Genomic DNA, 56214 nt, shown 5'->3' with positions numbered 1-56214 from the left:
CGGGCGGCAAGCCATCGCACCCCGGCGGCCGGTGGCGGGCTGTCGGAACCCGGCGGCGGGTGGCGGGCTGTCGGAACCCCGGGGGGTCGGCAAGCCCAGACCCCCAATGAGATTCGGGCCGCTCACCAGTTGGTGAGCGGCCCGAATCAAACCTCGTGGGGTTTCAGGGGGAACCCCTGAGAGTTACGAGAGTTGTTATTTGATCTCGGCGAGCACGGTGCCCTGGGTGATGGCGGCGCCGGCTTCGACCGAGAGGCCGGTGATGACGCCGGCCTTGTGGGCGGTGACCGGGTTTTCCATCTTCATGGCTTCGAGGACGACGACGAGGTCGCCGGCTTCGACGGTCTGGCCTTCTTCGACAGCCACCTTGACGACGGTGCCCTGCATGGGCGCGGTCACGGCGTCACCGGAGGCCGCGCCGCCCGCGCCGCCGCCGCGCTTGCGCGGCTTGGGCTTCTTGCGGATGACGCCCGCCCCATTGCCGGCCGCACCGGCGCCGACGGAGAACTGGCCCGGCAGCGAGACCTCGAGGCGGCGGCCGCCGACCTCGACGACCACCTTCTGGCGGGGAGCCTCGTCGTCCTCCTCGATGGCGACGCCACCGGTGTAGGGCTCGATGGGGTTGTCCCACTCGTTCTCGATCCACTTGGTGTAGACGTCGAACTTGGTGCCGTCGCCGACGAACGCGGGGTTCTCGACAATGTGGCGGTGGAAGGGGATGACCGTGGCCAGGCCCTCGATCTGGTATTCGGCCAGGGCGCGGGCGGCGCGCTGCAGCGCCTGCTCGCGGTTCTCGCCGGTGACGATGAGCTTGGCCAGCATGGAGTCGAACTGGCCGCCGATGACCGAGCCCTCGACCACACCGGAGTCGACGCGCACGCCGGGGCCCGCGGGCTCCTTGTAGACGACGACCGGACCGGGCGCGGGCAGGAAGCCGCGGCCGGCGTCCTCGCCATTGATGCGGAACTCGAAGGAGTGACCGCGCGGCGCCGGATCCTCCTTGATGGTCAGCTCGTGGCCCTCGGCGATGCGGAACTGCTGGCGCACCAGGTCGATTCCGGCGGTCTCCTCGGTGACCGGGTGCTCGACCTGCAGACGGGTGTTGACCTCGAGGAACGACACCGTCTCGCCCTGCACCAGGTACTCAACCGTGCCGGCGCCGTAGTAGCCGGCTTCCTTGCAGATCCGCTTGGCCGACTCGTGGATCTTGCCGCGCACCTCATCGGACAGGAACGGCGCCGGGGCCTCCTCGACCAGCTTCTGGAAGCGGCGCTGCAGCGAGCAGTCGCGGGTGCCCGCGACCACCACATTGCCGTGCTTGTCGGCGATGACCTGCGCCTCGACATGGCGGGCCTTGTCCAGGTACTGCTCCACGAAGCATTCGCCGCGACCGAAGGCCGCGGTGGCCTCGCGCACGGCGGAGTCGAACAGCTCCGGAATCTCCTCGATGGTGTGCGCGACCTTCATGCCGCGGCCGCCGCCGCCGAAGGCGGCCTTGATGGCCACCGGCACGCCGTACTCCTTGGCGAACGCCACGACCTCGTCGGCGTTCTTGACCGGATCCTTGGTGCCGGCCGCCATGGGCGCCTGCGCGCGCTCGGCAATGTGGCGGGCGGTGACCTTGTCACCCAGATCGCGAATGGACTGCGGGGACGGGCCGATCCAGATCAGGCCCGCGTCGATCACGGCCTGCGCGAAGTCGGCGTTCTCGGAGAGGAAGCCGTAACCCGGGTGGATGGCGTCCGCGCCGGCCTTGGCGGCGGCGTCGAGGATCTTGTCGAACACCAGGTACGACTCGGCGGAGGTCTGGCCGCCGAGAGCGAAGGCTTCATCGGCGAGCTGCACGAACGGCGCATCGGCGTCCGGTTCCGCGTACACGGCGACGCTGGCGATTCCGGCGTCCTTGGCGGCCCGGATCACACGCACGGCGATCTCGCCTCGATTGGCTACGAGGACCTTTGTGATCTGCGCGTTGGCATGGTTGGGCACTGAGCCTCCTGTGCTCTGAAAACTTTCGTCGTGGGCGAGTGTAGGCAGTCTGCCAACAAGCGCCGAACCGGGATAGGGCTACCGAGCAGTAGGGACAACTCGGTTAGCCGCCGAGGGATTCATCGAACTTATCGCCTCGAACGCTTCAGTCAAGTTATCGGGCGGCGGGCGGGAATCCGCTATCGGTGTGCGCCCGCGGGGGCGGCGCCCGGTTCGGCTCCGGTCGCCATGGGCATGCCGACCGAGTTGGCCCACTCCGTCCAGCCGCCGTCGTAGTTGCGGACGCGATCCACCCCGAGCAGGTAGGTGAGGGTGAACCAGGTGTGCGAGGACAGCCGGCCCATCCGCGAGTAGACGATGGGCGCGCCCGCGCCCAGGGCGCTGCCGTAGATGACATCGAGCTCGGCGCGCGGACGGAAGCGGGAATCCGGGCCCACCGCGGACGTCCAGGGGATGTTGACCGCGGTCGGAATGTGGCCGGCGCGCAGCGCCTGCTCGTCGGGCCGGTCCAGGTCCACCAGCTCGCCGGTGTACTCCTCGAAGACGCGAGCGTCTACCAGCGGCACGTCGAGGTTGGCCACGACGTCCTGACGGAAGGCGCGCGCGGACTTGTCGTCGCGCTCGACGGCCGGATAGTCACCGAATCCGGTGGCCGGGAATTCGAAGGTGGTGTCGCGGGCCTCGGAGATCCAGGCGTCCCGGCCGCCGTCGAGCAGGCGCACGTCGCGATGCCCGAACAGGTCGAAGATCCACAGCGTCGCCGCCGCCGTGCCATTGGCGCGATCGCCGTAGACGACGACGGTGTCGTCCCGCCCGATACCCTTGGCGCGCATGAGTGCCGCGAAGCGCTGTCCGTCGATCACGTCGCGGGTGAGGGGGTCGATGAGCTCGTTCCGCCAGTCGAGCTTGATGGCCCCCGGGACATGCCCGATGTCGTATAGCAATATGTCCTCGTTGGACTCGATGATCTTGAGCCCCGGCGCGCCGATGTTTGCCGACAGCCATTCTGTGGTTACTAGTCGGTGAGGATGTGCGTAGGAGCCGAACGAGGGATGCGGATCCGGGGCGACGGGCACGGTGTGGTCCTTAGCGCGTGGTTGGGTTAAGTATTGGCGGTTCGAATCTCGACACCGATCGTAGGCATGTGGTGGATACGAAACTCGTTTCAGATCACGAATCGGGTGATTGGGCGAATTAAGCGCAGCTTCATCCGATAAAGTCTCCCGGGAGGAGGGGTGAGCTATGTCCGATTCTTGGCCGCGACGACGACTGCTCGCGATCCTACGTGGCGCCAGCGAGCCTCTCGACGCGCAGGAACTGGCGCGCGTCACCGGCCAACATGTGACTACGGTTCGTTTCCATTTGGATGTCCTCACCCGTGAATCCCTGGTCCGCCAATTTCAGCAGCCGCCGCGCGGCCGCGGTCGCCCGCGAATCGGATATACCGCGGTGCAGCGATCGGTGGGCTATCAGGAATTGGCACAGGTATTGGCCGATCAACTCGGCAGTGATCCGCGCCGCCGCTCCGATGCCGCCGTCGCCGCCGGGCGCGCCTGGGGCGCGAAAATGGAATCGGTGGACCAGCCCGTCGAATCCCTGGACGACGCAAAGGATCTGACCGTCACCCTGGCCTCCGAACTCGGTTTCGCGCCGGAACGCGAGCACGACACCGAGACCGACGAACAGGTCATGATCCGGCTCACCGCCTGCCCGCTGCGCGAACTCGCGCGCACCCATTCCGAGGTCGTGTGCGGCGTGCATCTGGGCCTCATGCGAGAAGTCCTGGACCGCAATGGCGGCCGCGATCAGGTCTCGGTGCGGCTGCACCCGTTCGTGGAGCCGGAACTGTGCGTGGCGCGCCTGGAATGGCTCGAGGCCCGCGCGCCCGAAGCGGTTGCGGATGTGGACGACACCGGCGGGGAGCCCCGGCTGGCGCCCTCAACGAGCCGCGTCGCCCCGCAATTGCGCACTGGCGAGCCACAATTGCGCAATGCCGACCCCTACCTCGGCAAGCAGTCGACGAACCAGCGGTAGCCCGATACCGATCACGCTCGACGGGTCGCCCTCGATCCGGTCCACGAACCAGCCGCCCAGCCCGTCCAGGGTGAACGAGCCCGCCACCCACAGCGGCTCCTCCGAGGCGATGTAGGCGTCGAGTTCCTCGGGCTCGGGTTTGGCGAAATGCACGGTGGTGGAACTGCATTCGGCGGCCTCGCCGACGATCTCGCCGTCGCGCAGCCGCAGCACGCAATGCCCGGTGAGCAGATCCGCACTGCGCCCGGCCATCTCGGCCCAGCGCGCCCGCGCCACGTCGGGGGTCAGTGGTTTGCCCTGCAGCACACCGTCTACCAGCAGCATCGAGTCACAGCCCACGACAACGGAATCGGCGAATTCGGCGGACCGCGCATCACCCTCGGCCGCGATGGCGGCGGCGATCTCGCGCGCCTTGGCCCTGGCCAGTTCGATCACCACGATCTCGGGCGCGGTGCCGGCGGGCAGGGCGGCGGCCACCGCGTCCTCATCCACATCGGATACCCGGACCACCGGCTCGATGCCCGCATTGCGGAGCACACCGAGCCGGGCCGGCGACTGGGATGCCAGTACGAAAGTCGTCACAGCCCGTCAGTCGCGCAGATGCGACAGGGCCGGGAAGGCGTACGGAGAGAACGGCGAGGAGCCGCGGTGCGACAGCGTGGGACGGCCCCACATATCGGCGGGGCCATTGTTCGACGGCGCGGCCGAGGCGCTCGCCGCGGCGGTGAACACGGCGACGAGGGCGGCGAGCTCCTCATCGGTCGGGTTGCCCTTCAGCACCTGAATGAGCGGACCCGCGGTCGCGGGAGACGGCTCGGTTTCGACGACGGCCGGTTCGACCGCTTCCGCCAACTCGTCGACCGCTAGATCCAGTTCGGCGGCGCGCAGTACCTCTTCGTCAGCCATGGTCGTCACAGCGCCAGTCCTCCTGTCCAATCGCCGCCCGGGGGCAGCTGAGTTCGCGGAAAAAGGTCTTCCGGTCCGCAAACGGTATTCGTTACGACCCTCGCCCGCGAGGGCCTCTTTTACCATCTTTGCTCGGATGGGGCGGTTGTGCGCGGTATGTCCTGTGCACAGTGTGCGCCCCATACCGCGCCTATCGCTTCATCAGAGCGGAATGTTGCCGTGCTTCTTCGGGGGCAGCGAGACCATCTTGCGCTCGAGCAGGCGCAGCGCCGACACGATCTGACCGCGGGTGTGCGAGGGCGGGATCACCGCGTCCACATAGCCGCGCTCGGCGGCCACGTACGGGTTGACCAGGGTGTCCTCGTACTCGTTCTGCAGTTCCAGGCGCAGCGCGTCGACATCGGAGCCCTCGGCCGCGGCCTGCTGCAACTGCTTACGGTAGACGAAGCCGACCGCACCGGAGGCGCCCATCACCGCGATCTGTGCGGTGGGCCACGCCAGGTTCACGTCCGCGCCCATGTGCTTGGAGCCCATGACGTCGTAGGCGCCGCCGTACGCCTTGCGGGTAATGATTGTGATCTTGCCCACAGTGGCCTCGCCGTAGGCGTAGAGCAGCTTGGCGCCGCGGCGGATGATGCCGTTGTACTCCTGGCCGGTGCCGGGCAGGAAGCCCGGCACGTCGACCAGGGTGATGATCGGGATATTGAAGGCGTCGCAGGTGCGCACGAAGCGCGCGGCCTTCTCCGAGGCGTCGATGTCCAGGCAGCCCGCGAACTGGGTGGGCTGGTTGGCCACGATGCCGACGCTGCGGCCGTCGATGCGGGCGAAGCCGACGATGATGTTCATCGCGCGCTCGGCCTGCACCTCCAGGAACTCGTCGTCGTCGACCAGGCAGCGAATGACCTCGTGCATGTCGTACGGCTGGTTCGGCGAGTCCGGGATGATCGTGTCCAGCTCGAGGTCCTCCTCGGTGAGGGATTCCTCGATGGCGCCGTCGATCGGATCGGTGGCCGGGAAGCGCGGGGCCTCGGCGCGGTTGTTGCTGGGCAGGTAGGACAGCAGATCCTTGACGTAGTCGAGGGCGTCCTGCTCGCCGGAGGCGACGTAGTGCGCGACACCGGACTTGACCATGTGGGTGTGGGCGCCGCCCAGCTCCTCCATGGTGACCTCTTCGCCGGTGACGGTCTTGATGACGTCCGGGCCGGTGACGAACATCTGCGAGGTCTGATCGACCATGACGACGAAGTCGGTCAGCGCCGGGGAGTACACGTGGCCGCCGGCGGCCGGGCCCATGATCAGCGAGATCTGCGGGATCACGCCGGAGGCCTGGATATTGCGGTGGAAGATCTCGCCGTAAAGGCCCAGGGAGACAACGCCTTCCTGGATGCGCGCGCCCGCGCCCTCATTGATGCCGATGAGCGGGCGGCCGGTCTTGAGCGCCAGATCCATGACCTTGACGATCTTCTCGCCGTACACCTCGCCCAGCGAACCGCCGAAGACGGTGACGTCCTGGGAGAAGATGCAGACATCGCGGCCGTCGACGGTGCCGTAGCCGGTCACCACGCCGTCGCCGAGCGGACGGTTGTCGGCCAGCCCGAAATTCACGCTGCGGTGCCGCGCGAGGGCGTCGAGTTCGACGAACGAGCCCTCGTCCAGCAGGGCGAGAATGCGCTCGCGCGCGGTCATCTTGCCCTTGGCGTGCACCTTGTCGACGGCGGCCTCACCCATCGGGTGCTGGGCCTCTTCCAGCCGATTGCGCAGATCAGCCAGCTTGCCGGCGGTGGTGTGGATATCAGGGGCGCCCGCCGACCCCGGCGAAGGCTGCTGCTGGACACTCGTCATGACCGGGAGTGTAACCAGTACCAACCCCTCCTTGTAATCCCGGCGGGGCTACTCGTCAGTATGGTTATTGACTACCCGCCAGTAGAAACGCCCAGGTAGAAGGTCGGATTTGGGGGAAAAATCGGTCAGCGCATGACCCCCGTATGTCCGGTGGAATAGCGGCCCGGCTGGGGCCAGACGGTGAGCCCGTGCGCGCCCTTGCCAACCGGGATGCGGGCCAACAACTTCCAGTCGACGATGTCGATGGCGTAGACCTCGCTGTGATGGCGACCGGCCACCCAGAAGACGCGGCCGTCGGCCGAGAGATTGCCCATATCCGGGCTGCCGCCGCCGGGGAGGTGCCACTTGTGCACGAGCCCGCCGGTGGCGAATTCCCAGACGGAGATGCTGCCCTCGTGCCGGTTGGTAATGAGCATGGCCTTGGAGTCACGCGTCACATACAGGCCGTGCGCGCCGTGGCCGGTCGGCACGAATCCGGTGTTGTCGAAGGTCTTCGCGTCGAAGACGTGCATGCCGTCGGCCACCATGTCGGCGGCGAAGAAGGTGCGGCCGTCCGGCGAAAGCTTCACGTCCTGGGGTTTGACGTGGCGGCCCTGCGGCAGGTCGATCATGCGCACCAGGCGGAAATCGACCATGTCGACGACGGCCATTCGCCCGCTGAATTCGCAGCTCACCAAGGCCGTGCGGCCGTCGGCGGTGAAGTCCATGTGGTTCACGCCGCCGCAGTCCGGGACGGCGATGGCGTGTTTCTTCTCCCAGGTGTGCGGATCGTAGAAATCCAGCGAACGATCGGCTTCCGCGACCACGATGGCGTAGCGCCCATCGAGGGTGAAGTAGAGGTTGTACGGGTCGCGCACCGGAATGGGCTGTCCCGCTTGCCCGGTGCGCGGATCGATGGGCAGCAGGCTGCCGCCGCCGATCGGCAGGTCGTTGTTGGCGTAGAGCATCTGCATGTCGTAGGCGGGCACGACGTGCTGCGGTTCCCGTCCGCCCGAGGAATAGGTGCCGACCACCTCGAAGGTGGCGGGATCGATCACCGTGATGGTGTCGGCCTCGCTATTGGGCACGTACACGCGCGGCAAATGATCGGCGACCGCCGGGCTCAGCTCCCGGGTCGCCGCGTAGACGTCATCGGGCGAGAGCGGCGGCGGCATGCCGGGCAGATTCGAGTGGTCCTGCGGGGTCGTGGCGGGTGCGGCGGTGGTGCTGGACGGCGCGGCCGTCTTGTCCACGGTTCCGGCGGTGCTTCCCGAGCAGCCGGCCAGGACAACGAGCAATGCGAGCAGAACCGGACGAGCACGCCGCGCGATCACGCGCGATACCGTGCCGATCCGTCAGAGCGGCGAGCTGACATAGCGCCGAATTCTAGGAGCCGACAGGCGGTTTCGCGGCAACCGCACCGGGGTGTCCGGCGGCTCGGACAATTTCGGCGAGTCCGGCCGGACCGACCGGCCGGACCCTCCGGGGGCTCAGCTCAGAACGCGCTCGAGCGCGTCGACGGCCTCGTCCAATTCGGCGGTGCTGACGGTCAGCGGCGGGCGGAAACGGATACCGCGCTCGCCGGTGCCGAGGATGAGCACGCGCTCCTCCTCACGCAGCCGGGTGACCACCGCATCACGCAGTTGCGCCGACTCCAGCGTGATGGCGCACATGAGCCCGCGGCCGCGCGGATCACTCACCGCGGGATGGGTTTTCGCGAGTTCGGTGAGCCGCCCCAGCAGATGCGGGCCCAGCCGGGCGGCGCGGTCGGCGAGCTGCTCGTGCTCGATCACCTCGAATACGCGGCGCGCCCGGACCATATCGGTCAGGTTGCCGCCCCAGGTGGAGTTGAGCCGGGAGCTGACGTGGAAGACATTGTCGGGCACCTCGTCGATGCGGCCGCCGGCCATGATGCCGCACACCTGGGTCTTCTTGCCGAAGGCCACCACATCCGGTTCCAGGCCCAGCTGCTGATAGGCCCACATGGTGCCGGTCATGCCGACGCCGGTCTGCACCTCGTCGAGGATGAACAGGGCGTCGTTCTCGTGACACAACTCCTGGACGGCCCGCAGGAATTCCGGGCGCAGATGCCGGTCGCCGCCCTCGCCCTGGATGGGCTCGGCAATGAAACACGCTATGTCGTGCGGGTTTTCGGCGAAGGCGCGGCGCGCCTGATCGAGGGCGTGCGCTTCGGCGGCCTCGATATCCGGATGGTCCGGGCCCACATACGGCGTATCCAGGCGCGGCCAGTCGAACTTCGGGAAGCGCGCGGTCTTGACGGGATCGGTATTGGTCAGCGACAGCGTGTAGCCGGTGCGGCCGTGGAAGGCGCCGGTCAGATGCAGCACCTTGGTGCCGAGTTCGGCTGGGCGGCCGTGCATCTCGTTGTGCCGGGACTTCCAGTCGAACGCCGCCTTGAGGGCGTTCTCCACCGCGAGACCGCCGCCGTCGATGAAGAACAGGTGCGGTAGCCGGGGGTCTCCCAGGACGCGCGCGAAAGTGTCCACGAAGCGCGCCATTTCGACGGTGTAGACATCGGAGTTGCTGGGCTTGTTCAGGGCGGCCGCGGTCAGATTCGCCAGGAAGTGACGGTCGCCGACCAGGGCCGGGTGGTTCATCCCCAGGGTGGAGGAGGCGAAGAACCCGAACATGTCCAGATACGCGGTCCCGTCGCGGGCGTCCACTAGCCGGCGACCGCGGGATTTCCGCAGGTCGAGCACTAGTTCGAAGCCGTCCGCGAGGATGTTGGCGGACAGGATCTCGTGCACCCGGGCGGGGGTGATGAGTGGCGTTTCGGCAACCGCCCCGAGCCGATCGAGTTCGAGCGTCACGCCATCCAGCGTAAATGAATATTTACGGTTTTGTCCGGAAGTTCCGAACAAATTACGAAACGGCCCTACTTGTCATAGAATGTCTGCAGAATGATCGTGGATCGAGTCCTGACGTTGGCGGTCGCGCGGATCTCCTGCAGCAACTGCTCCAGATGACGGGGCGAGGCCACTCGCACCAGCAGCATGTAGCTCTCGTCCCCGGCCACCGAATGGCATGCCTCGATGCCCGGAATGTGCTGCAGCAGTGCGGGTGCGTCATCGGGTTGCGACGGGTCGAGAGGAGTGATCGCGACGAATGCCGACAGCAGCTGCCCCAGCGCTTCGGGATCCACATTGGCCGTGTACCCGCGGATCACACCGCGCGCCTCCAGCCGCCGGACCCGCGACTGCACCGCCGACACCGAAAGGTTCGCCTTTTCTGCCAGATTGGAGAGGGTGGCGCGACCGTCGGCGATCAGCTCACGAATCAGCAGTCGATCGATGTCGTCGAGTACGGGTTTCGCCGGTGTATCCGCCATCAGCGAAGGCTAACTCAGCGAACCGAACTCGTGGCCGGAACCCATCCCCTGGAGCCGTAGATGACCAACACTCTCAGCCCGAACACCACCCGTGAGCTGCGGGACCGCACCGAGGCGCTGCTGCGCGCCCTCGGCACCAAACTTCCCGAACCGGGCGCGCTCTCAGTGCGCTCCCCCATTACCGGCAGCGAGCTGGCCGGCCTGAAACCGAGCACGGTCGCCGATGTGGACGCGGCCGTCGGGCGCGCGGACGCCGCGTTCCGGGCGTGGCGCACCGTGCCCGCGCCGCAGCGCGCCGCGGTGGTGCGGCGGCTGGCGGAACTGCTCACCGAGCACAAGGACGATCTCGGCGAGCTGGTCACCCTGGAGGCCGGCAAGATCGGCGCCGAGGCGCGCGGCGAAGTGCAGGAGATGATCGACATCTGCGAGTTCGCCATCGGCCTCTCGCGGCAGCTGTACGGCAAGACCATGCCGTCGGAGCGGCCCGGGCACCGGCTGATGGAGACCTGGCATCCGCTCGGCGTGGTCGGGGTGATCTCGGCGTTCAACTTCCCGGTCGCGGTGTGGGCGTGGAATACCGCTCTCGCGCTGGTGTGCGGCGACACCGTGGTGTGGAAGCCCTCGGACGCGACGCCGCTGACGGCGCTGGCCTGTCACTCGCTGTTGCAGCGGGCGGCCGTGGACGTGGGCGCGGATCCGCATGTGCACCAACTGATTCAGGGCGGGGCCGAGATCGGCTCCGCGCTGGTGGACGATCCGCGGGTGGCGCTGGTGAGCGCGACCGGCTCGGTGCGCATGGGCGGGATCGTGGCCCCGCGGGTGGCCGCGCGCTTCGGCCGCTGCCTGCTGGAGCTGGGCGGCAACAATGCCGCGGTGGTGACCCCGTCGGCCGATCTGGATCTGGCCGCGCGCGGCATCGTGTTCGCGGCGGCGGGCACGGCCGGGCAGCGCTGCACCACCCTGCGACGGCTCATTGTGCACGCGGACGTGGTCGGCCCGCTGCTGGATCGCATTGCCGCGGCGTATCGCCAACTGCGCGTGGGCAATCCGCTCGAGGACGGCGTGCTCGTCGGCCCGCTGATCAACGGCCGCTCCTACGAGGCCATGCAGGATGCCCTGCGGCGCGCCCAGGCCGACGGCGGCGAATTGATCTGCGGCGGCGACCGAGTCGACGATTTCGGCCCCGACGCCTACTACGTCCGCCCCGCCCTGGTCCGCATGCCCGCCCAGACCGCCGTGGTCCGCGAGGAAACCTTCGCCCCTATCCTCTACGTCCTCACCTATCACGACCTCGACACCGCCATCGACCTGCACAATGCTGTCCCCCAGGGCCTCTCCTCGGCCATCTTCACCCAGAACCAGCGCGAAGCCGAACGCTTCCTGGCCGCCGACGGCTCCGACTGCGGCATAGCCAATGTCAATATCGGCACCTCCGGCGCCGAGATCGGCGGCGCCTTCGGCGGCGAGAAGCAAACCGGCGGCGGCCGCGAATCCGGCTCCGACTCCTGGAAGTCCTACATGCGCCGCGCCACCAACACCATCAACTACTCCACCGAACTCCCCCTGGCACAGGGCATCAAGTTCGAGTGAACCTCGCGCCCGAAACACGACGAGCGCCCCACCTCCAGTGGGGCGCTCGCGATTAGCTCGTCCGAACGAAATCAGCTGGGGCGAGCGAACTCTCCGTCATTGACACCTGCGGTGAAGGCGCTCCACTCGCCCGGAGTGAAGACCAGCGCCGGGCCGGTCGGGTTCTTGGAGTCGCGGACGCCGACCATGCCCTCGTCGAGGAAAGCGACCTCCACGCAGGTTCCACTGGACTCGCTGTAGCTACTTTTGAACCAGCGAGCGCCGGAAAGGTCAACGGTCACGGTACTTCTCCCTTGCTATCTGCCGAAGCAACTCTCGTGAATGCGTTTCGTCCAGCGCGGAATGCCGGATGTCAGCAGCTAGTTCATGGTAGCTCTGGACGAGATCCTGTCTCTCGCTGTAGAGATCCGGAGTCATCGAGCCGTCCAGATAGACGATCGGTGGCTCGACGGGGCGGTCTCGACTGTCGGTCCCGAAGTCGAGAAGGTTGAACGGGCTCGGGGGCTTACCCCAGGTCAACCCGGCCTCCCACGGCTGAATCATGAGCGTTACGTTGGGCAGCTTGGTCACTTCGGCCAGGTGGTGTAACTGCGCCCGCATCACCTCCGGGCCGCCGATAACACGGTAGAGCGCAGATACATGAAGAAGGATGTCCAGCTGCAACGGGCTGGACTTGCGGGTAACGATCACTTGACGTTTCATCCGAGCCCGTACGCGCGGCTCCAATTCTTCGAGCTTGCCGATTCGCTCGAGCGATGCCTGAATGATTGCTCGGGCGTAGTCGGGTGTCTGGACCAAGCCAGGTATGAATTCCTGGAAGGTAACGAGCTTCCTGGCCGACTTCTCCATGCCTGCGTACATGTTGAATGCGTCACTGAACATTCCGCCCAAGGCGGTGATGCCATCTTCGTCCTCGTTCTTGGCCGCCTTGATCGCGAGGTTCACGGCCCGTTCGGTCTCGTCCGCACTTACCTCGTAAAAGTTGCACAGCTCTCGAACGTCCTGCCTGCGTGGGTTCTTCGACCGGCCGGCCTCCAGGCGTTGGAGCGCGGCAGCGCTTAGCTGGACCTCTCTGGCCGCAAGAGCGATGGTCATCCCGGTACCTTCGCGGCATTCGCGGAGGAAGCGCCCGAGTTGGCGACGAAGAAGTGTTGGAGACTCTGGCATCGAAGCTCCCTTGGAACTGAATGCAGTAGTGCCCGGATCCTGAACCCCAGATAGCGCGGTGTCCGAATGCTTTTGTACCGCATCTCTGCATCTGATCGTGGAGTTTTGCACGACTTCGTTTGAATATTCACGTGGCCCTTCGCGGCGCACGTCGGCTGTGTTGCTCTGAGCTCGAGCCCGAACCGAGCAGAGCGGAGCACACGATGAAGTTTCGGCCAACCGCGATCGGATACGTTCGATCCGACATCAGCGGCGTGCGGCAAGCGTGGGACGAAGCGGAGGTGCGTGGCGCGGCAGCGCTGCGCGGCTTCGACTTCGCGAAAATGATCGTCATCGACGGGCGGACCGGAAAGCCGCTGCTCGCGGGGCTGAAGGTCACGATCACTTGCATCATGGCCGACGCCGTTTTCGTCCCGAGCACAGCGCATTTCGAGGGCGGCACCGTACCCGGCGACCTCCTGCACGTCGTCGACGTGATCACCGTGAGCCCCGAAAACACCTACACACGAACCGATTCCAATGGACATCGATGACGCATCGGCGCTGATCGGCGAGGAGCGGCCCGCCGGTTGGATTCAGTACCACGATGGGTCATGGGCGCCCGTCTGGCCGGACGGGCAGGTCGGCCCACCGTTCACGATCCCCGAGCTGATCCAGCTCGCCACCGAGACACGGCACCGCGCCTAGGAGGACCGGCCGATCGGCAATGGTCAGCGGACGAGTTTGTAATTGAACTGCTGGGTGCCGATCGCACCCATCAACCGCACCCACAGGGGCAGCATCATCTCGACGCCGCGCGCGGTGGTGATATCCCCGACATCGACGATATCCCGCCACCCGAACTCGCGAAGCAACTGCGAGACAGTACCTTTCGCGTCGGGATCGTTACCGCTGACGAAGACGGTGTGATCACCGTCGCCGACCTTGGCCGGATGCGCCATGACATCGGCGGTAACGGTGTTGAGGGTCTTCACCACCAGCGCGTCCGGAAACGCGCGCTGGATCTGCTCGCCGATCGAATCGTCGTTGCAGACCGCGAGCCGGGGCGGGAAGCCCTGGGAGAAGTCGAGCGGATTCGAGATGTCGATGAGCACCTTGCCCGCCAGGTTCTCCGCGCCCGCGCCCTGGAGCGCGGCCACGCTGACCTGCCCGCCGGTGGCATTGATGACCAGCTCGGCGTGAGCGGCCGCCTCCGGGGCCGTGCGCAGGGGAGCCGGGAACGGCTGCTCTGTTTTGGCCTCGGTGGCGGCGACGTCGCGCGTCCCGATGACTACGTCGTGCCCCAGTTCCGCCAGGCGCGCCGCAAGGGTCCGGCCGACAGAGCCGGTGCCCAAGATTCCGATTTTCATGGCGCAACGATAGGAGGAAACCTCCAGCTTGATACCAGATTTCGCTGCGGGCCGAACCGGCGGTTCAGGCGCGTTCTGATCGACTGGGGGCGGTGGGGTTGAGCATCATGACGAGGGCGATGGCGGGGAAGAGCACCAGCCAGAGGTTGGGGAGCCACCAGCTCGGGTCGAATTCGCAGCGGACGAGGTAGAAGTTCAGCGCCATGAGACCGGCGGCCGCGGTGGCCGTCAGCGAGACGAGCATGAGGCGTTCGCCGAGGGCAGCGCGGCGGCGGGCCACGATCAGGCTGACCAGGCCGAGGCCGATGGCCACCAGATCCAGGCCGAGGAACGACCAGTTCCACTGTTGCAGAAAGGGATCGGAGCCGACGCTGAGGACGCCGAGGGCCGTGGCCAGCCAGTAGGCGAGGAAGCCCAGGTCGGTGACGAGCATGGTCTGCTTGATGCAGGCCAACCGGTTCTCGGTCATATCTGGACGATACCGGTGATCGAGCCGTGTGCGAGGCCCGAGATCATGGGTCGGCTGCGGATCTGCCCTGCGGCTGCCTTTTGCGTCTGCCAATTTCGCCACGCCGACAGTGCGTCAGCGGCGGGATTCGAACCCGCAAGAACTCTCGTTCGAAAGGATATGAAGTAACCGCCGCCTGTCGCACCGGGCACTCGCACCACGGCACTCTAACGATGAACCAGCGGCGGCCCCAACCGATTTTCCGGTGGGGCCGCCGCTCGAGCGTCTCGGGTCAGGCGCGCTTCTTGCCGTCGGTGGAGATGGCGCGGATCTGATCCTCGTACTTGGCGCGGGTGCTCGCGTCGGCGGGGTGCAGGGCGCGGTCGCCGTTGAACAGGCGGCGGACCAGGCGGACCGCCGGCTCGGGGGCGGCGGCCAGGGCCGCATCCAGGGGTGCGAGGTAATTCGGCACGGCCACTTCGGCTTTGCGGGTGCGACAGGTGGCGACCACGGCGGCGGCCACGTCTTCCGGGTCGACGGTGGGCAGGCCCGCGCCCAGGGTGAGGCCGGAGGACAGGCGGGTGCGGACGGCGGAGGGCATGACGCAGCTGACGCTGATGCCGTGCGGTTCGAATTCCAATCGCGTTGCGGCGGACAGGCCCACGGCGGCGAACTTGCTGGCGTTGTAGACGGCCAGGCCGGGGATGGGGATCTTGCCGGCCAGGGAGGCGACATTGACGATGTGGCCCTTGCCGCGGTCGATCATGCCGGGGGCGACGGCGCGCATGCCGTGGATGAGGCCCCAGACATTGACGTCGATGGTGGTGTGCCCCACGGCATCCGGTTCGTCGAGGAAGGCGCCGGCGGGCATGACGCCGGCATTGTTGACCAGGATGTCGATGCGGCCGAAATCGGCGACGGCCCGGTCCCACTGCGCGCGGTCGCGCACATCGAGTTCGAAAGCCTTGGCGCCCAGAGAAGCAGCGGTCAGCTGGGCGGCCTCGGTGTCCACGTCCGCGATGGCCACCTCGGCCCCCTTGCGGGCGAACAGCTCCGCCGTGCACTGGCCGATGCCTCGGCCCGCGCCCGTGATGAACACCCGCGCGCCCGTGAGATCGATTGCCGGATAGCTCTTTCCGAGAAGGCTCATGCGAAAGCTCCTTGCTCCATTGCCCGGCGGGTGCTGCGCAGGCTGTGTTCGAAGGTGGCGAGGCGGCGGCGGCCGTCCATGAAATTGGGGCCCATGACCGCGAGATCCTCGGCGGTGGCGTCGATGCGGAGCACCTTGGCGCCCGCGGCCCGCAGCAACGCGATCTCGGCATCGAGCTTCTCGCTCATGCGATTACGCAGTTGACGTTCCAGGAAGTGACCCGGACCGGCGGCGGGCAGGCGGCCGGTGGAGGCCATGGGGGCCAGCACCAGCACCTCGTCCAGCCGCGCCGGAATCAACAGGTCGACCGAGGCGGTGGAGGCCGCGCCGCCGTCGATGAAGTTCCGGCCCGCGATCGGGACGGCCGGGAACCAGCCGGGCACGGCCCACGAAGCGCGCAGTGCGGCACCGAGACTCGCGTCCGGCGCGGAGGGCGAGCCGAAGGCGACGCGTTCCCCGGTGGCGTCGTCCATGGCCACCAGCCAGGTCGCCGGATGCTCGACCCAGGACCGGCCCGGATTGAGCCGATCGGCCAGGCGCTGCAGCCAGCTCGCATCGCCGCCGCCCTTCGGCAGCAGGCCGCTGCCCGCGGTCAGCAGGGCGTGGCCATTGCCGGGCCGGGCCAGCAGTTCGCGCACCGCGCGCCCCGGCGCGCCCAGGCTCGGCCGCGGCAGCGGCGGGAATCGCCCTGGCTCGCAGCGCATATGGGCGGTGAGGATGGGATTGGTGGAGGTACCCCGCTGCATCGCCACCAGCTCGTCCACACCGATGCCGCTGCCGAGCATGGTCAGCATTTCCGCGCCGGCGGACGTGCCGATCATGACCTCCGCGTCCCACGGATCCCAGTCCAGTACGTCCCGCGCGGCGGCCAGGGCCGCGACGATCCACGCCGCGCCCACCGTCCCCCCGCAGCCGATGGCCAGGCCACGTCGCTGTGACCCGTTGCTGTTACTCATGGTTTCGAACAGTATCAGTTTTCAGATACCGGCGGTATCCCGAAACTGGCGGTACATAGAATTGCCGTATGCCACGACTGACCCGGTCCGAGAGCCAGGCCCGCACCCGCACGGATCTGCTGGCGACCGCGCGCGAGCTGTTCCTGGCCGACGGGTACGCCAAGACCAGCCTGGAACGCGTCGCCGAGGTGGCCGGGTACTCCAAGGGCGCGGTGTACTCCAACTTCCGGACCAAATCGGCGCTGTGCCTGGAAGTGCTGGCGCTGATCCACGAGACCAAGTTCGGTGAGGTCACCGATCTGGTGAACACCGACGACAGCCTGGAGGAGCGGCTCGAACGGCTGGAGCGCTGGGCCGAGCGCACCCTCGGCGATGTCGGCTGGACCATGCTGGAATTCGAATTCGCCATCGTGGCCCGCGATGATCCGGCCCTGCAGGCGGCGCTGGTGTCGAACCTGTCGCTCATGCGCGGCATGGTCGCGGCGCAGCTGGAGACCCTCGCCGAGTCGATCGGGGTGACGCTGCCCATGTCGGCGCAGGACGCGGCCACCTCGGTGCTGAGCCTCGGCCTCGGGCTCGGCATTCAGCGCGCGGTCGATCCGAGCCTGTCGGCGGCGCTGATCACCGATGCGGTGCGGGCGCTGATCCGGCTCGGCGCGCCCGCGCGGCCCTGAACCGATCCGCGCGGCGCGCACGGCGAATACGACTCACGGGACAAATGCGACTTCCGTGTTTGGCCGTCCGGACCTCCGGGTATCTCACGGCCGGAAATGCAGTGTCCACTCCCCGCGATAGTGCAACCGGGTGACGCACACCGGCGGGACATCGATGCGCCAGAAAGATTTCGCGGGCGCGTCCAAAGTGATCAGGAGGGCGGCGCGAACAACGGCGGGGTGGGTGATGGCAATGGTGGGTTCGCCCTCGACGGCGATATCGGCCATCCACTCACCGGTGCGCTCGATGACATCGACCACGGACTCGCCGCCGTGGCCGCGATAGGCCGGATCGGTGAGCCAGAGGTAGAGATCCTCCTTCGGCACCGACATGAGTTCGCCGCCGCGCCAGGCGCCGGCGTCGAGGTCTCGTAGTCGGTCGTCCTCCTCGCCCATGAGGCCCATGAGGGCGGCGGTTTCGACGGTCCGGCGTTCCGGGGCGGTCAGCACGCGGGACGCCTGTAGGCGGCCGGTGGCCGACACCGCCCGGCGACCGGCCTCGGTGAGCGGTTCGTCGACGGGGAATCGTGCTTTGCGCATTGCCTCTGTCATCCCGTGACTAACGAGATCGAGTCTTAGCACCTTCTGCACGGTTGGAAGACTACGCGCGGCCGCTACGGGCGTATCTCGATTGCCCGACCTTCGCTCGGGCTCGTGACCCTGGCGCAGCTGAGCCAGCGCGCAGGCCGCTCGCCTCGCACCGGCGCGCTGCTCGCGCACCGGTGGCGCAAGTTCGCCGTCATGATCTTGTACGCCGCTGCGGGATAACCTCGCGCACCGGGGGATATCCGGTGCGCGGCGGTTCGCGGCGGCGGCGGGTGACCGCCGCTGTCGGTGGCCGGGTGCAGACTGGGGCCATGGATCGGTTCTCCCCCGCTACCCGGCAGTGGTTCGACGGTGCGTTCCCGGCGCCGACGGCCGCGCAGCTGGGGGCCTGGGAGGCCATTGCGGCCGGAGAGCACACGCTGGTCATCGCGCCGACCGGGTCGGGCAAGACGCTGTCGGCATTCCTGTGGGCCATCGACCGGCTGGCCACCCGGGAGTCCGTGGAGAAGCGGCGCAAGACCTCGGTGCTCTACATCTCGCCGTTGAAGGCGCTCGCGGTGGATGTGGAGCGGAATCTGCGGGCGCCGCTGGTCGGGGTGACGCAGACGGCCAAGCGGCTGGGGCTGCCGGCGCCGGAGATCAGCGTGGGCGTGCGGTCGGGCGATACCAGCGCGGCCGATCGGCGGCTGCTGCAGCGCACGCCGCCGGACATTCTGATCACCACGCCGGAATCGCTGTTCCTCATGCTCACCTCGGCGGCGCGGGAATCGCTGAGCGAGGTGCACACGGTGATCGTGGACGAGGTGCATGCCATCGCCGGGTCCAAACGCGGTGCGCACCTGGCGCTTTCCCTGGCCCGGCTGGACGCCGTGACGGAGGCGGCGGGCGGGCGGCCCGCTCAGCGCATCGGTTTGTCGGCGACGGTGCGGCCGCCGGAGCAGGTGGGGCGGTTCCTGGTCGGGAACGCGCCGATCACCATCGTGTCGCCGCCCGCGCCCAAGACCTTCGACCTGTCGGTGCGGGTGCCGGTGGCGGACATGACCGAACCCGATGCGGGCAACGAGGATTCCGATCAGCCCGGATCCATCTGGCCGCATGTGGACGAGGCCATCGTGGATCTGGTGCTCGAGCACCGGTCCTCCATTGTGTTCGCGAATTCGCGGCGGCTGGCCGAACGGCTCACCGCGCGCTTGAACGAGGCGTACGCGTCCCGGACCGGCGCGGCGGTGGAGACCGAGCACGCCCCGCCCGCCCTGCTCGGCGCGTCCACCGAGGTGATCCACGGCGCCGCCCCGCTGCTGGCCCGCGCCCACCACGGGTCGGTGAGCAAGGAGCAGCGCGCCATTATCGAGGACGATCTCAAGAGCGGCCGCCTGCGCTGCGTGGTGGCCACCAGCAGCCTCGAACTCGGCATCGATATGGGCGCGGTCGAATTGGTCGTCCAGGTGGAGGCCCCGCCGTCGGTGGCCAGCGGGCTACAGCGCGTCGGCCGCGCCGGGCACCAGGTCGGCGAGATCTCGCGCGGCGTCATCTTCCCCAAGCACCGCACCGATGTCATCCACTGCGCGGTCGCCTCCCAGCGCATGACCGCCGGGCAGATCGAGGAACTGAAGATCCCGGCCCACCCCCTCGACATCCTGGCGCAGCAGACCGTCGCCGCCTGCGCCCTGGAACCCATCGACGCCGAGTCCTGGTTCGACACCGTCCGCCGCACCGGAAGCTATGCGGCCCTGCCCCGTTCGGCCTACGACTCCGTCCTGGACCTGCTCTCCGGACGCTACCCCTCCGACGAATTCGCCGAACTCCGCCCGCGCATCGTCTGGGACCGCGACGCCGGAACCCTGACCGGGCGGCCGGGCGCGCAACGCCTGGCGGTGACCTCGGGCGGCGCTATCCCCGACCGCGGCCTGTTCCCCGTCTTCATGGTCGGCGAGAAAGCCTCCCGCGTAGGCGAACTCGACGAGGAGATGGTCTACGAGTCCCGCGTGGGCGATGTCTTCGCCCTGGGCGCGACCAGCTGGCGCATCGAGGAGATCACCTTCGACCGCGTCCTGGTCACCCCCGCCTTCGGACTGCCGGGCCGCCTGCCGTTCTGGCACGGTGACGGGCTGGGCCGCCCCGCCGAATTGGGCGCGGCCCTGGGCGAATTCGTGCGCATCGCCGGAAAGGCGGTGGAGCAGAGTCCGAGCGTCCGGACGGCGGTGGCCGGAGGCGGGAATGGCAGCGCGCCGGTGGATCTGGCGACGGCGCTGAGTGAATTTCTGCGTGGCTCCGAGCAGACGCCTGGGACGGACAGTGCCACAGCGCCTTCCACGGAGACGGGTGCCGGCACGCCACCGGAGGGCCGTACGACGACGAGCGCGAAGGGGGAGCGCACGAGTCGTGGGAGCGGCGGTAAGAAGTCCGCAGGCCGGACCGGTGCCGAGCCGGAGCTGGACGAGCTGGGTCGCGTCGCCGCCGCGGCCGGGCTGGACTCCAATGCGACGGCGAATCTGGTGTCGCTGCTGGAGGAGCAGCGGCAGGCGACGGGTCAGTTGCCCACGGACCGGACGCTTTTGGTGGAGCGGTTCCGGGATGAGCTCGGGGACTGGCGGCTGGTATTGCACTCCCCATACGGGTTGCCGGTGCATGCGCCGTGGGCCTTGGCGGTGGCGGCGCGCCTGCGGGAGCGGTTCGGGGTGGACGCCGCGCCGACGCCGTCGGATGACGGGATCGTGGTGCGGCTGCCCGACACCACGGATGATCCGCCGGGGGCGGAATTGTTCGTGTTCGAGCCGGATGAGATCGATGATCTGGTGACCGAACAGGTCGGCGGGTCGGCGCTTTTCGCGTCCCGGTTCCGGGAGTGCGCGGCGCGGGCACTGCTGTTGCCGCGGCGGGATCCCGGAAAACGCGCGCCGCTGTGGCAGCAGCGGCAGCGGTCGGCGCAGCTGCTGGATGTGGCGCGGAAGTTCCCGGAGTTCCCGATTCTGCTGGAGACCGTGCGCGAGTGCCTGCAGGACGTGTACGACCTGCCCTCGCTGCGCGACATTCTGGGGCGGGTGGCGCGCCGGCAGCTGCGGCTGGTGGAGGTGGAGACGGCCACGCCGTCGCCGTTCGCGAATTCGCTGCTGTTCGACTACATCGGGCAGTTCATGTACGAAGGCGACAGCCCGCTCGCCGAACGACGCGCCGCCGCACTGTCTTTGGACTCCAGCCTGCTGGCGGAGCTGCTCGGCCGGGTCGAGCTGCGCGAGCTGCTCGATGCCGCGGTGCTGGAGCAGACCGAACGGGAATTGCAGCGGCTGACTCCGGAGCGGCGGGCGCGGGATATGGAGGGACTGGCCGATCTGCTGCGCCTGCTCGGACCGATCACGGCCGAGGAAGCCGCCCTGCGCTGCGTGGACGATCCCCGTCAATGGTTCGCCGAACTGGTGAAATCCCATCGTGCCCTGGAAGTCTCGTTCGCGGGCTCGCGGTGGTGGGTGGCGATCGAGGATGCCTCCCGGCTCCGTGACGCCCTGGGCGTCCCACTCCCCATCGGCGTCCCCGCCGCCTTCATCGAACCGGTCGCCGACCCGCTCGGCGACCTCATCGCCCGCTACGCCCGCACCCACGGCCCCTTCACCCTCGACGCCGCGGCCGCCCGCTTCGGCCTCGGATCCGCCGTGGCCGCCACCGCCCTGCACCGCCTCGCCCTCGAAAAACGCGTGGTGGAAGGCGAATTCACCCCCGGCGCGGCCGGCGCCGAATGGTGCGACAACGAAGTGCTCCGCCGCCTCCGCCGCCGCTCCCTGGCCGCCGCCCGCAAGGAAGTCGAGCCGGTCGCCACCAGCGCGCTGGGCCGCTTCCTCCCCGCCTGGCAGCACATCGGCACCGGCGAACTCCGCGGCGTGGACGGCGTCGCCGCTGTCGTGGAACAGCTCGCGGGCGTGCCGATTCCGGCCTCCGCCTGGGAATCGCTCATCCTGCCCTCCCGGGTCCGCGACTACTCCCCCGCCATTCTCGACGAGCTCATGGCCACCGGCGAGGTCCTCTGGTCCGGCCACGGCTCCATTACCGCCAAAGACGGCTGGATCGCCCTGCACCCCGCCGAGCAAGCACCGCTGACTCTCACCCCGCCCGCCCACATCGACTTCACCGAAGCACAAATCAGCCTGCTCACGGCGATGGGCGCGACGGTGATCGGCGGCCCGGTGCGTCCACGCCCCGCCCTCGATTCCGACACCTCCAGCCTGCGCGGTGCAGTGGACGAGGCGCGCGATATCGCGGGCCGAGATAACGAGAACGGCTCCGGTGCAGCACTCGAAGGTGGCCTATCGGCGACCTCGCAGGCCCCGGACCGACGCGGGGACGGCCCGGCATACCAAGTGGTACCGAGTTCGGGTGGGGCCTACTTCTTCCGGCAATTGCTGGAGGCCGCCGGGGGCGACAACGAATCCGGTGTGCTCGCGGAGCTGTGGGAGCTGGTCTGGGCCGGGTATGTGGCCGGAGATACCTTCGCTCCGGTGCGGGCGCTGCTCTCCGGGACCACGCGCACCACTACGGCGCATCGCACGCCGCGCCGGGCTCCGCGCGGGCGGATGTATCTGCCCGGGGGCGGGGCTCCGGTGCGGACGAGTCCGCCGTCGGCCGCCGGGCGTTGGTCTTTGCTTCCGGAGCGGGTGGCGGACAATACGATTCGGGCGCATGCGACGGCTGATGTGCTGCTGGAGCGGTATGGGGTGCTGACCAGGGGGTCGGTGCAGAGTGAGGGGGTGCCGGGTGGGTTCGCGCTGATGTACCGGGTGCTCACCGAATTCGAGGATCGCGGCCGCTGCCGGCGCGGGTATTTCGTGGATTCGCTGGGCGGGGCGCAGTTCTCGACCACGGATGTGGTCGATCGACTACGGTCCTTCGACGTCGATCCATCCCGCGCGGGTGGGGGCCCTGACGGCTCCGGAGCAGGGTCCGGCCCCGTGCACCGCGGTCGGGTGCCGGGCGACAGTACCGCGCTGGCCTTGGCCGCCTGTGACCCCGCGAATCCCTATGGGGCCGCGCTACCTTGGCCGAAGGCCGCCGCCGAAGGGGCCGGGCATCGGCCGGGGCGCAAGGCGGGGGCGCTGGTGGTGCTGATGGAGGGTGAGCTGGCGTTGTATCTGGAGCGGGGTGGGAAGACGCTGCTGACGTTCACCGAGGATCCGGGGGTGCGGACGGCCGCGGCGACGGCGCTGGCAGGGCTGGTGCACGAGCGGCGGGTGGATTCGCTGGTGATCGATCGGGTGAACGGGGAATCGGTGCACGGCAATACTTTCGCCACCTTCCTCAGCGAGGCCGGCTTCGCCGCGACACCCAAGGGCTTCCGGCTGCGGGGCCGCCCGTGAGCCGCCGAGCGCCCGCGCGACCCGGCTCGTCCGGGGGATGCCGTGCCCGAGGGTGACACGGTATTTCTCGCCGCGGCCCGGCTGCGTGCCGCGCTGGCTGGGAAAGAGCTGGTGCGCAGTGACTTCCGGGTGCCGAAGTACGCGACGCTCGATCTGCGGGGCGAGCCGGTGGAGAGTGTCGGCAGCTATGGCAAGCATCTGTTCGTCCGTACCCCGGAGCTCAGCATTCACACCCACCTGAAGATGGAGGGCGAGTGGCGGGTCTACCAGCCGGGACAGCGGTGGACCAAGCCGGGATTCACCGCGCGGCTGGTGCTCGCCACCGCGGAGGCCGAGGCCGTGGGCTTCTCGCTCGGCACGGTGGAGGTGCTGCGTCGCGCGGACGAGCACCAGGCCACCGATCACCTCGGCCCGGACCTGCTCGGCCCGAATTGGGATGCGGCCGAAGCGGTCCGGCGACTGAGCGAGAAACCCGATCTGCCCATCGCATTGGCTCTGCTCGATCAGCGGAACCTGGCGGGGATCGGCAATATCTACCGCAGTGAGGTCTGCTATCTGCGACGCATCCACCCCGCGACTCCTGTGGGCGAAATCGCCGACCTGCCCGGCCTGGTCGACGAGGCGCATCGCGTCCTCACCCAGGCCGCGCACAAACCGCCCTGGCGGGCCCTGGCTTACGGGCGGCAGCGCCGGCCGTGTCAGCGCTGCGGCACCATCATCGTCGTCCATCTGATCGGCGATCCACAGACCTATCCAGCCCGCGCGGACCGCGGCATCTACTTCTGCCCCCGCTGCCAGCCGGCGCCGATCTCCCGCTGACCCGACTCGGTGGAATAGTTCCTGGACCAGCGAATACGGCGCGTCGTATGCCAGACTGGCCTAAGGTTCGTACGCGCGAAGAGAGGCAGCGGTGAATGTCGTGTCCTGGCCCGACCGTCTGTTGACCCTGAACGACTGGATCGCACTCCCGGAGGACAACAGCCGCTGGTACGAGCTTGTCGAGGGGGTCCTGGTCGTGTCTCCGCGGCCGGTTTCCAAGCACCAGCGCGCGGTGTGGCGGCTGGCCGCACAGCTCGAACCACAACTCCCAGCATCGCAAGGCGTACTCACCGAAGTCGAGCTCGTCATCGAGCCGGGAAGCCCGCCGACCGTCCGGGTGCCCGACGTGTTGGTGGGATCGGCCTCGGGTATCGAAGCGAATCTGCCGCGCTGGAAGCCGGCGGACGTGTCGCTCGTCGTCGAAATTCTCTCCGACGGCACCAAACGCACCGACCGCGTGACAAAGTTCGCCGAGTACGCCGAGGTCGGTATCGAACACTATTGGCTCATCGATTTGGATGAGCCGGTCAGCCTCACAGCTTTCCAGCTCGTCGATGAGCACTACGAGAGCGCCGGCGAGCACGCTGGACGGGCGGCCCTGACCCTGAGCGACAGTCGTGTCGTCCTCGACCTCCCGTCGCTGACCAGCGCGCGACCGGATCCAGGTGGGGATGCCTGACCTGTGCGCTGACTATTTGTCGATGGGCAGGTCCTCGCGGACCAGCACCTTGGCGCGGGCTTCCGGGGCTTCCAGGCGCAGCGCTTCGGCGGAGGCGTCGTCGGGCTGGGTCTGGGATTCGATCTCGGCCTTGACGCGGGCCTTGTAGGTGTCGACCTCGCGATCGACATCGGACTTGCTCCAGCCGAGCACGGGGGCAACGAGTTTGGCGACCTCGTCGGCGCAATCCACACCGCGGTGGGCGTATTCGATGGAGATGCGGGTGCGGCGGGCGAGGATGTCGTCGAGGTGCAGGGCGGCCTCGGCGGCGGCCGCATACACGACCTCCACGCGCAGATAGCCGGGTGAAGCCGTGATCGGTTCCAGCAGTTCGGGTTTGCCGTCGGCGAGACCGAGGACCTCATCGATGAGCGAGCCGTACCGGTTGAGCAGGTGCTGGATCCGGTACGGGTGGATGCCGTATTTCTCGGCCAGGTGCGGGGTCTGGTTCATGAGCGCGTAGTAGCCGTCCGCGCCGAGCAGCGGCACCTTCTCGGTGATCGTCGGCGAGACGCGACGCGGAATGTCCTGTGCCGCTTCGTCGACGGCGTCGTAGGCCATCACCCGGTAGGTGGTGTACTTGCCGCCGGCGATGGCGACCAGGCCGGGCGCGATGCGGGCCACGGCGTGCTCGCGCGAGAGCTTCGAGGTCTGATCGCTCTCCCCCGCCAGCAGCGGCCGCAGGCCCGCGTAGACGCCGGTGATGTCGGCGTGCGTGAGCGGGGTGACCAGCACCTTGTTGACGTGGTCGAGGATGTAGTCGATATCGGATTTGGTCGCCGCCGGATGGGCGAGGTCCAGATTCCAGTCGGTGTCGGTGGTGCCGATGATCCAGTGGTCGGTGCCCCACGAGATGACGAACAGCACGCTCTTCTCGGTGCGCAGAATGATCGAGGTATCGCTGGCGATGCGGTCGCGCGGCACCACAATGTGCACGCCCTTGGATGCTCGCACATGGAATCGCCCACGCTGTTTGGCCAGGGCTTGCAGCTCGTCGGTCCAGACGCCGGTGGCATTGATGACCACGCTGGCCCGGACCTCGGTGGTGCGGCCGTCCTCGCTGTCGTGCACCTTCACGCCGACCACACGGTCCGCCTCGCGCAGGAAGCCGATCACCTGGGTGGAGGTGCGGATGACCGCGCCGTAGTGGGCGGCGGTGCGGGCCACGGTCATGGTGTGGCGGGCGTCGTCGACCACGGTGTCGTAGTAGGTGAGGCCGCCGGTGAGCGCGTCGCGCTTCAGTCCGGGCGCCAGCCGCAGGGCCGCGGACCTGGTCAGATGATGCTGTCCGGGAACGGATTTGGCGCCGCCCATGGTGTCGTACATGAGCAGGCCGGTGGCCACGTAGGGCCGTTCCCAGCCGTAGTGGCTGAGCGGGTACAGGAAGCGCAGCGGCTTGACCAGATGCGGCGCCAGCGTGGACAGCGCCAGTTCGCGCTCCTTGAGGGCCTCGCGGACCAGCCCGAATTCCATCATCTCCAGGTAGCGCAGGCCGCCGTGGAACATCTTCGACGAGCGGCTGGAGGTGCCCGAGGCCAGGTCGCGGGCCTCCACCAGGGCGACTTCCAGGCCGCGGGTGGCCGCGTCGAGCGCGATGCCGGCGCCGACCACGCCGCCGCCGATCACCACCACGTCATAGTGCTCGCCGCCGAGCCTCTCCCAGGCAGCTTCGCGCTGCTCGGGGCCGAGAAACTGCGATCGCGGTTGCTGCTTCGTCATGCCCGACTCCTCCAGCCTTCGCCGCGGAGACGACGCGGCGTTCGTAATGATGACGCTCTGGTCGAAGCTCTCGTACTCGCAAGTAACCGTATCCGAGAGTAATCGCTCGCCGTGCGATGCGACGCGGGTGGTGTCATGGCGTCGTGCACGGGCCGCTGTCGAGTAGCGTGCTGAGAATGCGTCGCTATGTGGCCGCCATCGATCAGGGCACGACGTCGAGTCGGTGCATCATCTTCGATCAGCAGGGGTTGATAGTCGGAGTCGCGCAACGCGAGCACGAGCAGATCTTCCCGCAGCCCGGCTGGGTGGAGCACGATGCCGAAACCATCTGGCGCAATACCGAATCCGTGATCGCGGAGGTCTTGGACAAGCTCGGCATCGGCGCGGGCGACATCGCCGCCGCCGGCGTCACCAATCAGCGCGAGACCACGGTGGTGTGGGAACGCGCCACCGGCAAGCCGATTCACAATGCCATCGTCTGGCAGGACACCCGCACCGCCGATCTCACCGTCGAACTCGGCGGCTCCGAGGGCGCCACCCGCTATGCCGATCGCACCGGCCTGCCGCTGTCCACCTACTTCGCGGGTCCCAAGCTGCGCTGGATCCTGGACCGCGTCCCCGGCGCGCGGGAACGCGCCCTGGCCGGTGAGCTGTGCTTCGGCACCATCGACAGCTGGATCCTGTGGAATCTCACCGGCCAGCACCTCACCGACGTCACCAATGCCTCCCGCACCATGCTCATGGATCTGCGCTCCCTGCAATGGGATCCGCAGATCTGCGCCGATTTCGGCGTCCCCATGGCCATGCTCCCCACCATCCGCAGCTCGTCGGAGGTCTACGGCGAGATCACCACCACCGCCCTGGCGGGCGTGCCCATCGCCGGGATTCTCGGCGACCAGCAGGCGGCCACCTTCGGCCAGGCCTGCCTGTCACCCGGTGACACCAAGAACACTTACGGCACCGGCAATTTCATGCTCATGAACACCGGCACCACCCCGGTCTTCAGCGAGCACGGCCTGCTCACCACCGTCTGCTACCGCCTGGGCGACCAGCCCGCCGTCTACGCCCTCGAGGGTTCCATCGCGGTGACCGGCTCCCTCGTCCAATGGCTGCGCGACAACCTCGGCATGATCTCCTCCGCCGACGACATCGAACCTCTCGCCGATACCGTCCCCGACAACGGCGGCTGCTACATCGTCCCCGCCTTCTCCGGCCTGTTCGCCCCCCGCTGGCGCCCCGACGCCCGCGGCGTCTTCGCGGGCCTCACCCGCTTCGTCAACCGCGGCCACATAGCCCGAGCTGTCTTGGAAGCCACCGCATTCCAGACCCGAGAGGTCATCGACGCCATGCGCGCCGACTCCGCCGCTCAACAGCTCGACGTGGAAAAGGTGACCTTGAAGGTCGACGGCGGCATGGTCGTCAACGAGCTCCTCATGCAATTCCAGTCCGACATCCTCGACGCCCCCGTGGTCCGCCCGGTGGTCACCGAAACCACCGCCCTCGGCGCGGCCTACGCGGCGGGCCTGGCCGTCGGCTACTGGGCCTCCCCCGACGACATCCGCGCCAACTGGGCCGAGGACAAACGCTGGACGCCCACCATGTCCCCCACCGATCGCGACACCCTCATGCACGAGTGGAACAAGGCCGTCGAGCGCACCTACAACTGGGTCTAGCCGAGCAGGTCAGGCGTGCGCCGGGGCGGCGGCGTGGGCCTTGGCCAGGCGGTCGACGGCTTCGGCCAAGGTGGCTTCGTCGGAGGTGGTGAAGCACAGGCGCATGGAGTGGGTGTAGTCGGTGGAGACGGCGAAGGCGGAGCCGGGGACATAGGCGACGCCGGAGTCGAGGGCTTGCGGGAGTAGGGCTTTGGTGTCGGTGCCGTCGGTGAAGTCGACCCAGACGAACATGCCGCCGGCGGCATTGGTGCTGGTGACGCTGTCGCCGAAGCGGTCGCGGACGGCGGCGACCAGGGCGCGGGCGCGGGCGCCGTAGGCGGTGCGGACCGAATCGATATGGCTCGCTAGCCAGGTGGAGTCGGACAGCAGGTCGGCGGCGATCTGCTGGGTGAGGGCGGAACCGCAGAGGTCGGCGCCCTGCTTGAGCAGCTCGACGGCGCGACAGACTCGAGTGGGGGCGATCATCCAGCCGACGCGGAGGGTGGGCGCGAGGGTTTTGGAGGCGCTGGAGAGGCGAATCACGTTGGGCGAGTAGGTTGCGACCGGGAACGGGGACGGACGGTCGAACCAGAGTTCGCCGTAGGGGTCGTCCTCGATGACCCAGAAGCCGAATTCCTCTGCCAGCGCGGCCAATTCCTGACGGCGCGGGGGGCTCATGGTGACGCCGCCGGGGTTGTGGAAGTTGCTCACGGTGTGGACGACGGCGGGGCGTTCGCCCGCGGCCAGGAGTTCGCGCAGGGCGTCGGTGCGCATGCCCTCGGAATCCAGTGGGACGGCGATGATTCGGGCGCCGGCGGCGCGGAAGACCTGGAGGGCGCCGACATACGCCGGATCCTCCACGACGACCAGGGCGCCCGGGTCGAGCAGGACCTCCGATAGCAGGGACAGGGCCTGCTGGGAGCCGTGGGTGATGAAGACCTCGTCGACGGGGATGGCGCGGCCCATGCGGCCGGATTCGCGCTTGGCGACGACCTCGCGCAGGGGACCCCAGCCGGGCGACTCGGTGTACTGCAGCCGGGAGCGGTCGGCGAGTGCGGCCTCGGCGGCCTGCGCGATGCGATCGCGGGGCATGAGCTCGGCGTCGGGGAGGCCACCGGCCAGGCTGATGATGTCCGCGCGCGCGGTGAGCTTGAGCAGGTCGCGGATGGCGGAGCTCTGCAGGCCGTCGAGCCGTGAGGACAGCGGCGGGGTGAGCGCGGACATCAAAACACCTCCGTGGGAACGCCGGGGTATGCGAAAACCCAGCCTGTCACAATCCGACCAGAATATGAAATTCCTTTCTCACATTCTGGGAAGGCATGGGTTCAAGGCCGGGCCCCCGAACCCCGACCGGCCGCGACGCGACGGCGTCTAGTCGATGGCGAAGATCAGGTTCTTGCCGTCGCGGTTCACGGTGGTGATGTGCTGGCGGTACACCGTGGTGGTGCCGTCGGGGCGATGCTCGGTGAGGTCGGCGTCGTAGATCGCCGGGGCGACCTCGACAATGCGCAGGCAGTAGGTGGTGCCCACCGGGATCACGTCATTGATGGCCTGCTGGATGACCTCGGCCGGGGAGACGTTCGCGGCGTCGGGCGCGACGAAGGACCGCGCCTTCTCGCCATTGCGGTCGGCGTAGAAGGCGTGCTGGAACCCCAGAATGGCGTCGGCGCCGGACGCCGTGCTGCCCTCGCCGTTGCCGATGGTCAGATTGCCCTCGCGCTTGGTCGGGCAGCTCAGGGCCGCGGCGGTGGGCGCGGTGGTGGTCACGGACTTGCCGGTGGTGGTCGCCACCGCCTGCGCCGGCTCGTCGTCACCGCCGCCGCGGGTGACGGCCACGATCACCGCGCCGAGGATGGCGAGCACCACGACCACCGCCGCCCCGCCGATGGCAATGCGGCCCCACGGCGGTTTGGCCGACGGCTCGCGTTCGGGCGGAGCGGATTTCGGGGCCAGCCGCTTGGCGATCGGATCATCGGCCCACGACAGCGATTCCCCTTGCGTCGTCACGGGTTCCGGCGGCGGGGTGGGCGGGAACCCCGCCTCGGTGGTCCGCCACCAGGAGGCCGGTGCGCCATTGCGCGCGCCCTCGGATGCGGCCGCCGTACTGGACGGTGCGTTATTCACGGCTGATTGCGACGCTGACGGGTCAGCTGGCGTCTTCCGGGCCGAAGTCGGCGTCGCTGCGCTCGACGGCGCAGCGGGCGGCACAGCCGCGCTACCGGTTCCGGTATAGCGGGTCGTCTGATCGGGATCCCCGAAAACGCCTGCGCCCGGGGCATACCCGGACGGGGCGTAGCGGGTCGTCTCCTCCGGACCGCCGAAAACCCCCGGCCCCGCAGCGTATCCGGACGCACCCGCGGCGGCGGCCCCGGTGACGCGGGTCGTTTCGTCGGCGTCGCCGAAAACTCCTGGCCCCGAGGCATATCCGGACGCGTCAGCATCGGCCGCCCCGGTGGTGCGCGCGGTCTGGTCGGCGTCGCCGAAAACTCCCGGCCCGGGCTCATATCCGGACGCGCTCGCCGCGGAAGGCGCGGCGGCCGAAGGCTTTCCGGCCCCGTCGGCGGCCGGTTCGCCCGCCGGACCGCTCTGCACCGGGAACTGCCCGGTCGCCGGCGGAGTCCACGATTCCGGCACCGGGTACTGCCCGGTCGGCGGTCCGGCGTCCGCGGGCCGCCAGGCGAGGTCGGGGCTCGCGGGCGGCGGTGCGGGCGACCAGCCGGGACCGTTCTCGGGCGTGGGCCCGAAATCGTTCAGCGACGGACCGAAGTCATTGAGGGACGGGCCGAACTCCGAGTCGGGCGCGGCGGCCGGCGGGGTGGATGCGGTGAGCGGCGGACCGAACTCACCGGCCGCGGATTCCGGTTCCGGTCGCGCGGGATCGTCCTTTCCGGAAACCATCACCCGTCCTTTCGCCACACACTCGTGGGGCGGTCGCTCCCGACCGCCCCACGCGACGACTCAACTCCTGCCGGCACCGTATTCGGGCCGTGCTCGTCAGTACTGGACCGAACCGCCCACCTGCGTGGTCACCCCGCCGAGGTCGACCGTCTGCGCGGGGTGTTCGCCCGCCGGAAGCCTACCAATCTGCGCGGCCGCCTCCAGGATGGTGGCGCCGCCGGGCAGCAGGCGGATGAAGTTCTCGGTGTCCGCCTTGACCGCGTTCACCACGGCGGTGTCGAGCACGAACTCCAGCTGCCGGTCGTCACCCTCGCCGACGCGGGTGTAGGCGGTCACCTTGATCTGGTTGATCGTGGTGAAGTCCAGCGCCATACCGGCCTCGCCGATACCGCCCGGGGTGGTGTAGCCGATGGTGCCGACGTACCCGTCCAGGTTGCTGAAGTGGTGGGTGTTGGCCGCGACGCCGGGCAGCAGGGTGCCGCCGTCGAGGCTGGCGCCGATCTCGGTGTGCGGGCCGGTCATCTCGACCACGGGCGCGGCGGGGGCGGTCTCGATGACCGGGGCCTGCCAGCGCGGCTGGGTCTCGACGGTCTGGTCGTCGGTCAGCGTGTTGATGACCGCGTCCGGCTCCTCCGGCTTGGTCTGATCGTCGACCGTGGTTCCGGGAGTGGTGGTCTCCGGCTTCGGCACGCTCGGCTGGGTGGTGCCCGGCTGCTGCGGCTTGTTCTCGGTCTCCCCCGCGGGCACGGCCTCGCCCGGGGTGGTCTGCCCCGGCACGGTCTGGCCCGGCACCGGCAGCGGCGCGACGCGCGGCACGCTCACACCCGGCTGCGAAGGCTTGGCGTCCGGTCCGACACCGGCCGGCTGCACCTGCTCCTCCTCCGGCACGGCGGGATCCTCGCCGGCGGGCTGGGTGGTGTCCGGCTTGGGCGAGCCCGGAGTGGTGACGCCGGGCTGGCTCGGCTGCGGCTTGACCTGCTCCGGCTTGCCGTTGCCGGTGGAACCGGCCTGCTCCGGCGCCGGATTGTCGTCGGTGGTGCCGGGCTGCTGTTCGGGGGCAGCCGGCACGGCGCCCGGATCGGCGGGAGCGGCGTTCGCGGGGGTGGCCAGCAGGCTCACCGCGACGACCGCGGTGGCCAGCGGCAGGGAGGTACTCGCCTTGATCCGACTCGGCTTGCGGTGCTTCACTTTTCGCTCAATTCCTTCGTCCCTCATCAGGCACGATCGAACTGTAGGCGAGCGAGGGGTTTCGAGGGACCGGAATCGACTCCCCCGCTACGTCACTCGCGATCGCCCGACCGATCGCTTCCGCGCCGAAGTGAATCACAAGGTTCGCGAACCAGCAAGGCGAGCCGGATCACATCACGTCAAACGGTATGGCTATCAGTCGAGATCGTCGTGCCGCATGAGCTGACGGGCCGCCTCGGTGACCGATCCGGTGAGCGACGGATACACCGAGAAGGTCTGCGCCAGATCGTTCACGGTCAGATTGTTCTGCACCGCAAGGGCGATCGGCAGGATCAGCTCGGAAGCGATGGGCGCCACCACGACTCCGCCGACCACCACACCGGTGGCGGGGCGGCAGAAGATCTTCACGAAACCGCGGCGCAGGCCCGACATCTTGGCCCGCGGATTGGTGTTCAGCGGCAGCATGACCGTGCGGGCCGGGACCTCGCCATTGTCGATGGCGGTCTGGCTGACGCCGACGGTGGCGATCTCCGGGCGCGTGAACACGGCGGAGGCAACGGTTTTCAGGCGAATCGGCTGCACGCCCTGGCCGAGCGCGTGATACATGGCGATGCGGCCCTGCATGGCGGCCACCGAGGCCAGCGGCAGCAGGCCGGTGCAGTCGCCCGCGGCGTACACGCCGGGCGCGGTGGTGCGCGAGACGCGGTCCACGCGCAGGTAGCCGCCCTTGTCGAGTTCGATGCCCAGCCGCTCCAAGCCCAGCTTGTCGGTGTTGGGAATCGAGCCGACCGTCATGAGGGCGTGCGTGCCGGTCACATTGCGGCCGTCGGACAGCTTCACCACGATGCCGTCGGCGGTGCGCTCCACCGCATCGGCGCGCGCGTGCTTGACCAGTTCCACGCCGCGCTCGGCGAGGGCCTCCTCGAGCACCAGCGCGGCGTCGGCGTCCTCGCCCGGCAGCACCCGGTCGCGGCTGGAGACGAGCTTCACCTTCACGCCCATCTCGGTATAAGCGGAGACGAATTCGGCGCCGGTCACACCGGAACCGACCACCACCAGGGTCTCGGGCAGTTCCTTGAGGTCGTAGAGCTGGCGCCAGTTGAGAATGCGGTCGCCGTCCGGTTCGGCGCCGGGCAGCACGCGCGGGCTGGCGCCGGTGGCGATGAGCACCACCTCGGCCTCGATGAGCCGCTGCTGGCCGTCGGCCAGGGTCGCCTTCACCAGGTGCGTGGCCAGGCCGGGCGCCTGGTCGATGAGCTCGCCGTACCCGGCCAGCACCTCGACGCCGGCCTGCTGCAGCTTCACCTTGATATCCGAGGACTGCGCCTGCGCGAGCGCCTTCACGCGCGAGTTCACCTCGGCCAGCCGCACCTGCGCCTGCGACGGATGCACCGTGATGCCCAGGTCCCGGGCTCGCCGCAGATCCGTGCGCACGCCCGTGGAGGCGATGAATGTCTTCGACGGCACGCAATCCCACAGCACGCACGCGCCGCCGATGCCGTCACTGTCGATCAGCGTGACCGGTGCGCCGTGCTGTGCCGCCACCAGCGCGGCCTCATATCCGGCGGGCCCGCCACCGATGATCGCAATGCGGGTCATTGTCCCTCCGCTTCTGCCTCGGCACGCGGGATCTCCGGTGCCGCTCTACTACGTTATCCGTCGGCGTCCGCACAGCTACGACCGCATGCGTAGCCTGCTTCGTCACAATTCGAGCGCATGCGAGTGCGCCTCGCGTCACACCGAATCCGGCACTCCGGGCCCACGGGAGGTTACGAACCGCCCGGAGATCGGGTTCAGGGACGGTTGTCAGGGATTGTTCGATAGGCTCTTACAGTGCCGATTTACGCCGCCTACGGGTCCAACATGGATCCCGAGCAGATGCTCAAGCGCTGTCCGCACTCCCCCGTGTACGGAACCGGCTGGCTGGAAGGGTGGCGCCTGACCTTCGCCGGAGACGACATCGGCTGGGAGGGACCGCTCGCCACGGTGGTCGAGGAGCCTGGCTCACGCGTGTTCGTCGTCCTGTACGACGTGCCCGACGATGACGAGGTCAGCCTGGACCGCTGGGAAGGTTCGGATTTCGGCATTCACAAGAAGATTCGGCTGCGCGTGACCCCGAACCAGGGCCCCGCCACCGAGCCGGTGCTGGCCTGGCTGTACGTGCTGGACGCCTACGAGGGCGGCCTCCCGTCGGCCCGCTACCTCGGGGTGATCGCCGACGCCGCCGAAAAGGCAGGCGCGCCAAGCGACTACGTCCACGCCCTACGCACCCGCAATAGCAAGAATGTGGGCCCGGGCACCTTCGGCCTCTGATAGACGACGCAGGGGCCGCATCCTTGGAGGATGCGGCCCCTGCTCGGAACGGGACAACTGATTTCGCGAGGTCCGGGTAACTCACCGGGCACGACCAAAATCGGATCGGCTCCCAGCCGCTGGCACGCGTGCGCAACGGCTGACGGCTCTCAGCCGGGCGCTAAAGTCGCGGGGAGGCGGGGGAGCTCAAGACCAGGCTGGTCATGACCTGCACGCCCACGGCGAGGGCGCGCTCGTCGATATCGAAGGTCGGCTGGTGCAGGTCGAGTTGCTCGCCCTTGCCCGACCAGACGCCGAGCCGGGCCATGGCGCCGGGGACTTCCTCCAGGTACCAGGAGAAGTCTTCGCCGCCGCCGGATTGCTGGGTGTCGGCGAGGGCGTCCGGGCCGATTTCGCGAATGGCGTCCTCGAACATGCGCACGGCCAGTTCGTCGTTCACCACCGGCGGCACGCCGCGCTTGTAGTTGAGCTGGTAGCGCACGCCGGTCGGGGCGAGCAGGCCCTCGACGATCTCGCGGACCATGGGCTCGAGCAGCGACCAGGTGGCGTGATCGCCGGTGCGGACAGTGCCGGTGAGCATGCCGGTCTGCGGAATGGCATTGGGCGCCTTGCCCGCCGACACCGCGCCCCACACCATGACGGTGCTGGTGCGCGGGTCGATGCGGCGGCTGAGCAGACCCGGCAGGCCGGTGATGACGGTGCCGATGGCGTACACCAGATCGCTGGTCAGATGCGGGCGCGAGGTGTGCCCGCCCGGGGAGTCCAGCACGAGTTCGACGGTGTCGGCGGCGGAGGTGATGGCGCCGACTCTGATGCCGACCCGGCCGACCTCCAGCCGCGGATCGCAGTGCAGCGCGAACATGCGCGAGACGTCTTCCATGGCGCCCGCGGCGACCATGTCGATGGCGCCGCCGGGCATGACCTCCTCGGCGTGCTGGAAGACCAGTCGCACGCCGACCGGCAGGTTCGGAACTTCGGCGAGCGCCAGCGCGGTGCCCAGCAGGATGGTGGTGTGCGCATCGTGCCCGCAGGCGTGCGACACACCCGGCACGGTCGAGGCGAAGGGCAGGCCGGTGTACTCCTGCAGCGGCAGCGCGTCCATATCGGCGCGCAGGCCGATGCGCGGGCCGTCGGCCGGGCCGATATCACAGATGAGCCCCGTGCCGCTGGGCAGCTTGCGCGGCTCCAGACCGGCCTTGACCAGCCAGGATTCCACGAACTCGGTGGTACCGAACTCGGTGCGGGACAGCTCGGGGTTGGCGTGGATGTGCCGCCGCCACGAAACCAGGTCGTCGGCGTGCTCGTCCAGCCACGCGTCCACCACGTCTCGACCGCTCACCATATCCATGTCAACACCCACCGTGCCCATTTCAAAGCCCATGTCGACCCCCACCGAGCTGCCGTTCACGCCGCTCGCCGTCCCCTGCGAGACGCACGGGGCCGCCACTGGTCCCGAAGCTCGCGCCGCGGACCGGCCGGTTGTGCTCACCGAATGTCCTCCTGTCGCTGAAACTGCCGTTGACTGACTCGTTCCGACAACCTGTCCCTGTGTAATTGATCGCCTGAAAGTTGTATCGCGGTGCGAGCCAAAGCCGTAGCACCGTCGATGACAGCCTCGTCGGCGGAGGCGTTCACGGCCGCGGCCGCGAACGCGGGCTGGTGGGTCACCGCGCCACCGGCATCGATCCCGATCACCGGGTGGATGCCTGGGATGACATTGGTGACATTGCCCATATCCGTGCTGCCCAGCGGCCGTTGCGCCTCGAGTTCCGGGGCAATGGGCTCGCGACCGAGTTCGACGATCTGCTCGCGATAGGCACACAGTAGTGCGCTGTCGGGAGTGAGCTCGGTATATGTCGGCGCGAGCTTCCGGATTTCATGTGTGCATCCGGTCGCCAGGGCACCTGCCTCGAAACAGGCCGATGCGCGTCGCATCAGATCTTCGAGGTCCGCGGAGTTCACTGCTCGTAGGTAATACAGCAGTTCCGCGTGTCCGGGCACGATATTGGGGGCCACGCCGCCCGACCCGACTATACCGTGCAGTTGCTGTCCGGGAAGTAGATGTTGGCGTAGCAAACCCAAAGCAACTTGTGCGATGGTGAGCGCATCAAGAGCATTTCGCCCGTATTCCGGCGCGGCGCTGGCATGGGATTCGCGGCCGTGAAAAACAACGGACAAATCAGCCAGGGCCAGAGAATGCGCGCCGGCGATATCCTCCGGGCCCGGATGCACCATCATGGCCATGGCGCAATCATCGAAGACGCCGCGCTCCAGCATGAGGACCTTACCGCCGCCGCTCTCCTCGGCGGGCGTGCCGAGCACCTTCACCGTGATCCCGCAGGCATCGGCCACCGCGGCCAGCCCCAGCGCCGCACCCACCGCGGACGCGGCGATGATGTTGTGCCCGCAGGCGTGCCCGATTTCGGGCAGCGCGTCGTATTCGGCGCAGAGGCCGACGACGAGATCACCGTGGCCGTATTCGGCGGTGAAGGCGGTCGGCAGCTCGGCGACGCCCTTCTCGATGCGGAAGCCGTGTTCGCGCAGCGGCTCCATGGTCTTCTCGACGCTGCGGAATTCCTCGAAGGCGAGTTCGGGTTCGGCGTGAATCGAATGCGAGAGCGCGATCAGCCGATCGCGGGCGGCGGCGATGGCGGAATCGGCGGCGGTGAACACGGACCGGTCATCGCCGCTGCGCGATGGTGGCATGGCCACCAGTCTTACACTCCACGACCCCGGTGTCGCAGCGGGCGAGCCGGAAATCTCACGGTATGGCGCGCTCGCACCGAATAATTAGGGGCTCCGGGGGTGTTGGCCCGAAGCCCCTCGGCTTCCGGCTCAGGCCGGGTTGAAGCCCAGGTTCTCCGGGGTGGTCTCCACGGCCAGCCCGGCGAGCGCCTTCTGGTGCAGCGCCTTCTTGATTTGCTGGAGGTTGGGCTTGCGGTTGCCCTTGAGCACGTCGGCCTGGGCGACCGCCGCGGCGAGCAACGCCTCGGCATCCGCCTTGCCGTCCACAATGCCCTTGGCGATGGCGTCATCGGCGGCATAGCGGCGGCCGGTGGTCATGGCCTCCACGCACACCTGATTGGTGAGGCGCTCGGTCAGCAGCGCGTTCATGGCGACCGTGAACGGCATGCCCAGGTGCACCTCGGGCAGGCACCAGAAACCGCGGTCCGCGCGCATGAGGCGGAAATCGCAGGAGGTGGCCAGCATGGCGCCGGCGCCGAAGGCGTGCCCGTTCACCGCGGCGACGGTCGGCATCGGGAAGGCCAGCAGGCGCGAGTACAGCGAGTGCACCTGGTCCAGGTACCAGCAGTTCTTGTCGAAATTGCCGAACAGCCAATCGGTGTCGAGGCCATTGGAGAAGAACTTGCCGTTGGCGGTGACCACCAGCGCGGCCGGCCCCTCGGACGCCTCGGCCTCGTCGAGCAGCGCATGGACTTCGGTGATCCAGTCCGGGTGGAAGCGATTCTCGCTGTCGATGTTCTGGCCCTCGGTCCCGAGGTTCAGGACGAACACGTCCCCATCACGCTTCAAATACGGCATGTGTGCAGGGTAATAGGGCCGCACCCACTAGCTACTCGCGGGTAGCCTGCTCGTACTCCAGACCGAAGGCGGCGCAGATCTCCCGCAGCAGGTCCTCGAACAGCGGGGCGAGGTCGTCGAAGACGAATTCGACCTGACGCAGCACCTCCATGCACAGCAGGCCGTAGAGGCGAATCCAGCATTTCAGGAAGACGTAGGCGGCCGCGGGCGGGAGCTGCCCGCCGATGCCGTTCGAATAGCCGGTCAGCTGCCGCCGCAGGGACGGATCCAGGGCGTCCGGGTCCGGCACCGCGAAGGGTTTCGCCGCCCACCGTGCGGCCACCTCGTCGCGGAAGGCCGCCTCGAAATCCAGCGCCGGTTCGTGACTGAGCGATTCGGCCGCGAGGGTGCTCGACGGAGCGGCGAACATCCAGCCGAATTCGGCCGGGTGGGTGATAGCCCACTCGCGCATGGCGCGGCACATGCTCAGCAGCCGAACGGATTCCGACGCGTCGGCATGCGTGGCGCGAGCGGCCGTAACGGCCCGGGTGAGCTCCTCGTAGCAGTCGGCGGTCACGGCCTGCACCAGGATCTCGTGACTCGCGTAGTAGCGGTACAGCGCGGGGCCGCTCATCCCCATGGCGCGGGCGACGGCATTCACCGTCACCGCCTGTGCGCCCTGCTCGATCAGCAATCGCCTTGCGGTGGAACGGATCTCCGCCATAGTGGTCTGCCGGAGCCGGTCGCGCCGGGTGGTATCGGTCGTCACGTTAGGGATTCTAACTCGAGTTAGAGTCTCTAACGAATCCTCGAGAAGGGACCGACATGACCGATACGGCAATCATCATCGGCGCGGGCATCGGCGGGCTGGCCACCGCGAAAGCACTGCGGCGCAACGGCTGGCACGTGGAGATTCACGAAAGATCCACCGACTTCGGCGGACTCGGCTCCGGCCTGAGCATCGCCCCCAATGCGATGCACGCACTGCGCCACCTCGCACTGGACAGCGCGGTGTCCGATATCGCCCGGCGCCTGGACGGCCTCGAAGCCCTGCTGCCCACCGGCAAACCCGCCATGCGCCTCGACTCCGCCACCCTCACAACCAAATACGGCGACGCCGTCTACGCGGTCCACCGCGGCGACCTGCACCGCCTACTGCTCGAATCCCTCGACGACATCCCGCTGCATCGAGGTCACCGCGTCCTCGGCGTCGCGCCGGACAGCTCGACCGCCGCAGTAGTGACCATCGCAGGACCCGACGGCACGCACGCGCTGACGGCCGATCTGGTCGTCGCCGCCGACGGTGTGCACAGCCGTGTGCGCGCGGCGCTGTTCCCCGGCCATCCGGGAGCGCGCTACGCCGGATATGCCGCGTGGCGCGGCATCGTGCCCGCCGCTGCGGCGGCGCACTTGGATGTGCGGCCCGTCTTGGCGGAGACCTGGGGTGCGGGCATTCGGATCGGCGTCATGCCGCTGCGCGACGGGCGGGTCTACTGGTACGCCTTCGACACCGCGCCCGAAACCGACCAGCCCGCACCGGAAGTGGGCGCACTCGCCGCACGATGCGCGGCGTGGCCGCGGCCCATCCCCCAACTGCTGGCCGCAACCCCCGCCGACGCGGTGCTGGTCCGCCCGGTCCACTACCTCGACCGCGCCCTGCCGAGTTTCGTGCGCGGTCCGATCGCCCTGCTCGGCGACGCCGCCCACGCCGTCACCCCCGATGTCGGGCAGGGCGCGTGCCTGGCCCTCGAAGACGCGGTCGTCCTGGCCGCCACGGTCACCGAGCAGGGTGTCAGCGCGGGCCTGCGCGCCTACGACAGCGCCCGCCGTCCCCGCACCCAGCGCATCGCCCAGACCTCCGGCCGCATGGGCCGCGCCCTGCAAGGCAACCACCCGGCATCCGCCCGCCTCCGCGACCTCACCGCCCGCCTCACCCCCACCGCCCTGAACACCCGTTTCGCCGACTCCCTCTACGCCTGGACCCCGCCCTCTTCTCCTGCGGAAATCACGCATCCCACTCGCTGATTCGCCATACGCACCTCCGGCCGATTCGCCATACGCACCTCCGAGAGGGGTGTCACCCGGGATACGCACCCCCGCGAGGCGGTGGTCGTCCGGGGCCCGATTCCCCCCGCCGTCATCGACCGGGAACTGGTGGCGGGCCGCTCTCGCGTTTCGCCGTCACCAGTTCCCGGTGATCGCGCGTCCAACTCGATTTCCGGGCGAAATCCCGGCAATTGGTGCACGTCGCAGTTGCGCAACTGCGCGCGAGATCGCCGGGGACTAGGGTGGGCGACATGCAAGCCGAGCTGGCCGCGAAGGCGATCGCCGAACGAACTGGAGTGCCGAGTCACCGGGTCGCGGTGATTCTCGGGTCGGGGTGGCAGGAGGCGGCCGCGGAGGTCGGCGATCCGGCCACATCCATTCCCATGGGCGAGGTCCCGGGGTTCGGATCGCCCACCGCCCAGGGGCATCAGGGCACGATTCACTCGGTGCCGGTCAACGATGAGCACGTGCTGCTGCTCATGGGCCGTCAGCACCTCTATGAAGGCCACGAACCCGCCCAGGTCGTGCACAATGTCCGCACCGCCATCGCCACGGGCGCGGAGATCATCCTGCTTACCAATGCCGCGGGCGGTATCCGCCGCGACCTGACCGTCGGTGAACCGGTCCTGATCAGCGATCACATCAACTTCACCGGCCGCACGCCGATCGCCGGGGCGAATTTCGTGGATCTGGTGGACGCCTGGGATCCCGAACTGCGCGCTCTCGCAAAGGAAATCGACCCCACGCTGACCGAGGGCGTCTACGCCGGTCTCACCGGCCCGCAATACGAGACCCCGGCCGAGATCCGCATGCTGCGCACCCTCGGCGCGGATCTCGTCGGCATGTCCACGGTGCTGGAAGCCATCGCCTGCCGCGAGGGCGGAGCCAAGGTACTCGGCATCTCCCTGGTCACCAACCTCGCCGCCGGGGTCACCGGAGCGCATCTCTCGCACGCCGAAGTACTGGCCGAAGGCCACGCAGCCGCTGCGCGATTGGGCAAACTGCTGCGCGGAGTCCTCGAGCGCCTGTAGGTCCGCCGCGAGTATCGATCGCTCCGGCCCGCCACCGCCGCAGCACCAAATATCCCCCCACCAGGGTGAAAACCACTGACAACGCTCCCTCGATGAGGAGTTCCACCGCCTCGTCGGTGGAACGCATCACCTTGGGCCCGCCCCACGGCAACACCCGCAATCGGACGTCGATGGTCGCGCCGGGTTCGATTCGTTTGCTGGCCAGGGAAATCGAGTGTCGCTCACCCGACTCGTCGACGTAGAAACCCTCGACATAGCGGACCTTGTCATCGCCCGTGGTCCGCCAATAGGCCCGCTCGATGGTGAGGGACTCCGCTCGCCCCGCTCCCTGCAAGTATCCGCCGCCGTTGACGAGATAGGCGATGCCGGAGAACAAGCTGATCGCGAACGACAGTATGCATAACGACGGCACGAGCCACGGGCGCATGGCACGCCAAATTCTTTTACCCCCCATGAATCCACGCTACGGAAGCCGGTTCGGGCTGTCATTCGAGATTCAGCCCGGCCGACCCGGGTAACACGGGTCCGTGGCGTAATCGCGCCGGGTGGCGTGGCCCGCTCCGCGTTCGGCGGCGGGACGGCATGATCGTGTGCGGTACGCCGGAACTAGACGAGGAGGCGCGCATGCTGCGGTTCGGGACGGCCGGGTTGCGGGGTCCGTTGCAGGACGGGCCGGACGGCATGAATGTGGAGACGGTCGCGCGAGCCAGCGCGGGGGTGGCGGAATGGCTGCGCGGGCGGTGCCTGGGTGGCGGGTTGGTGATCGTCGGGCGGGATGCGCGGCACGGGTCAGCGGAATTCGCCGCGGCGACGGCGGAAGTGTTTGCGGCGGCGGGGTTTTCGGTGCTGGAGTTGCCGCGGCCGCTGCCCACGCCGGTGGTGGCCTATGCCGTGCGCGATGTGGGGGCGGTCGCCGGGGTACAGATCACGGCGTCACACAATCCCGCGACGGACAACGGGTACAAGCTGTATCTGGATGGCGGATCACAACTGGTCCCGCCTGCTGACGCCGAGATCGAACGGTGCATCGACGCGGTGCGCGAGCCCATCCCGCGCGCCGATCCGGCGACCGCCGTGCCCGCCGCGAGCGTCTTTGCCGCGCTCGGCGTTGCCGACGACTCGTCCGGTGGTGGTGCGGGTCAGGGCGGCGGCGAGCCTGCGGTGGACAGGGCGGCGGTGATCGAGCCCGGCAGCCCGCCCGGCACGTTCGCCGTGGCCGCCGACACCGGAGCGGTGGAGTCGCAGGCAGCCGATTCCGCCACGGTGACGGCGCGTTCCACCGACGCGCTCGGCGAGGAGTTGGTGCGGCGGTATCTGGCGCGGGTTTCGGCGCTGCCCAGTGTGATCGGGGGGCCGGGGGCGCGGGCCGCGATTCGGATTGCGTTGACGGCCATGCACGGGGTGGGCGGGCAGGTGGCGCTGAGTGCGCTGCGGGATGCCGGGTTCACCGATGTGCATGTGGTGGAAGAGCAGTTCGCGCCGGATCCGGATTTCCCGACGGTGGCGTTTCCGAATCCGGAGGAGCCGGGGGCGGCCGATCTGCTGCTGAAACTGGCGGAGCGGGTGGATGCGGATATTGCGATCGCGCTGGATCCGGATGCGGATCGGTGTGCGGTGGGGGTGGCGGGGCCGGACGGGTGGCAGATGCTGCGGGGGGATGAAACCGGGGTGCTGCTGGGTGATTTCGTCCTGCGGACGGCCGCGCCGGACTCGCTGGTGGCCACCACCATTGTGTCGTCGCGGCTGTTGAGCAAGCTGGCTCCGGCGCGGGGAGCCCGGTATGCGGAGACGCTCACCGGGTTCAAGTGGCTGGCGCGGGCGGGGGACGGCTTGGTCTACGCGTACGAGGAGGCCATCGGGCATTGCGTGGATCCGGCCGCGGTGCGGGACAAGGACGGGATTTCGGCGGCGGTGCTGGCGGCCGATCTGGTCGCGCAGGCGAAGGCGGCCGGGCGCACGCTGTTCGACCTGCTCGACGACTACGCGGTCGAGTTCGGGGTGCACGCGGGCGATCAGGTGTCGCTGCGGCTGGCCGATGCCGACGAGGCCGCCGCGGTGGTGGCGCGATTGCGGGAGACGCCGCCGACCGAGATCGCCGGAATCCGGGTGACGTGCACCGATCTGGCGCAGGTGCGCGGGCGGATGCGCACCGACGCGCTCGTGTTCGAAGGCGAGTCGATGCGCATGGTGGTGCGCCCGTCCGGCACCGAACCGAAGCTCAAGTGCTACCTGGAGGCATTCGAACCGGTCGTTTCGCGTACCGCATTAGCCCACGCGAAAGCCTCCGCCGCCCTTACCCTCTCAAATATCAGGGAGTTCTGCGAGAAGCTGTGAGGTGGCCGTGAGCGAACAGCACTGCACGCACTGCGGAGGCTTCGACCTCGAACAGGGGTTCCTCGACGACGCGGGCGATTCCGCACCCGGCTACACCCGCTGGATTCCCGGCCCGCTGGAGCTGGAGCCGTTCGGCGGCGCGAAGCGAATCGGTAAGCCCCGCTTCGCCGTTCATGCCCACCGCTGCCGCTCCTGCTCGCATCTGGAGCTGTTCGCGCCACGCAAGTAACCCGCTCGCGGAACGTCGGCCGGACATACCGGGCCTTGCCGCCCGGTCCGGCCGGGGCTAGCGTGTCCAGAGCTAGTCAGCTCCGCGAAAGGAACGCCCGCACATGCGTAAATCCCTGTGGCTCACCGGATTCGGCTTCGCAGCCGCAGCGCTGCTGAGCACGGCCGGACCGGCCGCGGCCGCCGCCTCCGTCATGGAGCACGACGGCCCGTACCAGGTGAACACGGAGATCTCGGCGGGCTACTACACCACCCACACCGCCGCCCCCGGCTGCGAGTGGGCGCGCTTCACCGCCGGCGGCGACATCATCGAGCAGGGCCGCGGCGGCAATGGCGTGGTGACCGTGCGCATCCCCGCCACCGATGCGGTGTTCTCCACCAGCGGCTGCGGCACCTGGACGATCGAGGGCGGCCAGCGGCAGCCGACCGGACCGAGCACCGGCTCGTTCGGATCGTCCTAGCGAATCGCCTCAGCGCGGGCCGAATTGGCGATCCCCGGCGTCTCCCAGGCCGGGGACGATGAAGGCGTCGGAGTTGAGGCCGCGGTCGATCGAGGCGGTCACCAGGCGCACGGGGTGGCCGGACTTCTCCAGTGCGGCAATGCCTTCCGGGGCGGCGACGACGCAGATGACGGTGATGTCGCGGGCATGCCGGGTGGCCAGCAGGTCCAGCGTGTAGACCATGGAACCGCCGGTGGCGAGCATGGGATCGAGCACGATGACCGGGGTGTCGGCGAGATCCTCCGGCAGTGACTCCATGTACGGGGTCGGCTCGTGCGTCTCCTCGTCGCGGGCCAGGCCGACGAAGCCGATGCGGGCATCCGGGATGAGGTTCTCGGCGGTCTCCACCATGCCGAGCCCGGCGCGCAGCACCGGAACCAGCAACGGCGGCGCCGCCAGCCGGGTGCCTTCGGCCGCGGCGACCGGGGTGGCGATCGGGAAGGTGGCGACCGGCGCGTCCCGCATGGCCTCGTAGACCAGCAGGCCGGTGAGGTCGCGCAGCGCTGCCCGGAATGTCGGGTTTGTGGTGCGCGCATCTCTCATGGTGGTCAGCAAAGCGGCAGCGAGCGGATGGTCCACGATGTCAGTGCGCATAGGAAAACGATAGGTCAGCCAGGCAAATTGAGGTCCGGGCCGGTCGACTTTCCGCCCCCGGGAACCACTCCGCCCCCGTCACACGTCCAATCCCACGTTGGACGTAATCCGCCAGCGACCAGTTCACCGGGGGCCTCCATGCACCACCTCACCATCCATCCCGCCGACCTCACCGCCTACGCGACCACCGCCGCCGCCATGGCCGCCGACCTCACCACCGCCACCACCCTCGCCGCCACCGCCACCCCCGCCCTACTCACCCCCACTCTCGGCCTCATAGGCGCCGACTTCATCTGCGCCTACACCGCAGCCCACACCACCCACCTCACCACCCTCACCGCCTTATCGGCCGTCCTCACCTCCCTCGGCGCAGCGGGCACGGGCGCTGCCGTCTCCTACACCGGCACCGACACGGCCTATGGCAGCGCCCTGCGCGCGATCGACGCGGTGGTCACCATATGAACGCCCTCGGCAACGCCCGGTCCACACACGCAGCCGACGCGATCGGACCGGAAACAAATCGGCGCGAGACAGCGAGGGCGTGCGGATGAGCGCGGAACTCGATGTCTCCGGCTTGGCGGGACCGCTCGTCGAGCTGCTCGCGGGGTTCGGAGCAGGCGGGGTGGGCGGATCGGCGGGCGAGGCGTTGCGGCAGGTCTCTGTGATCGTGGATGGGGTGCATGCGGCGGGGCGCGCCGGGATCGATCAGGTGTATGACGCGTGGCGGGGACCGGCCGGGGATGCGGCGCTGGGCAAGGCCATGCAGGTGCAGACGGCGGCGGCGACGGTGTCGGATCGGGGGAATGCCATGGCGGAGATCGTGGATCGGGCCGCCGGGGAGGTCGCCGCTGGACAGCGGGAGGTGGAGGAGATTCTGCGGTCGTTCTTGTGCACGGTGCAATCGATTGGACCGGGTGGGTTCGGTCCTGCCGGGCTCGCGGTGATCGTCGGCGTGGCGCTCGATCACATCGGGAGGGCATTGCGGGTGGTGGAGCGGGTGCGGGTGGAGTTGGCGGCGGATACGGCCGCGATGGGTGAGCTGGTCGAGCCGCCGCCGGTACCGGCCCCCGCCGGCGTGCCGGACATCGGAACCGGTGCGGCGGACGTGCCGGACAGCGGGGGCGGCGCGACGGTCGTTCCGGCGGCCGTGGGCTCGCCCGGCGGGGTGCAGCAGATCGGTTCGGCTGCTGTGTCGATGGGCGGGCGGGCGTTGGAGACCGGCACGTCGCTGGTGAGCGAGGTGCTCACGGTGCCGTCGTCGGTTGGTGAGGCGGTGCCGCAGACCGGCGGGAGCGGGGGCGGGACGTGGTCGTCGCCGACCGGGGTGATGGTGACGCTTCCGGATGGCAGTACCGTGGAGGCGCCCAATCAGCAGGCTGCCGAGGCGGTGCGGAATGCGCTCGGGGCGGTGGGTACGCCGTATGTGTGGGGTGGCAATACGCCGGGTGTCGGGTTGGATTGCAGTGGGTTGACGCAGTGGGCGTATGCGGAGGCCGGGGTTTCGCTGCCGCGGCTGGCGCAGGAGCAGGGTTACGGGCATCAACAGGTGGGTCCAGGGGACTTGATGCCCGGTGATCTCGTGGTGTGGGACGGGCATGTGGCCATGGTCATCGGGAACGGGCAGTTGGTGGAGGCGGGGGATCCCGTCCAGGTCGGACCGATACGAACGGAGAACGTTGGGATGCGGTTTCTCGGGTTCTACAGGCCTACGGCATGAGCGCGCCGCGGGTCCCGAATGTCACGGTGGCCGCGAGCAGCAATCGCGCGGGCACGGTCACGGTGCGCGCCACCGATCAGGGCATGCCGGTGGAGATCCGGTTCGAGCGCGGCGAATACCGGTACGGCGCACAGGCTCTCGCGGACGAGATCCTGCGACTGACCAACCGGTCGGCCATTGCCGCCAAGTCCCGGCGACGCGAATTGCTGGCCGAGGCCGGGGTGCCGGAGGAGGTACTGGACCGGCTGGGCCTGCCGACGCGGCAGGCCGCGGTCGACGAATTGGATCGCCTCGACGATGCCGACACCGGGCCGGCGAGCTGGACGGGGCGAGCGTGAGCGGCCACCCCAACAGGAAGGACGCGGTATGAGCGCGGAGATGGACGCGCTGGTCAAAGGCGTCGGCGACAAGTTGGAGGCGCTGGAATCGGCGCTGGCAGGGCTGCGGGAGGTGCGCGGCCGATTCAGCAGCGAGGACGGCTCGGTGACCGCCGAGGTCGACGGCGACGGCGCGCTGACCGGCCTGTGGCTGGCCGAATCGGTGACCTCCCGCCCGCCCGCGGAGGTGTCGCAGTTGATCCTCTGGGCCTGCCGGGAAGCGGCCGCGGCGGCGACCGCGCAGCGCTCCGAAATCGTTGCCCGATTGAACGAGTCCATGGTGGCGGGAAATGTTGGGGGCGGCCCGGATAGTGCCTGAGGCGACCACTAGATAGGCTTCCGGTCATGGCTTCTGGAGACATCGTCCCGATCGCGCTCGGCCTGACCAAAGGCGATCTCGTCACCCTGTGGGCACCGCGCTGGCGAGACGGTGACGATGAGTGGCAGGCATTCCTCGGACACGAGGAAGACCTCTACGGCTTCGAGTCGGTAGCGGAGCTGGCGGCGTTCATTCGCACCAACTCCGATAACGATCTCGTCGACCATCCGGCCTGGAAGATAATCGCCGGGCTGTCCGCGGCCGAACTGGAGCCGGAGGAGCAGTACGTCTTCGATCTGGTCGGCGTGCCGGAGCTGGCGGCCGACGATCCGGACCCGGAGATCGTCTCCGAGCTCGAGGAGACCCTCGATATCGTCCGCAATATCGGCGATGTCTGCGAGCTCGACACCGTCACCAAGTTCTTCGGCTCGCATCCGGTGGTGGGCGCGCTCGCCGGCGGCGTGAGCACCTTCTTCGGCAAAGAGGGCGAAGAGCTGTGGGACCAGATCGGCGCGGCCATCAGCAAGGACTGGGACGCCGTCCTGGACGCCATCGACACCGTGGTGACCATTCCGGATGTGGACGCCGACGCGGTGGCGGTCGCCGAGGCGGAACTGCTTGCGGCCGAGGAGAACATCGTCGACGCCGAGGATGCGGCCGACAGCGATGAGGAGAGCGAGTTCGAGACCGTCGACCTCGACGAGGAGGACGACGACGAGGACGAGGACCTCTCCTTCTGGCACGAGGTCGGCATCGACCCGGTGCAGATCATCTCCTCCGAGGGCACCTTCTTCACGCTGCGCTGCTACGTCGACGACGACCCGATCTTCCTCGGCACCGACGGCGTCATCACCGTCTTCCCGTCCGAGCGCGCCCTGGCCCGCTACCTGGCCGACGATCACGACCACGATCTCGCCCACGTCAGCACCTACGGCGAGGTCCAGACCGCCGCGGTCGACGGCTCCCTCGAGGTCGTGGTGGACGAGGAGAACGTCTACGTCCTGCCCGGCATTGCCGACGACCTCGCCGCCGGTCCCCAGTCCGTGGACACCGACCAGCTCGACCTGGCCGTCGAATTGTTCACCGACGCAGCCGATTACGCGGACGACGACTCGGTGGAAACCGCCCTCGCCGTGTCCACTCCGCTCGGCTGGTACGTCTCCTACCTGCTGAACCCCGACCCCACCCGCATGGCCCCGAACCCGCCGTTCAATGCCGAGGCCGAGCAGTGGCGGGCCCTGGAAGTGGCTTTCGAAGGCCGTCTCCGCAAGGCCTGACGCTCCGATAGCCGACTTGGGCCGCACCTGCGATCAGGTGCGGCCCAAGTCATTTCGGCACTGGATTCGATCAGGACAGTCCGAGCCGAATCCACACCTGCTCGGAGCGGCACAGCAGTCGTCCGTCCTCGCCGTACACCGCGGTCGCCGTGAAACCCTTGCGCCCCTGCTCTTCCCGCAGCGCGCCGACCACGACGCACTGCTCGCCGAGCGCCGGCAGATCCAGCACGGATCCCGTCATGGAGCCGAGAACCGCCGGTCGCTCGAACATTTCGGGCAGGGACCACCCGCCCGGACAGTCCATCGCGGCCCACAGCAGCGGCGCCCCGATCGGCACCGTCCCATCGGGCGTCCACGGCGCCGCCACCATTCCGTCGCCCACGGCCCCGGCCTCGATCCCCAGCCCGTCGTCGCGCCGCGTACCGCACACGAAGCACTGACCGAACAGCTCATTGCCTTGATACTCACTGCGCGCGGCGGCCGCGGCGGCATACGAAACGGCCGCCGGCGCATCCGTATCGAACTGCCCCGCAACGGAATCCACCACCAGAGCGTCCCCGTCGTAGAGCCCTCCGTCGCGCACTCGCAACGGCACGTCCAACGGCGGCGGCCCCCGCAGGATCACCTTCACCACGGGCTCGTCCCGCTGTTCGGCCAGCAGCCCCGCCACATAGCCGCCGTTCCCGGTTCCGGGCGGTCCATTGAATCTGGCGGGAATCTGCAAGCTCGTCATACTTCGCTACGGTAACGACTCGCTCTTCCCGCCAGAAATGGCGCATCGATCAGCCGATGAGCACGGCGTAGCCGGGCTTGATGACCTCGTCGATCAGGCGGAGCCGGTCCGGGAAGGGGATGAAGGCGGACTTCATGGCATTGATGGTGAAGCGCTCCAGATCGCTCCAGCCGTAGCCGAAGGTCTCGGAGAGCTTGAACATCTCCTTGCTCATGGAGGTGTCGCTCATGAGGCGGTTATCGGTATTGACGGTCACGCGGAAGCGCAGCCGGGCCAGCAGATCGAAGGGGTGCTTGTCGAGTGAGGGCACCGCGCCGGTCTGCACATTGGAGGACGGACACAGCTCGAGCGGAATTCGCTTGTCGCGCACGTAATTCGCGACCAGGCCGAGCCGCGGACCGCCGGGCGCGTCGGTGATGTCGTCGGTGATGCGGACGCCGTGCCCGAGGCGGTCGCAGCCGCAGAAGGCGAGGGCCTCGTGAATCGAGGGCAGCCCGAAGGCCTCACCCGCGTGGATCGTGAAGTGTGCGCTGTTCGCCCGCATGTATTCGAAGGCATCGAGGTGGCGGGTGGGAGGGTAGCCCGCCTCCGCGCCCGCGATATCGAAGCCGCCGACGCCGCGGTCGCGCCAGCGGACGGTGAGTTCGGCGATCTCGAGCGAGCGGGCCGCGTGCCGCATGGCGGTGAGCAGGCAGACCATTCGAATGGGCGTCCCCGCGGCGGCGGCCAGGGCCTCGCCCTCGCGGAAGCCGGCGAGGGTGTGCTCCACGACCTCGTCGAGGGTGAGACCCGCCTCCAGGTGCTGTTCGGGCGCGAACCGCACCTCGGCGTACACGACGCCGTCGGCGGCCAGGTCCTCGGCGCATTCGCGGGCGACCCGGCGCAAGCCTTCGGGCGTCTGCATGACGGCGACGGTGTGCGCGAAGGTTTCCAGGTACAGCTCGAGCGAGCCGCTGTCGGCCGCGTCGCGGAACCAGGCGCCCAGGGCTTCGGCATTGTCGGCCGGTAGCTGGTCGTATCCGCAGTCGCGGGCCAACTCCAGGACGGTGGCCGGGCGCAGCCCGCCGTCGAGGTGATCGTGCAGGACCGCCTTCGGAGCCTGGCGGATCGAAGCGAGTGTGAGGGGCGTCGGTCCAGTCATGTAGAAACGGTAGCCGCATTCGCGTTCCGCGGCACCACAGTTGATCTTTGTCCCTACGTATTTCGGCAATTCGTTGCCCGCACGTAGCTGACGGTCGTGCGGGCGTCACCGGCTATTCGCGGCGGGAGGTCAAGACGCCGTGATGCGATCGAGGAGCAGGGGCATGCGAGCGAACACCGGCGACGGGTGCGAGCTCGACCTCGGGTCCACGGCGGCGGGGTCCACGATGTCGAAAGCGTTCCGCAGTGCCTCGAAGGCGGCGGGGAAGGCCTCGGGGGTATCGGTGTGCAGCGTCAGCAGCGGCTCCCCCGCCTTGACGGAATCGCCTGGCTTGGCGTGGATTCGGATGCCCGCGCCGGCTTGCACCGGATCACCCTGCCGCGCGCGGCCCGCGCCGAGCCGCCACGCGGCCAGCCCGACATCGAGGGCGTCGAGGCGGGTGAGCGTCCCGGTCGCGGGCGCCTCGAGGGTTTCGGTGTGGTGGGCGACCGGCAGCGGCGCATCGGGATCGCCGCCCTGCGCGGCGATCATCGCGCGCCAATGGTCCATTGCCCGACCGTCCGCCAGGGCATCCGCGGGATCGATGCCGTCGATTCCGGCCTGGGCCAGCATTTCCCGCGCCAGCGTCACGGTCAGCTCGACGATATCGGCCGGACCGCCACCGGCCAGCACCTCGAGGGATTCGGCGACTTCGAGCGCATTGCCCGCGGTATTGCCGAGCGGGGTGTCCATGGCTGTGAGCAGCGCCACCGTGCGCACCCCGGCATCGGTGCCGAGTTCGACCATGGCGGCGGCCAATTCACGCGCCTGTTCCAGTTCTTTGAGGAACGCCCCGCGCCCGACCTTCACGTCCAGCACCAGCGCACCGGTCCCCTCGGCGATCTTCTTGCTCATGATGGAGCTGGCGATGAGGGGTATGGATTCCACCGTCCCGGTCACATCGCGCAGCGCGTAGAGCCGCTTGTCGGCGGGCGCGAGGTCGGCTCCGGCCGCGCAGATCACCGCGCCGATGGCGGGATCGGCGAGGATCTCCCGCATTCGCTCCACCGGAATGTCGGCCTGCCAGCCCGGAATCGACTCCAGCTTGTCGAGCGTGCCGCCGGTGTGGCCCAGCCCGCGCCCGGACAGCTGCGGCACCGACGCTCCGCAGGCCGCGACCAGCGGCGACAGCGGCAAGGTGATCTTGTCGCCCACGCCGCCCGTGGAATGCTTGTCGACCGTGGGCCGCGGCAGGTCCGAGAAGTCCAGGCGCTTCCCGGAGTTGATCATGGCGGCGGTCCAGCGCGCGGTCTCGCGGCGCGTCATGCCGCGCCACACGATGGCCATGGCCAGCGCCGACATCTGCTCGTCGGCCACCTGCCCGCGGGTGAACGCGTCGACCACCCAATCGATCTGCGCGTCGGTCAGCTCTCCCCCGTCGCGTTTGGCCCGGATCACGTCTACAGCCGAGTGCACACTCACGCCCTCAACCCTGGCACGAGTGCGCGGAATTCGCGGGCTACTGGGGGCTACTGCTGTCCGGCGGCGAGATCGTCGGGCCCGAAGGCATCGGGGAGCAGCGTGCTCAGCGGGACCGGACCGCGGGGATGATCGATCAGGACGTCATTGCCGCCGTGCTCGAACAGGATCTGCCGGCAGCGTCCGCAGGGCATCAGGGTTTCGCCGCGCGAGTCGCACACCGATACCGCCCGCAACCGCCCCCCGCCCGCGGAAATCAAGTTACCCACCAGTACGCATTCGGCACACAGGCCCAAACCGTATGAGATATTTTCCACATTGCAGCCGCTCACAATTCGCCCGTCCGAGGTGAGAGCCGCGGCCCCGACGGGGAATCGGGAGTAGGGCGCGTACGCGCTTTTCATGGCTTCAAAAGCCTTGTCGCGCAAGGTTTCCCAGGCAATTTCCGGCATATCGGACCATCCTGTCATGAGCGTGACCGTACCCACACGAAAGCGCTTCCGCACCCCTTCGAAAATCAGGAAAGGCAAACCTAACTCACAACAAAACGGGCCAACGAGCGGCACGCCGAATTAGTTCCCCCAACACCCGAGGATTAGAGTTCACGACAGATCGGTTCAGGTTCCCGACAACGGGCCTGCAGCACTGCCACCGGACTGTGATTCCGGCTGTGAGCTGGTGTTATCGACAGTCCTTAGGCTCCGCGCCGGATCTGACCGGGTCCATCGACGACGTTGGAGGCACCGCACTCTATGACCACGCTAGAAGCTCCGGCCAAGCCGAAGCGGACTCTTTACCGTGGCGACCCGGGCATGTGGTCCTGGGCCCTGCACCGCATCACCGGCGTGACGATCTTCTTCTTCTTGTTCGTCCACGTTCTGGATACCGCGTTGGTGCGTGTCAGCCCGGACACCTACGACCGGACCATCGATACCTACAAGACGCCGCTGGTCGCCTTGATGGAGATGGCCCTCGTGGTCTGCGTGCTGTTCCACGCGTTCAACGGCATCCGGGTCATCCTGGTCGACTTCTGGGAGAAGGGCCCGCGCTACCAGCGCCAGATGCTGTGGATCGTGCTCGCGCTCTGGATCCTCATCGCCGGCGCCGGCGTCGGCCGCCAGTTCTTCTACCTGCTGACGGAGCACTGACACCATGACCGCACCCATCCTGGGCACGTCCTACGACCGCCCCGCCAGCCTCGACGCCCCCCGCGCGCCCCGCCGCAGCTCCGGCAACAACTTCGAGAAGTACGCGTGGCTGTTCATGCGCTTCTCCGGAATCCTGCTGGTGTTCCTGGTCATCGGCCACATGTTCATCATGCTGATGATCGACGGCGGCGTGCAGCGCCTGAACTTCGCGTTCGTCGCGGGCCGCTGGGCCTCCCCGTTCTGGCAGATCTGGGACCTGTCCATGCTGTGGCTGGCCCAGCTGCACGGCGGCAACGGCCTGCGCACGGTCATCGACGACTACGCCCGCAAGGACTCCACCCGCTTCTGGCTGAAGACCCTGCTGGTGATCTCGATGATCCTGGTCTGCGTGACCGGCACCTACGTCATCTTCACCTTCGACCCCAACATCAGTTAGGAACGGCCAACTCGATGAGCGAATCTCGACCGATTCAGGAGCACCGCTACGACGTCGTCATCGTCGGTGCCGGTGGTGCGGGTATGCGCGCCGCGATCGAGGCCGGTCCCCGGGTCCGCACGGCGGTGCTGACCAAGCTCTACCCGACCCGCAGCCACACCGGCGCGGCGCAGGGCGGCATGTGCGCCGCGCTGGCGAACGTGGAAGAGGACAACTGGGAGTGGCACACCTTCGACACCGTCAAGGGTGGTGACTACATCGTCGATCAGGACGCCGCGGAGATCATGGCCAAGGAGGCCATCGACGCCGTGCTCGACCTGGAGAAGATGGGTCTGCCGTTCAACCGGACCCCGGAAGGCAAGATCGACCAGCGGCGCTTCGGCGGTCACACCCGTGACCACGGCAAGGCCCCGGTCCGTCGCGCCTGCTACGCGGCCGACCGCACCGGCCACATGATCCTGCAGACGCTGTACCAGAACTGCGTCAAGCACGACGTGGAGTTCTACAACGAGTTCTACGTGCTGGACCTGATTCTCACCGACACCGAGCGCGGCCCGGTCGCGACCGGCGTGGTGGCCTATGAGCTGGCCACCGGCGATCTGCACGTGTTCCACGCGAAGTCGATCATCTTCGCGACCGGTGGTTCGGGTCGTATGTACAAGACCACCTCGAACGCGCACACGCTGACCGGTGACGGCATGGCGATCGTGTTCCGCAAGGGACTTCCCCTCGAGGACATGGAGTTCCACCAGTTCCATCCGACAGGTCTCGCGGGCCTGGGCATTCTGATCTCCGAGGCCGTGCGCGGCGAGGGCGGCATTCTGCGTAATGCCTCCGGTGAGCGCTTCATGGAGCGCTACGCGCCGACCATCAAGGACCTGGCGCCGCGTGACATCGTGGCGCGCTCCATGGTCCAGGAGGTCCGCGAGGGCCGCGGCGCGGGTCCGAACAAGGATTACGTGCTCATCGATGTGACCCACCTCGGCGAGGACGTCCTGGAGGAGAAGCTGCCCGACATCACCGAGTTCTCCCGCACCTACCTGGGCGTGGACCCGGTGAAGGAGCCGGTGCCGGTCATGCCGACCTGCCACTACGTGATGGGCGGCATCCCGACCCGCATCCGCGGCGAGGTGCTGCGCAACAACACCGATATCGTTCCCGGCCTGTACGCCGCGGGCGAGTGCGCGTGCGTGTCCGTGCACGGCGCGAACCGGCTGGGCACCAACTCGCTGCTGGACATCAATGTGTTCGGCCGCCGCGCCGGCATTGCCGCCGCCGAGTACGCGCAGCGCGCGGAGTTCGTGGAGATGCCGGAGAACCCGGCGCAGATGGTGCAGGACTGGCTGGCGCTGATCCTGTCCGATCACGGCAACGAGCGCGTCGCCGACATCCGCACCGAGCTGCAGAACGCCATGGATGACAAGGCCGGTGTGTACCGGACCGAGGACAGCCTCAAGGAGATGCTGACCATCATCCACGCGCTCAAGGAGCGCTACACCCGGATCACCGTGCAGGACAAGGGCCGTCGCTACAACAGCGATCTGCTCGAGGCCGTCGAGCTGGGCTTCCTGCTGGAGCTGGCCGAGGTCACCGTGGCGGGTGCGCTGAACCGCAAGGAATCGCGCGGCGGCCACGCCCGCGAGGACTACCCGGACCGCGACGACGTCAACTTCATGCGCCACACCATGGCGTACAAGCAGAGCCCGGAGCTCATCTCCGAGATCCGCTTGGACTACAAGCCGGTCGTGCAGACCCGTTACGAGCCGATGGAGCGTAAGTACTGATGACTGCCACACTCGAGAAGGGTGCTGCCCAGGCGCCGGCGCCGGTGCCGGACGGCTCGACGATCATCACCGTCAAGATCGCCCGGTTCAATCCGGAGGACGGCCAGGGCAATCACTGGGACGAGTTCAAGGTCCCGGTGCTCCCCACCGACCGCTTCCTGAACGTGCTCATCTACATCAAGTCCTACCTGGACGGCACGCTCACCTTCCGGCGTTCCTGCGCCCACGGCGTCTGCGGTTCGGATGCCATGCGCATCAACGGCGTCAACCGGCTGGCCTGCAAGCTCCTCATGAAGGACATGCTGCCCAAGAACGGCAAGGACATCACCGTCACCGTCGAGCCCATCCGCGGCCTCCCCGTGGAGAAGGACCTCGTGGTGAACATGGAGCCGTTCTTCGACGCCTTCAAGGCCGTCAAGCCCTACCTCATCACCACGGGCAACGAGCCGACCCGCGAGCGCATCCAGTCCCAGCACGACCGCGCCCGCTTCGACGACACCACCAAGTGCATCCTGTGCGCCTGCTGCACCACCTCCTGCCCCGTGTACTGGAGCGACGGCAGCTACTTCGGCCCGGCCGCGATCGTGAACGCCCACCGCTTCATCTTCGACAGCCGCGACGAAGCCGCCCGCGAACGCCTCGACATCCTCAACGACGTCGAGGGAGTCTGGCGCTGCCGCACCACCTTCAACTGCACCGACGCCTGCCCCCGCGGCATCGAGGTCACCAAGGCCATCCAGGAAGTCAAGCGCGCCCTGCTCTTCGCGCGATAACCCCTGGCACAAGCCGAACAACGAAGGCCGCCCGCATCATTCGATGCGGGCGGCCGTGGTTGTTTAGCGGGTGCGGCACAAAGGGGTCCGGTGCTGATAAATTCGGGGGTGGCGGGTTCCACAGGAAAA

At 68.4% G+C, this 56214-nt stretch carries 53 protein-coding genes; 24 read left to right on the top strand and 29 right to left on the bottom strand.

The features are described 5' to 3' along the window. Window positions 1-195 precede the first annotated feature (195 nt). A complete protein-coding gene (locus ACFVIV_RS24765; RefSeq protein WP_379200124.1) occupies window positions 196-1989 on the bottom strand; it encodes a biotin carboxylase N-terminal domain-containing protein in 1794 nt (597 codons plus the stop codon). 179 nt (window positions 1990-2168) lie between these two features. Continuing rightward, on the bottom strand, window positions 2169-3065 hold the full coding sequence (locus ACFVIV_RS24760) for a sulfurtransferase (protein WP_379200122.1): 897 nt from the start codon (window positions 3063-3065) through the stop codon (window positions 2169-2171). A gap of 166 nt (window positions 3066-3231) precedes the next feature. On the opposite strand from ACFVIV_RS24760, the gene ACFVIV_RS24755 reads away from it, so the two are divergent. After that, window positions 3232-4023 (top strand): helix-turn-helix transcriptional regulator, encoded by a 792-nt coding sequence (locus ACFVIV_RS24755; RefSeq protein ID WP_379200120.1) that lies wholly within the window; start codon window positions 3232-3234, stop codon window positions 4021-4023. Here the strand turns inward: ACFVIV_RS24755 and ACFVIV_RS24750 are convergent. The 6 genes from ACFVIV_RS24750 to ACFVIV_RS24725 all read right to left on the bottom strand — a co-directional run bounded on the left by ACFVIV_RS24750 (window position 3928) and on the right by ACFVIV_RS24725 (window position 10099). Further along, a complete protein-coding gene (locus ACFVIV_RS24750; RefSeq protein WP_379200118.1) occupies window positions 3928-4605 on the bottom strand; it encodes a Maf family protein in 678 nt (225 codons plus the stop codon). The two genes, ACFVIV_RS24755 and ACFVIV_RS24750, sit on opposite strands and share 96 nt — an antisense overlap. Window positions 4606-4611: 6 nt before the next feature. After that, window positions 4612-4929 carry an acyl-CoA carboxylase subunit epsilon gene (locus ACFVIV_RS24745; RefSeq protein WP_379200316.1) on the bottom strand — a complete coding sequence of 106 codons (318 nt, stop codon included), beginning with the start codon at window positions 4927-4929 and terminating at the stop codon, window positions 4612-4614. A 201-nt stretch (window positions 4930-5130) separates the two neighbouring features. Then, complete coding sequence (locus ACFVIV_RS24740) at window positions 5131-6771, bottom strand: acyl-CoA carboxylase subunit beta (protein ID WP_379200116.1); 1641 nt, start codon at window positions 6769-6771, stop codon at window positions 5131-5133. 125 nt (window positions 6772-6896) lie between these two features. Next, window positions 6897-8084: a hypothetical protein gene (locus ACFVIV_RS24735; RefSeq protein WP_379200114.1), complete on the bottom strand. Its 1188-nt coding sequence runs from the start codon at window positions 8082-8084 to the stop codon at window positions 6897-6899. A 156-nt stretch (window positions 8085-8240) separates the two neighbouring features. Then, entirely contained in the window at window positions 8241-9533 is a 1293-nt protein-coding gene (lat, locus tag ACFVIV_RS24730; protein ID WP_379200314.1) for an L-lysine 6-transaminase, read from the bottom strand. A gap of 113 nt (window positions 9534-9646) precedes the next feature. Beyond that, entirely contained in the window at window positions 9647-10099 is a 453-nt protein-coding gene (locus ACFVIV_RS24725; protein WP_354990430.1) for an Lrp/AsnC family transcriptional regulator, read from the bottom strand. Between the two features lie 60 nt (window positions 10100-10159). On the opposite strand from ACFVIV_RS24725, the gene ACFVIV_RS24720 reads away from it, so the two are divergent. Next, a complete protein-coding gene (locus tag ACFVIV_RS24720; protein ID WP_379200112.1) occupies window positions 10160-11689 on the top strand; it encodes an aldehyde dehydrogenase family protein in 1530 nt (509 codons plus the stop codon). Window positions 11690-11760: 71 nt separating this feature from the next. On the opposite strand, the gene ACFVIV_RS24715 is transcribed toward ACFVIV_RS24720, so the two are convergent. Together ACFVIV_RS24715 and ACFVIV_RS24710 are read right to left on the bottom strand one after the other, a co-directional pair. After that, on the bottom strand, window positions 11761-11970 hold the full coding sequence (locus ACFVIV_RS24715; RefSeq protein WP_379200110.1) for a DUF397 domain-containing protein: 210 nt from the start codon (window positions 11968-11970) through the stop codon (window positions 11761-11763). After that, window positions 11960-12856: a helix-turn-helix domain-containing protein gene (locus tag ACFVIV_RS24710; RefSeq protein WP_379200108.1), complete on the bottom strand. Its 897-nt coding sequence runs from the start codon at window positions 12854-12856 to the stop codon at window positions 11960-11962. The genes ACFVIV_RS24715 and ACFVIV_RS24710 overlap by 11 nt, the downstream gene beginning before the upstream one ends. A 203-nt stretch (window positions 12857-13059) precedes the next feature. Between ACFVIV_RS24710 and ACFVIV_RS24705 the strand changes: the two genes are divergently transcribed. Together ACFVIV_RS24705 and ACFVIV_RS24700 are read left to right on the top strand one after the other, a co-directional pair. Further along, window positions 13060-13389, top strand: a complete 330-nt coding sequence (locus ACFVIV_RS24705; RefSeq protein ID WP_379200106.1) for a hypothetical protein — start codon at window positions 13060-13062, stop codon at window positions 13387-13389. Beyond that, window positions 13376-13543 carry a hypothetical protein gene (locus ACFVIV_RS24700; RefSeq protein WP_379200104.1) on the top strand — a complete coding sequence of 56 codons (168 nt, stop codon included), beginning with the start codon at window positions 13376-13378 and terminating at the stop codon, window positions 13541-13543. The genes ACFVIV_RS24705 and ACFVIV_RS24700 overlap by 14 nt, the downstream gene beginning before the upstream one ends. Before the next feature lie 23 nt (window positions 13544-13566). On the opposite strand, the gene ACFVIV_RS24695 is transcribed toward ACFVIV_RS24700, so the two are convergent. The 4 genes from ACFVIV_RS24695 to ACFVIV_RS24680 all read right to left on the bottom strand — a co-directional run bounded on the left by ACFVIV_RS24695 (window position 13567) and on the right by ACFVIV_RS24680 (window position 16759). Then, window positions 13567-14205, bottom strand: a complete 639-nt coding sequence (locus ACFVIV_RS24695; protein ID WP_379200102.1) for an NADPH-dependent F420 reductase — start codon at window positions 14203-14205, stop codon at window positions 13567-13569. Window positions 14206-14269: 64 nt separating this feature from the next. Next, window positions 14270-14674, bottom strand: a complete 405-nt coding sequence (locus ACFVIV_RS24690; protein ID WP_379200100.1) for a DUF5360 family protein — start codon at window positions 14672-14674, stop codon at window positions 14270-14272. 271 nt (window positions 14675-14945) lie between these two features. Continuing rightward, entirely contained in the window at window positions 14946-15803 is an 858-nt protein-coding gene (locus ACFVIV_RS24685) for an SDR family oxidoreductase (protein ID WP_379200098.1), read from the bottom strand. Then, window positions 15800-16759, bottom strand: a complete 960-nt coding sequence (locus tag ACFVIV_RS24680; RefSeq protein WP_379200096.1) for a patatin-like phospholipase family protein — start codon at window positions 16757-16759, stop codon at window positions 15800-15802. The genes ACFVIV_RS24685 and ACFVIV_RS24680 overlap by 4 nt, the downstream gene beginning before the upstream one ends. Window positions 16760-16827: 68 nt before the next feature. Here ACFVIV_RS24680 and ACFVIV_RS24675 point away from each other — a divergent pair, with 68 nt between their 5' ends. Continuing rightward, window positions 16828-17433 (top strand): TetR/AcrR family transcriptional regulator, encoded by a 606-nt coding sequence (locus ACFVIV_RS24675; RefSeq protein ID WP_379200094.1) that lies wholly within the window; start codon window positions 16828-16830, stop codon window positions 17431-17433. Between the two features lie 84 nt (window positions 17434-17517). Here ACFVIV_RS24675 and ACFVIV_RS24670 read toward each other — a convergent pair whose 3' ends face one another. Further along, window positions 17518-18063, bottom strand: coding sequence for a histidine phosphatase family protein (locus ACFVIV_RS24670; protein ID WP_379200092.1), 546 nt, complete (start codon window positions 18061-18063; stop codon window positions 17518-17520). 266 nt (window positions 18064-18329) lie between these two features. On the opposite strand from ACFVIV_RS24670, the gene ACFVIV_RS24665 reads away from it, so the two are divergent. From ACFVIV_RS24665 to ACFVIV_RS24655, 3 genes are all read left to right on the top strand, one after another. Then, on the top strand, window positions 18330-23360 hold the full coding sequence (locus ACFVIV_RS24665; RefSeq protein ID WP_379200090.1) for an ATP-dependent helicase: 5031 nt from the start codon (window positions 18330-18332) through the stop codon (window positions 23358-23360). A 42-nt stretch (window positions 23361-23402) separates the two neighbouring features. Continuing rightward, window positions 23403-24179: a DNA-formamidopyrimidine glycosylase family protein gene (locus tag ACFVIV_RS24660; protein WP_379200088.1), complete on the top strand. Its 777-nt coding sequence runs from the start codon at window positions 23403-23405 to the stop codon at window positions 24177-24179. 100 nt (window positions 24180-24279) lie between these two features. Beyond that, window positions 24280-24858, top strand: coding sequence for a Uma2 family endonuclease (locus ACFVIV_RS24655; protein ID WP_379200086.1), 579 nt, complete (start codon window positions 24280-24282; stop codon window positions 24856-24858). Window positions 24859-24870: 12 nt separating this feature from the next. Here ACFVIV_RS24655 and glpD read toward each other — a convergent pair whose 3' ends face one another. Next, entirely contained in the window at window positions 24871-26616 is a 1746-nt protein-coding gene (gene glpD / locus ACFVIV_RS24650) for a glycerol-3-phosphate dehydrogenase (RefSeq protein WP_379200084.1), read from the bottom strand. Between the two features lie 176 nt (window positions 26617-26792). Between glpD and glpK the strand changes: the two genes are divergently transcribed. Then, on the top strand, window positions 26793-28289 hold the full coding sequence (glpK, locus tag ACFVIV_RS24645) for a glycerol kinase GlpK (protein ID WP_379200082.1): 1497 nt from the start codon (window positions 26793-26795) through the stop codon (window positions 28287-28289). Between the two features lie 9 nt (window positions 28290-28298). On the opposite strand, the gene ACFVIV_RS24640 is transcribed toward glpK, so the two are convergent. The 4 genes from ACFVIV_RS24640 to ACFVIV_RS24625 all read right to left on the bottom strand — a co-directional run bounded on the left by ACFVIV_RS24640 (window position 28299) and on the right by ACFVIV_RS24625 (window position 33953). Continuing rightward, on the bottom strand, window positions 28299-29492 hold the full coding sequence (locus ACFVIV_RS24640; protein ID WP_379200080.1) for a PLP-dependent aminotransferase family protein: 1194 nt from the start codon (window positions 29490-29492) through the stop codon (window positions 28299-28301). A gap of 147 nt (window positions 29493-29639) precedes the next feature. After that, complete coding sequence (locus ACFVIV_RS24635; protein WP_379200078.1) at window positions 29640-31166, bottom strand: hypothetical protein; 1527 nt, start codon at window positions 31164-31166, stop codon at window positions 29640-29642. 96 nt (window positions 31167-31262) lie between these two features. Continuing rightward, on the bottom strand, window positions 31263-32354 hold the full coding sequence (locus tag ACFVIV_RS24630) for a hypothetical protein (protein WP_379200076.1): 1092 nt from the start codon (window positions 32352-32354) through the stop codon (window positions 31263-31265). 195 nt (window positions 32355-32549) lie between these two features. Further along, a complete protein-coding gene (locus tag ACFVIV_RS24625) occupies window positions 32550-33953 on the bottom strand; it encodes an NAD(P)H-quinone dehydrogenase (protein WP_067544105.1) in 1404 nt (467 codons plus the stop codon). A gap of 234 nt (window positions 33954-34187) precedes the next feature. Here ACFVIV_RS24625 and ACFVIV_RS24620 point away from each other — a divergent pair, with 234 nt between their 5' ends. Continuing rightward, window positions 34188-34667 (top strand): gamma-glutamylcyclotransferase, encoded by a 480-nt coding sequence (locus ACFVIV_RS24620; protein WP_379200074.1) that lies wholly within the window; start codon window positions 34188-34190, stop codon window positions 34665-34667. A 160-nt stretch (window positions 34668-34827) separates the two neighbouring features. On the opposite strand, the gene ACFVIV_RS24615 is transcribed toward ACFVIV_RS24620, so the two are convergent. The 4 genes from ACFVIV_RS24615 to ACFVIV_RS24600 all read right to left on the bottom strand — a co-directional run bounded on the left by ACFVIV_RS24615 (window position 34828) and on the right by ACFVIV_RS24600 (window position 38958). Next, window positions 34828-36009 carry a M20 family metallopeptidase gene (locus ACFVIV_RS24615; protein WP_379200312.1) on the bottom strand — a complete coding sequence of 394 codons (1182 nt, stop codon included), beginning with the start codon at window positions 36007-36009 and terminating at the stop codon, window positions 34828-34830. 143 nt (window positions 36010-36152) lie between these two features. Next, window positions 36153-37373 (bottom strand): M20 family metallopeptidase, encoded by a 1221-nt coding sequence (locus ACFVIV_RS24610; RefSeq protein WP_379200072.1) that lies wholly within the window; start codon window positions 37371-37373, stop codon window positions 36153-36155. A 129-nt stretch (window positions 37374-37502) separates the two neighbouring features. Then, on the bottom strand, window positions 37503-38210 hold the full coding sequence (locus ACFVIV_RS24605) for an enoyl-CoA hydratase-related protein (RefSeq protein ID WP_379200070.1): 708 nt from the start codon (window positions 38208-38210) through the stop codon (window positions 37503-37505). A 31-nt stretch (window positions 38211-38241) separates the two neighbouring features. Continuing rightward, on the bottom strand, window positions 38242-38958 hold the full coding sequence (locus ACFVIV_RS24600; protein ID WP_379200068.1) for a TetR/AcrR family transcriptional regulator: 717 nt from the start codon (window positions 38956-38958) through the stop codon (window positions 38242-38244). 56 nt (window positions 38959-39014) lie between these two features. Between ACFVIV_RS24600 and ACFVIV_RS24595 the strand changes: the two genes are divergently transcribed. From ACFVIV_RS24595 to ACFVIV_RS24575, 5 genes are all read left to right on the top strand, one after another. Next, window positions 39015-40214, top strand: coding sequence for an FAD-dependent monooxygenase (locus tag ACFVIV_RS24595; RefSeq protein WP_379200066.1), 1200 nt, complete (start codon window positions 39015-39017; stop codon window positions 40212-40214). Window positions 40215-40426: 212 nt separating this feature from the next. After that, window positions 40427-41266 carry a purine-nucleoside phosphorylase gene (locus ACFVIV_RS24590; protein WP_379200065.1) on the top strand — a complete coding sequence of 280 codons (840 nt, stop codon included), beginning with the start codon at window positions 40427-40429 and terminating at the stop codon, window positions 41264-41266. A gap of 624 nt (window positions 41267-41890) precedes the next feature. Continuing rightward, on the top strand, window positions 41891-43600 hold the full coding sequence (locus tag ACFVIV_RS24585) for a phospho-sugar mutase (protein ID WP_379200063.1): 1710 nt from the start codon (window positions 41891-41893) through the stop codon (window positions 43598-43600). Between the two features lie 7 nt (window positions 43601-43607). Continuing rightward, on the top strand, window positions 43608-43829 hold the full coding sequence (locus ACFVIV_RS24580) for a hypothetical protein (protein WP_379200061.1): 222 nt from the start codon (window positions 43608-43610) through the stop codon (window positions 43827-43829). 103 nt (window positions 43830-43932) lie between these two features. Continuing rightward, window positions 43933-44289 (top strand): hypothetical protein, encoded by a 357-nt coding sequence (locus ACFVIV_RS24575; protein WP_379200059.1) that lies wholly within the window; start codon window positions 43933-43935, stop codon window positions 44287-44289. 9 nt (window positions 44290-44298) lie between these two features. Here the strand turns inward: ACFVIV_RS24575 and upp are convergent, their stop codons facing one another. Further along, window positions 44299-44922, bottom strand: coding sequence for a uracil phosphoribosyltransferase (upp, locus tag ACFVIV_RS24570; RefSeq protein WP_379200057.1), 624 nt, complete (start codon window positions 44920-44922; stop codon window positions 44299-44301). 138 nt (window positions 44923-45060) lie between these two features. Between upp and ACFVIV_RS24565 the strand changes: the two genes are divergently transcribed. The 5 genes from ACFVIV_RS24565 to ACFVIV_RS24545 all read left to right on the top strand — a co-directional run bounded on the left by ACFVIV_RS24565 (window position 45061) and on the right by ACFVIV_RS24545 (window position 48612). Continuing rightward, window positions 45061-45384: a type VII secretion target gene (locus ACFVIV_RS24565; protein WP_379200055.1), complete on the top strand. Its 324-nt coding sequence runs from the start codon at window positions 45061-45063 to the stop codon at window positions 45382-45384. An 85-nt stretch (window positions 45385-45469) separates the two neighbouring features. After that, window positions 45470-46639, top strand: a complete 1170-nt coding sequence (locus ACFVIV_RS24560; RefSeq protein WP_379200053.1) for a C40 family peptidase — start codon at window positions 45470-45472, stop codon at window positions 46637-46639. Next, window positions 46636-46977: a hypothetical protein gene (locus ACFVIV_RS24555; RefSeq protein ID WP_379200051.1), complete on the top strand. Its 342-nt coding sequence runs from the start codon at window positions 46636-46638 to the stop codon at window positions 46975-46977. Before ACFVIV_RS24560 ends, ACFVIV_RS24555 begins: the two co-directional genes overlap by 4 nt. Before the next feature lie 28 nt (window positions 46978-47005). Further along, window positions 47006-47335: a YbaB/EbfC family nucleoid-associated protein gene (locus tag ACFVIV_RS24550; protein ID WP_379200049.1), complete on the top strand. Its 330-nt coding sequence runs from the start codon at window positions 47006-47008 to the stop codon at window positions 47333-47335. A 26-nt stretch (window positions 47336-47361) separates the two neighbouring features. Continuing rightward, window positions 47362-48612, top strand: a complete 1251-nt coding sequence (locus ACFVIV_RS24545; protein ID WP_379200047.1) for a primosomal protein — start codon at window positions 47362-47364, stop codon at window positions 48610-48612. A gap of 70 nt (window positions 48613-48682) precedes the next feature. Here ACFVIV_RS24545 and ACFVIV_RS24540 read toward each other — a convergent pair whose 3' ends face one another. The 4 genes from ACFVIV_RS24540 to ACFVIV_RS24525 form a co-directional block, all read right to left on the bottom strand. Continuing rightward, window positions 48683-49345 (bottom strand): hypothetical protein, encoded by a 663-nt coding sequence (locus ACFVIV_RS24540; protein WP_379200045.1) that lies wholly within the window; start codon window positions 49343-49345, stop codon window positions 48683-48685. 49 nt (window positions 49346-49394) lie between these two features. Then, on the bottom strand, window positions 49395-50486 hold the full coding sequence (locus ACFVIV_RS24535; protein ID WP_379200043.1) for an adenosine deaminase: 1092 nt from the start codon (window positions 50484-50486) through the stop codon (window positions 49395-49397). A gap of 129 nt (window positions 50487-50615) precedes the next feature. Next, the gene (locus tag ACFVIV_RS24530) at window positions 50616-51941 is read right to left on the bottom strand and encodes a thymidine phosphorylase (protein ID WP_379200310.1); all 1326 of its coding nucleotides are present in this window, start codon (window positions 51939-51941) and stop codon (window positions 50616-50618) included. A gap of 53 nt (window positions 51942-51994) precedes the next feature. Next, window positions 51995-52396 (bottom strand): cytidine deaminase, encoded by a 402-nt coding sequence (locus ACFVIV_RS24525; RefSeq protein WP_379200308.1) that lies wholly within the window; start codon window positions 52394-52396, stop codon window positions 51995-51997. Between the two features lie 300 nt (window positions 52397-52696). Between ACFVIV_RS24525 and sdhC the strand changes: the two genes are divergently transcribed. Genes sdhC through ACFVIV_RS24505 form a run of 4 tightly spaced genes read left to right on the top strand, consistent with a single transcriptional unit; the run spans window position 52697 to window position 56085 of the window. After that, window positions 52697-53092 carry a succinate dehydrogenase, cytochrome b556 subunit gene (gene sdhC, locus ACFVIV_RS24520; protein WP_379200041.1) on the top strand — a complete coding sequence of 132 codons (396 nt, stop codon included), beginning with the start codon at window positions 52697-52699 and terminating at the stop codon, window positions 53090-53092. 4 nt (window positions 53093-53096) lie between these two features. Continuing rightward, window positions 53097-53528 (top strand): succinate dehydrogenase hydrophobic membrane anchor subunit, encoded by a 432-nt coding sequence (locus ACFVIV_RS24515; protein ID WP_379200039.1) that lies wholly within the window; start codon window positions 53097-53099, stop codon window positions 53526-53528. Between the two features lie 14 nt (window positions 53529-53542). Further along, window positions 53543-55312, top strand: coding sequence for a succinate dehydrogenase flavoprotein subunit (sdhA, locus tag ACFVIV_RS24510; protein WP_379200037.1), 1770 nt, complete (start codon window positions 53543-53545; stop codon window positions 55310-55312). Beyond that, window positions 55312-56085: a succinate dehydrogenase iron-sulfur subunit gene (locus ACFVIV_RS24505; protein WP_379200035.1), complete on the top strand. Its 774-nt coding sequence runs from the start codon at window positions 55312-55314 to the stop codon at window positions 56083-56085. The genes sdhA and ACFVIV_RS24505 overlap by 1 nt, the downstream gene beginning before the upstream one ends. Window positions 56086-56214 lie beyond the last annotated feature (129 nt).

Origin of the sequence: Nocardia sp. NPDC127526 (genome assembly GCF_042672265.1) — a bacterium.
Lineage (GTDB): Bacteria > Actinomycetota > Actinomycetes > Mycobacteriales > Mycobacteriaceae > Nocardia.
The sequence above is the reverse complement of the archived record's forward strand: the minus strand, read 5'-3'. Positions and strand labels throughout refer to the sequence as shown.

Coding starts and splice junctions, on each gene's coding strand:
- ACFVIV_RS24755 (WP_379200120.1), top strand. CDS start 3,232: ATGTCCGATTCTTGGCCGCGACGACGACTGCTCGCGATCCTACGTGGC.
- ACFVIV_RS24745 (WP_379200316.1), bottom strand. CDS start 4,929: ATGGCTGACGAAGAGGTACTGCGCGCCGCCGAACTGGATCTAGCGGTC.
- ACFVIV_RS24740 (WP_379200116.1), bottom strand. CDS start 6,771: ATGACGAGTGTCCAGCAGCAGCCTTCGCCGGGGTCGGCGGGCGCCCCT.
- ACFVIV_RS24725 (WP_354990430.1), bottom strand. CDS start 10,099: ATGGCGGATACACCGGCGAAACCCGTACTCGACGACATCGATCGACTG.
- ACFVIV_RS24720 (WP_379200112.1), top strand. CDS start 10,160: ATGACCAACACTCTCAGCCCGAACACCACCCGTGAGCTGCGGGACCGC.
- ACFVIV_RS24710 (WP_379200108.1), bottom strand. CDS start 12,856: ATGCCAGAGTCTCCAACACTTCTTCGTCGCCAACTCGGGCGCTTCCTC.
- ACFVIV_RS24705 (WP_379200106.1), top strand. CDS start 13,060: ATGAAGTTTCGGCCAACCGCGATCGGATACGTTCGATCCGACATCAGC.
- ACFVIV_RS24700 (WP_379200104.1), top strand. CDS start 13,376: ATGGACATCGATGACGCATCGGCGCTGATCGGCGAGGAGCGGCCCGCC.
- ACFVIV_RS24695 (WP_379200102.1), bottom strand. CDS start 14,205: ATGAAAATCGGAATCTTGGGCACCGGCTCTGTCGGCCGGACCCTTGCG.
- ACFVIV_RS24690 (WP_379200100.1), bottom strand. CDS start 14,674: ATGACCGAGAACCGGTTGGCCTGCATCAAGCAGACCATGCTCGTCACC.
- ACFVIV_RS24685 (WP_379200098.1), bottom strand. CDS start 15,803: ATGAGCCTTCTCGGAAAGAGCTATCCGGCAATCGATCTCACGGGCGCG.
- ACFVIV_RS24680 (WP_379200096.1), bottom strand. CDS start 16,759: ATGAGTAACAGCAACGGGTCACAGCGACGTGGCCTGGCCATCGGCTGC.
- ACFVIV_RS24675 (WP_379200094.1), top strand. CDS start 16,828: ATGCCACGACTGACCCGGTCCGAGAGCCAGGCCCGCACCCGCACGGAT.
- ACFVIV_RS24665 (WP_379200090.1), top strand. CDS start 18,330: ATGGATCGGTTCTCCCCCGCTACCCGGCAGTGGTTCGACGGTGCGTTC.
- glpD (WP_379200084.1), bottom strand. CDS start 26,616: ATGACGAAGCAGCAACCGCGATCGCAGTTTCTCGGCCCCGAGCAGCGC.
- glpK (WP_379200082.1), top strand. CDS start 26,793: ATGCGTCGCTATGTGGCCGCCATCGATCAGGGCACGACGTCGAGTCGG.
- ACFVIV_RS24640 (WP_379200080.1), bottom strand. CDS start 29,492: ATGTCCGCGCTCACCCCGCCGCTGTCCTCACGGCTCGACGGCCTGCAG.
- ACFVIV_RS24635 (WP_379200078.1), bottom strand. CDS start 31,166: ATGGTTTCCGGAAAGGACGATCCCGCGCGACCGGAACCGGAATCCGCG.
- ACFVIV_RS24625 (WP_067544105.1), bottom strand. CDS start 33,953: ATGACCCGCATTGCGATCATCGGTGGCGGGCCCGCCGGATATGAGGCC.
- ACFVIV_RS24615 (WP_379200312.1), bottom strand. CDS start 36,009: ATGGTGAGCGGTCGAGACGTGGTGGACGCGTGGCTGGACGAGCACGCC.
- ACFVIV_RS24610 (WP_379200072.1), bottom strand. CDS start 37,373: ATGCCACCATCGCGCAGCGGCGATGACCGGTCCGTGTTCACCGCCGCC.
- ACFVIV_RS24605 (WP_379200070.1), bottom strand. CDS start 38,210: ATGCCGTATTTGAAGCGTGATGGGGACGTGTTCGTCCTGAACCTCGGG.
- ACFVIV_RS24595 (WP_379200066.1), top strand. CDS start 39,015: ATGACCGATACGGCAATCATCATCGGCGCGGGCATCGGCGGGCTGGCC.
- ACFVIV_RS24585 (WP_379200063.1), top strand. CDS start 41,891: ATGCTGCGGTTCGGGACGGCCGGGTTGCGGGGTCCGTTGCAGGACGGG.
- ACFVIV_RS24575 (WP_379200059.1), top strand. CDS start 43,933: ATGCGTAAATCCCTGTGGCTCACCGGATTCGGCTTCGCAGCCGCAGCG.
- upp (WP_379200057.1), bottom strand. CDS start 44,922: ATGCGCACTGACATCGTGGACCATCCGCTCGCTGCCGCTTTGCTGACC.
- ACFVIV_RS24565 (WP_379200055.1), top strand. CDS start 45,061: ATGCACCACCTCACCATCCATCCCGCCGACCTCACCGCCTACGCGACC.
- ACFVIV_RS24560 (WP_379200053.1), top strand. CDS start 45,470: ATGAGCGCGGAACTCGATGTCTCCGGCTTGGCGGGACCGCTCGTCGAG.
- ACFVIV_RS24555 (WP_379200051.1), top strand. CDS start 46,636: ATGAGCGCGCCGCGGGTCCCGAATGTCACGGTGGCCGCGAGCAGCAAT.
- ACFVIV_RS24550 (WP_379200049.1), top strand. CDS start 47,006: ATGAGCGCGGAGATGGACGCGCTGGTCAAAGGCGTCGGCGACAAGTTG.
- ACFVIV_RS24545 (WP_379200047.1), top strand. CDS start 47,362: ATGGCTTCTGGAGACATCGTCCCGATCGCGCTCGGCCTGACCAAAGGC.
- ACFVIV_RS24540 (WP_379200045.1), bottom strand. CDS start 49,345: ATGACGAGCTTGCAGATTCCCGCCAGATTCAATGGACCGCCCGGAACC.
- ACFVIV_RS24535 (WP_379200043.1), bottom strand. CDS start 50,486: ATGACTGGACCGACGCCCCTCACACTCGCTTCGATCCGCCAGGCTCCG.
- ACFVIV_RS24525 (WP_379200308.1), bottom strand. CDS start 52,396: ATGCCGGAAATTGCCTGGGAAACCTTGCGCGACAAGGCTTTTGAAGCC.
- sdhC (WP_379200041.1), top strand. CDS start 52,697: ATGACCACGCTAGAAGCTCCGGCCAAGCCGAAGCGGACTCTTTACCGT.
- ACFVIV_RS24515 (WP_379200039.1), top strand. CDS start 53,097: ATGACCGCACCCATCCTGGGCACGTCCTACGACCGCCCCGCCAGCCTC.
- sdhA (WP_379200037.1), top strand. CDS start 53,543: ATGAGCGAATCTCGACCGATTCAGGAGCACCGCTACGACGTCGTCATC.
- ACFVIV_RS24505 (WP_379200035.1), top strand. CDS start 55,312: ATGACTGCCACACTCGAGAAGGGTGCTGCCCAGGCGCCGGCGCCGGTG.